The organism is Caenimonas sp. SL110 (genome assembly GCF_001044395.1).
In the GTDB taxonomy this organism is placed as follows: domain Bacteria; phylum Pseudomonadota; class Gammaproteobacteria; order Burkholderiales; family Burkholderiaceae_C; genus Ramlibacter.
Map to the genome: position 1 here is coordinate 114,330 of NZ_JANU01000031.1, position 55,056 is coordinate 169,385.

59 protein-coding genes and 1 tRNA gene (2 of these 60 running past the window's edge) are annotated in these 55,056 nt (G+C 63.3%); 15 read left to right on the forward strand and 45 right to left on the reverse strand.

Annotated features, from left to right (window positions below; translation table 11 throughout):
- A protein-coding gene (locus tag AQ12_RS14985) for a SulP family inorganic anion transporter (protein WP_082151616.1) crosses the window boundary here: on the reverse strand, positions 1–823 show its 5' portion. Its footprint begins 968 nt before the window's first position; the window shows 823 of its 1,791 coding nt (coding positions 1–823); the start codon lies at positions 821–823; its stop codon lies beyond the left edge, outside the window.
- An 86-nt stretch (positions 824–909) separates the two neighbouring features.
- Here AQ12_RS14985 and AQ12_RS14990 point away from each other — a divergent pair, with 86 nt between their 5' ends.
- Both AQ12_RS14990 and AQ12_RS14995 read left to right on the forward strand, forming a co-directional pair.
- Positions 910–1,299: a DUF302 domain-containing protein gene (locus tag AQ12_RS14990; protein WP_048440737.1), complete on the forward strand. Its 390-nt coding sequence runs from the start codon at positions 910–912 to the stop codon at positions 1,297–1,299.
- A gap of 69 nt (positions 1,300–1,368) precedes the next feature.
- On the forward strand, positions 1,369–2,181 hold the full coding sequence (locus AQ12_RS14995; protein WP_053076753.1) for a DUF2189 domain-containing protein: 813 nt from the start codon (positions 1,369–1,371) through the stop codon (positions 2,179–2,181).
- Positions 2,182–2,286: 105 nt separating this feature from the next.
- On the opposite strand, the gene AQ12_RS15000 is transcribed toward AQ12_RS14995, so the two are convergent.
- The 3 genes from AQ12_RS15000 to AQ12_RS15010 form a co-directional block, all read right to left on the reverse strand.
- The gene (locus AQ12_RS15000; RefSeq protein ID WP_048440738.1) at positions 2,287–2,751 is read right to left on the reverse strand and encodes a DUF2846 domain-containing protein; all 465 of its coding nucleotides are present in this window, start codon (positions 2,749–2,751) and stop codon (positions 2,287–2,289) included.
- A gap of 148 nt (positions 2,752–2,899) precedes the next feature.
- Positions 2,900–2,975, reverse strand: a tRNA-Lys gene (locus AQ12_RS15005).
- Between the two features lie 13 nt (positions 2,976–2,988).
- Positions 2,989–3,807: a ThiF family adenylyltransferase gene (locus AQ12_RS15010; RefSeq protein WP_048440897.1), complete on the reverse strand. Its 819-nt coding sequence runs from the start codon at positions 3,805–3,807 to the stop codon at positions 2,989–2,991.
- Between the two features lie 84 nt (positions 3,808–3,891).
- On the opposite strand from AQ12_RS15010, the gene AQ12_RS15015 reads away from it, so the two are divergent.
- Genes AQ12_RS15015 through AQ12_RS15030 form a run of 4 tightly spaced genes read left to right on the forward strand, consistent with a single transcriptional unit; the run spans position 3,892 to position 6,946 of the window.
- Complete coding sequence (locus AQ12_RS15015; protein WP_238587730.1) at positions 3,892–4,827, forward strand: helix-turn-helix domain-containing GNAT family N-acetyltransferase; 936 nt, start codon at positions 3,892–3,894, stop codon at positions 4,825–4,827.
- Between the two features lie 18 nt (positions 4,828–4,845).
- A complete protein-coding gene (locus AQ12_RS15020; protein WP_048440740.1) occupies positions 4,846–5,772 on the forward strand; it encodes a DMT family transporter in 927 nt (308 codons plus the stop codon).
- Between the two features lie 8 nt (positions 5,773–5,780).
- On the forward strand, positions 5,781–6,371 hold the full coding sequence (locus AQ12_RS15025; RefSeq protein ID WP_048440741.1) for a chromate transporter: 591 nt from the start codon (positions 5,781–5,783) through the stop codon (positions 6,369–6,371).
- On the forward strand, positions 6,368–6,946 hold the full coding sequence (locus tag AQ12_RS15030; protein WP_048440742.1) for a chromate transporter: 579 nt from the start codon (positions 6,368–6,370) through the stop codon (positions 6,944–6,946). Before AQ12_RS15025 ends, AQ12_RS15030 begins: the two co-directional genes overlap by 4 nt.
- Before the next feature lie 40 nt (positions 6,947–6,986).
- Here the strand turns inward: AQ12_RS15030 and AQ12_RS23545 are convergent, their stop codons facing one another.
- From AQ12_RS23545 to AQ12_RS15060, 5 genes are all read right to left on the reverse strand, one after another.
- Complete coding sequence (locus tag AQ12_RS23545; RefSeq protein WP_082151617.1) at positions 6,987–7,982, reverse strand: GNAT family N-acetyltransferase; 996 nt, start codon at positions 7,980–7,982, stop codon at positions 6,987–6,989.
- Positions 7,979–8,482 (reverse strand): GNAT family N-acetyltransferase, encoded by a 504-nt coding sequence (locus AQ12_RS15045; RefSeq protein ID WP_152682819.1) that lies wholly within the window; start codon positions 8,480–8,482, stop codon positions 7,979–7,981. Before AQ12_RS15045 ends, AQ12_RS23545 begins: the two co-directional genes overlap by 4 nt.
- 6 nt (positions 8,483–8,488) lie before the next feature.
- The gene (locus AQ12_RS15050) at positions 8,489–8,839 is read right to left on the reverse strand and encodes a hypothetical protein (RefSeq protein ID WP_048440743.1); all 351 of its coding nucleotides are present in this window, start codon (positions 8,837–8,839) and stop codon (positions 8,489–8,491) included.
- Complete coding sequence (gene rlmB, locus AQ12_RS15055; protein WP_048440744.1) at positions 8,836–9,573, reverse strand: 23S rRNA (guanosine(2251)-2'-O)-methyltransferase RlmB; 738 nt, start codon at positions 9,571–9,573, stop codon at positions 8,836–8,838. Before rlmB ends, AQ12_RS15050 begins: the two co-directional genes overlap by 4 nt.
- Positions 9,574–9,665: 92 nt before the next feature.
- A complete protein-coding gene (locus tag AQ12_RS15060; protein ID WP_048440745.1) occupies positions 9,666–10,337 on the reverse strand; it encodes an ABC transporter ATP-binding protein in 672 nt (223 codons plus the stop codon).
- 58 nt (positions 10,338–10,395) lie between these two features.
- On the opposite strand from AQ12_RS15060, the gene AQ12_RS15065 reads away from it, so the two are divergent.
- Complete coding sequence (locus AQ12_RS15065) at positions 10,396–10,983, forward strand: arylesterase (protein ID WP_238587731.1); 588 nt, start codon at positions 10,396–10,398, stop codon at positions 10,981–10,983.
- Positions 10,983–12,050: a tRNA 2-selenouridine(34) synthase MnmH gene (mnmH, locus tag AQ12_RS15070; protein ID WP_048440747.1), complete on the forward strand. Its 1,068-nt coding sequence runs from the start codon at positions 10,983–10,985 to the stop codon at positions 12,048–12,050. Before AQ12_RS15065 ends, mnmH begins: the two co-directional genes overlap by 1 nt.
- Before the next feature lie 19 nt (positions 12,051–12,069).
- Here the strand turns inward: mnmH and AQ12_RS23180 are convergent, their stop codons facing one another.
- Both AQ12_RS23180 and AQ12_RS15075 read right to left on the reverse strand, forming a co-directional pair.
- Complete coding sequence (locus tag AQ12_RS23180; protein WP_193387986.1) at positions 12,070–12,243, reverse strand: hypothetical protein; 174 nt, start codon at positions 12,241–12,243, stop codon at positions 12,070–12,072.
- Between the two features lie 69 nt (positions 12,244–12,312).
- Complete coding sequence (locus AQ12_RS15075) at positions 12,313–13,509, reverse strand: PLP-dependent transferase (protein ID WP_048440748.1); 1,197 nt, start codon at positions 13,507–13,509, stop codon at positions 12,313–12,315.
- Positions 13,510–13,585: 76 nt separating this feature from the next.
- Between AQ12_RS15075 and AQ12_RS15080 the strand changes: the two genes are divergently transcribed.
- Positions 13,586–13,954: a hypothetical protein gene (locus AQ12_RS15080; RefSeq protein WP_082151618.1), complete on the forward strand. Its 369-nt coding sequence runs from the start codon at positions 13,586–13,588 to the stop codon at positions 13,952–13,954.
- Here the strand turns inward: AQ12_RS15080 and AQ12_RS15085 are convergent.
- Together AQ12_RS15085 and AQ12_RS15090 are read right to left on the reverse strand one after the other, a co-directional pair.
- Positions 13,938–15,278 carry an ATP-binding protein gene (locus AQ12_RS15085; protein WP_048440750.1) on the reverse strand — a complete coding sequence of 447 codons (1,341 nt, stop codon included), beginning with the start codon at positions 15,276–15,278 and terminating at the stop codon, positions 13,938–13,940. The genes AQ12_RS15080 and AQ12_RS15085 overlap by 17 nt on opposite strands.
- The gene (locus AQ12_RS15090; RefSeq protein WP_048440751.1) at positions 15,275–15,958 is read right to left on the reverse strand and encodes a response regulator transcription factor; all 684 of its coding nucleotides are present in this window, start codon (positions 15,956–15,958) and stop codon (positions 15,275–15,277) included. The genes AQ12_RS15085 and AQ12_RS15090 overlap by 4 nt, the downstream gene beginning before the upstream one ends.
- A gap of 64 nt (positions 15,959–16,022) precedes the next feature.
- On the opposite strand from AQ12_RS15090, the gene AQ12_RS15095 reads away from it, so the two are divergent.
- The 3 genes from AQ12_RS15095 (at position 16,023) to AQ12_RS15105 (ending at position 18,744) form a co-directional block, all read left to right on the forward strand.
- On the forward strand, positions 16,023–16,721 hold the full coding sequence (locus tag AQ12_RS15095) for a phosphatase PAP2 family protein (protein WP_048440752.1): 699 nt from the start codon (positions 16,023–16,025) through the stop codon (positions 16,719–16,721).
- The gene (locus AQ12_RS15100; RefSeq protein WP_152682820.1) at positions 16,718–18,397 is read left to right on the forward strand and encodes a phosphoethanolamine transferase; all 1,680 of its coding nucleotides are present in this window, start codon (positions 16,718–16,720) and stop codon (positions 18,395–18,397) included. The genes AQ12_RS15095 and AQ12_RS15100 overlap by 4 nt, the downstream gene beginning before the upstream one ends.
- Before the next feature lie 74 nt (positions 18,398–18,471).
- Positions 18,472–18,744, forward strand: coding sequence for a hypothetical protein (locus AQ12_RS15105; protein WP_048440753.1), 273 nt, complete (start codon positions 18,472–18,474; stop codon positions 18,742–18,744).
- An 18-nt stretch (positions 18,745–18,762) separates the two neighbouring features.
- Here the strand turns inward: AQ12_RS15105 and AQ12_RS15110 are convergent, their stop codons facing one another.
- From AQ12_RS15110 to AQ12_RS15215, 22 genes are all read right to left on the reverse strand, one after another.
- Entirely contained in the window at positions 18,763–18,945 is a 183-nt protein-coding gene (locus AQ12_RS15110; protein ID WP_048440754.1) for a hypothetical protein, read from the reverse strand.
- 118 nt (positions 18,946–19,063) lie between these two features.
- A complete protein-coding gene (locus AQ12_RS15115; RefSeq protein ID WP_048440755.1) occupies positions 19,064–19,321 on the reverse strand; it encodes a hypothetical protein in 258 nt (85 codons plus the stop codon).
- 139 nt (positions 19,322–19,460) lie between these two features.
- On the reverse strand, positions 19,461–19,817 hold the full coding sequence (locus AQ12_RS15120) for a hypothetical protein (protein WP_048440756.1): 357 nt from the start codon (positions 19,815–19,817) through the stop codon (positions 19,461–19,463).
- 34 nt (positions 19,818–19,851) lie between these two features.
- Positions 19,852–20,376 carry a phosphoribosyltransferase gene (locus AQ12_RS15125; RefSeq protein ID WP_048440757.1) on the reverse strand — a complete coding sequence of 175 codons (525 nt, stop codon included), beginning with the start codon at positions 20,374–20,376 and terminating at the stop codon, positions 19,852–19,854.
- A gap of 13 nt (positions 20,377–20,389) precedes the next feature.
- A complete protein-coding gene (locus tag AQ12_RS15130) occupies positions 20,390–21,718 on the reverse strand; it encodes an adenylosuccinate synthase (protein ID WP_048440758.1) in 1,329 nt (442 codons plus the stop codon).
- Between the two features lie 23 nt (positions 21,719–21,741).
- On the reverse strand, positions 21,742–22,905 hold the full coding sequence (locus AQ12_RS15135; protein WP_048440759.1) for an ATP phosphoribosyltransferase regulatory subunit: 1,164 nt from the start codon (positions 22,903–22,905) through the stop codon (positions 21,742–21,744).
- Between the two features lie 187 nt (positions 22,906–23,092).
- Positions 23,093–23,995 carry a protease modulator HflC gene (hflC, locus tag AQ12_RS15140; RefSeq protein WP_048440760.1) on the reverse strand — a complete coding sequence of 301 codons (903 nt, stop codon included), beginning with the start codon at positions 23,993–23,995 and terminating at the stop codon, positions 23,093–23,095.
- 12 nt (positions 23,996–24,007) lie between these two features.
- The gene (gene hflK / locus AQ12_RS15145) at positions 24,008–25,339 is read right to left on the reverse strand and encodes an FtsH protease activity modulator HflK (protein ID WP_048440761.1); all 1,332 of its coding nucleotides are present in this window, start codon (positions 25,337–25,339) and stop codon (positions 24,008–24,010) included.
- 87 nt (positions 25,340–25,426) lie between these two features.
- Positions 25,427–26,626: a GTPase HflX gene (hflX, locus tag AQ12_RS15150; RefSeq protein WP_082151619.1), complete on the reverse strand. Its 1,200-nt coding sequence runs from the start codon at positions 26,624–26,626 to the stop codon at positions 25,427–25,429.
- 63 nt (positions 26,627–26,689) lie between these two features.
- A complete protein-coding gene (gene hfq, locus AQ12_RS15155) occupies positions 26,690–26,959 on the reverse strand; it encodes an RNA chaperone Hfq (protein WP_082151620.1) in 270 nt (89 codons plus the stop codon).
- A gap of 142 nt (positions 26,960–27,101) precedes the next feature.
- The gene (gene der / locus AQ12_RS15160) at positions 27,102–28,445 is read right to left on the reverse strand and encodes a ribosome biogenesis GTPase Der (protein ID WP_048440762.1); all 1,344 of its coding nucleotides are present in this window, start codon (positions 28,443–28,445) and stop codon (positions 27,102–27,104) included.
- Between the two features lie 19 nt (positions 28,446–28,464).
- Positions 28,465–29,670: an outer membrane protein assembly factor BamB gene (bamB, locus tag AQ12_RS15165; RefSeq protein ID WP_053076754.1), complete on the reverse strand. Its 1,206-nt coding sequence runs from the start codon at positions 29,668–29,670 to the stop codon at positions 28,465–28,467.
- A complete protein-coding gene (locus AQ12_RS15170; RefSeq protein ID WP_048440763.1) occupies positions 29,667–30,365 on the reverse strand; it encodes a tetratricopeptide repeat protein in 699 nt (232 codons plus the stop codon). Before AQ12_RS15170 ends, bamB begins: the two co-directional genes overlap by 4 nt.
- Before the next feature lie 35 nt (positions 30,366–30,400).
- On the reverse strand, positions 30,401–31,708 hold the full coding sequence (hisS, locus tag AQ12_RS15175; protein WP_048440764.1) for a histidine--tRNA ligase: 1,308 nt from the start codon (positions 31,706–31,708) through the stop codon (positions 30,401–30,403).
- A gap of 11 nt (positions 31,709–31,719) precedes the next feature.
- Positions 31,720–32,991, reverse strand: coding sequence for a flavodoxin-dependent (E)-4-hydroxy-3-methylbut-2-enyl-diphosphate synthase (gene ispG / locus AQ12_RS15180; RefSeq protein WP_048440765.1), 1,272 nt, complete (start codon positions 32,989–32,991; stop codon positions 31,720–31,722).
- 4 nt (positions 32,992–32,995) lie between these two features.
- Positions 32,996–33,943, reverse strand: coding sequence for a helix-turn-helix domain-containing protein (locus AQ12_RS23475; RefSeq protein WP_048440766.1), 948 nt, complete (start codon positions 33,941–33,943; stop codon positions 32,996–32,998).
- A complete protein-coding gene (pilW, locus tag AQ12_RS15190; RefSeq protein ID WP_369799028.1) occupies positions 33,936–34,736 on the reverse strand; it encodes a type IV pilus biogenesis/stability protein PilW in 801 nt (266 codons plus the stop codon). The genes AQ12_RS23475 and pilW overlap by 8 nt, the downstream gene beginning before the upstream one ends.
- Before the next feature lie 4 nt (positions 34,737–34,740).
- The gene (gene rlmN / locus AQ12_RS15195) at positions 34,741–35,895 is read right to left on the reverse strand and encodes a 23S rRNA (adenine(2503)-C(2))-methyltransferase RlmN (RefSeq protein WP_048440767.1); all 1,155 of its coding nucleotides are present in this window, start codon (positions 35,893–35,895) and stop codon (positions 34,741–34,743) included.
- Between the two features lie 15 nt (positions 35,896–35,910).
- Positions 35,911–36,336: a nucleoside-diphosphate kinase gene (gene ndk, locus AQ12_RS15200; protein WP_048440768.1), complete on the reverse strand. Its 426-nt coding sequence runs from the start codon at positions 36,334–36,336 to the stop codon at positions 35,911–35,913.
- Positions 36,337–36,439: 103 nt separating this feature from the next.
- Entirely contained in the window at positions 36,440–38,134 is a 1,695-nt protein-coding gene (locus tag AQ12_RS15205) for a pseudouridine synthase (protein WP_048440769.1), read from the reverse strand.
- Between the two features lie 4 nt (positions 38,135–38,138).
- On the reverse strand, positions 38,139–38,909 hold the full coding sequence (scpB, locus tag AQ12_RS15210) for an SMC-Scp complex subunit ScpB (protein WP_082151621.1): 771 nt from the start codon (positions 38,907–38,909) through the stop codon (positions 38,139–38,141).
- A 168-nt stretch (positions 38,910–39,077) separates the two neighbouring features.
- Positions 39,078–40,088: an RluA family pseudouridine synthase gene (locus AQ12_RS15215; RefSeq protein ID WP_369799029.1), complete on the reverse strand. Its 1,011-nt coding sequence runs from the start codon at positions 40,086–40,088 to the stop codon at positions 39,078–39,080.
- Between the two features lie 13 nt (positions 40,089–40,101).
- On the opposite strand from AQ12_RS15215, the gene AQ12_RS15220 reads away from it, so the two are divergent.
- Entirely contained in the window at positions 40,102–40,926 is an 825-nt protein-coding gene (locus tag AQ12_RS15220; protein WP_048440770.1) for an outer membrane protein assembly factor BamD, read from the forward strand.
- Here AQ12_RS15220 and AQ12_RS15225 read toward each other — a convergent pair.
- Both AQ12_RS15225 and AQ12_RS15230 read right to left on the reverse strand, forming a co-directional pair.
- The gene (locus AQ12_RS15225) at positions 40,889–42,949 is read right to left on the reverse strand and encodes an ATP-dependent DNA helicase (RefSeq protein WP_048440771.1); all 2,061 of its coding nucleotides are present in this window, start codon (positions 42,947–42,949) and stop codon (positions 40,889–40,891) included. The two genes, AQ12_RS15220 and AQ12_RS15225, sit on opposite strands and share 38 nt — an antisense overlap.
- Entirely contained in the window at positions 42,949–43,152 is a 204-nt protein-coding gene (locus tag AQ12_RS15230; RefSeq protein ID WP_048440772.1) for a YdcH family protein, read from the reverse strand. Before AQ12_RS15230 ends, AQ12_RS15225 begins: the two co-directional genes overlap by 1 nt.
- A gap of 112 nt (positions 43,153–43,264) precedes the next feature.
- On the opposite strand from AQ12_RS15230, the gene AQ12_RS15235 reads away from it, so the two are divergent.
- The gene (locus AQ12_RS15235) at positions 43,265–44,026 is read left to right on the forward strand and encodes a PP2C family serine/threonine-protein phosphatase (protein ID WP_048440908.1); all 762 of its coding nucleotides are present in this window, start codon (positions 43,265–43,267) and stop codon (positions 44,024–44,026) included.
- 50 nt (positions 44,027–44,076) lie between these two features.
- On the opposite strand, the gene AQ12_RS15240 is transcribed toward AQ12_RS15235, so the two are convergent.
- The 8 genes from AQ12_RS15240 to AQ12_RS15275 form a co-directional block, all read right to left on the reverse strand.
- Complete coding sequence (locus AQ12_RS15240; protein ID WP_048440773.1) at positions 44,077–44,751, reverse strand: hypothetical protein; 675 nt, start codon at positions 44,749–44,751, stop codon at positions 44,077–44,079.
- Positions 44,748–45,845, reverse strand: a complete 1,098-nt coding sequence (zapE, locus tag AQ12_RS15245) for a cell division protein ZapE (RefSeq protein WP_048440774.1) — start codon at positions 45,843–45,845, stop codon at positions 44,748–44,750. Before zapE ends, AQ12_RS15240 begins: the two co-directional genes overlap by 4 nt.
- 9 nt (positions 45,846–45,854) lie before the next feature.
- A complete protein-coding gene (gene lpdA, locus AQ12_RS15250; RefSeq protein ID WP_048440775.1) occupies positions 45,855–47,282 on the reverse strand; it encodes a dihydrolipoyl dehydrogenase in 1,428 nt (475 codons plus the stop codon).
- A 7-nt stretch (positions 47,283–47,289) separates the two neighbouring features.
- Positions 47,290–47,766 (reverse strand): hypothetical protein, encoded by a 477-nt coding sequence (locus AQ12_RS15255; RefSeq protein ID WP_048440776.1) that lies wholly within the window; start codon positions 47,764–47,766, stop codon positions 47,290–47,292.
- Positions 47,766–49,028, reverse strand: a complete 1,263-nt coding sequence (gene odhB, locus AQ12_RS15260; protein WP_048440777.1) for a 2-oxoglutarate dehydrogenase complex dihydrolipoyllysine-residue succinyltransferase — start codon at positions 49,026–49,028, stop codon at positions 47,766–47,768. The genes AQ12_RS15255 and odhB overlap by 1 nt, the downstream gene beginning before the upstream one ends.
- A 72-nt stretch (positions 49,029–49,100) precedes the next feature.
- Positions 49,101–51,971, reverse strand: a complete 2,871-nt coding sequence (locus AQ12_RS15265) for a 2-oxoglutarate dehydrogenase E1 component (RefSeq protein ID WP_048440778.1) — start codon at positions 51,969–51,971, stop codon at positions 49,101–49,103.
- Between the two features lie 203 nt (positions 51,972–52,174).
- Positions 52,175–54,070: a propionate--CoA ligase gene (locus AQ12_RS15270; protein WP_048440779.1), complete on the reverse strand. Its 1,896-nt coding sequence runs from the start codon at positions 54,068–54,070 to the stop codon at positions 52,175–52,177.
- A 72-nt stretch (positions 54,071–54,142) separates the two neighbouring features.
- Positions 54,143–54,748 carry an isochorismatase family protein gene (locus AQ12_RS15275; RefSeq protein ID WP_048440780.1) on the reverse strand — a complete coding sequence of 202 codons (606 nt, stop codon included), beginning with the start codon at positions 54,746–54,748 and terminating at the stop codon, positions 54,143–54,145.
- Between the two features lie 114 nt (positions 54,749–54,862).
- Between AQ12_RS15275 and AQ12_RS15280 the strand changes: the two genes are divergently transcribed.
- On the forward strand, positions 54,863–55,056 hold the 5' end (the start) of the coding sequence (locus AQ12_RS15280) for a 4-hydroxyphenylacetate 3-hydroxylase N-terminal domain-containing protein (protein WP_193387988.1). The gene runs 1,381 nt beyond the window's last position; 194 of the gene's 1,575 nt are visible here — the first part of the coding sequence; the start codon lies at positions 54,863–54,865; its stop codon lies beyond the right edge, outside the window.

Consider the following 55,056-nt stretch of genomic DNA (forward strand, 5'->3'; position numbering starts at 1 on the left):
GCACGGCGAGCGCCTGCAGTTGCGGCATTGTGGGCATGGTGACGGCGAGCCTGGGCAGGCCGGCGGGGATTACACCCACCACCGCAATACCGGCACCGGTATCCAGGGCGAAGGCGGCCACCGCCGCGATCGCAACCAGCACCACCACCATGGGCGCCAGCTTCGGGACGATGTCGGCGGTTTTGGCTCCCAGTCCCATGCTGCGCAACCCCTGGGCCAGAAATCGACGCGATGCCCACAGCGCCGCCGCCGAAGAAACGCCCAGAATCGCGGTGGGCAGGTGCAGTTGCCCTGCGTGCGACACCAGCGACACGAGTAGCTCCAGCGCCGTGTCCCCCTTGGCAGGAACACCCAGCAGCGGCTTGAGCTGACCGATCGCAATCAGCACGGCGGAGCCAGTGACGAAGCCAGAGATCACCGGGTGACTCAAGAGGTTCGCCACGAATCCCATCCGCAGCACGCCAAGCAGCAAAAGCACCACCCCGCCGATCAGCGCCAGCAGCATGGAGAGCAGCACATAGTCGGCACTGCCTGCCACCGCAAGCGGGGTCACCGCTGCTGCCGTCATCAACGAGGCAACCGCGACCGGACCCACGGACAAGGTCATGCTGGAGCCCAATACCGCATAGGCCAGCAGAGGCAGCAGGCTTGCATACATTCCCACGTGCGCAGGCAAACCTGCAAGCATTGCGTACGCCAGGCTCTGGGGCACCAGCAGGATGGTCACCACGATGCCAGCTACGGCATCCTGGGCGGCCTTGCCGCGGTCGTAGCCGGCAATCCATGAGGGCAGCCATGTTCGCGCAGATAGAAGAGTTTTCATGACGTGGGGCGCTGTCGTTGTGAATTGATATATTCCATAATATTATATTTACTGATATATTGTCTATCAACCAACCAGGACAAACCATGTACGGACATCACATTGAAATCGCAGGACCCTTTGACACCGCAATCGAACGCGTTGTCGCCGCGCTCAAAACCGAGGGTTTCGGCGTGCTGAGCGACATCGACATTCAAAAGGCCATGAAGGAAAAGCTGGGCAAGGACATCCCTGCTCACCGGATTCTGGGTGCGTGCAATCCGCCATTGGCCTACCAGGCCCTTGAGGCCGACCCCGAGATCAGCCTCTTGCTGCCGTGCAACGTCACGGTGCGAGAGGTGGAGAACGGCCGCATCAGCGTCGGATTTCTCGATCCGCACATGATGGCCAAACTCTCGCCGCTTGCGGGTATGCAAGCGGTCGCCGACGAGGCGGGCAAGCGCCTGGACCGCGCGCGGGCTGCATTGACGCAGTAGAACCTGCTGGGGTGATTCCCCATGCGCCCTGCCGGACCTCTCGGTATCCTGTCCTGCAGGAGATCACGCATGGACCAGCCGATTCCAGAAGGCATTGCTGCCGCAGACCCTGCGGTTGCCGCGTCACCTGCAGAGCCTGCACGGCCGCACGCGCGACCGGTCGCGTTCACGGCACCGCTGCGCTGGCTCTCACGAGGCGCGCAGGACCTGGCCGCCGCACCCGGTATCGCGCTCTTGTACGGCACGTGTTTCTGGCTCATGGCGCTGATTCTTGGGGCGGTGTTCAGGCACCGCCCGGAATACACGATGACCATCGTTTCGGGTTGCCTGCTGGTGGGCCCCTTTTTGGCGATGGGCCTGTACGAAGTGAGCCGGCGGCGCGAGAAGGGCCTGCCGCAGTCACTGGGCGCTTCGCTGACCTGCTGGGACAAGCACCTCGGGAGCATGGGGCTGCTGGTGCTGGTGCTCACGGTGCTGGAGCTGTTGTGGGGACGCGCCTCGCTGGTGGTGTTCGCGGTGTTCTTCAACACCGGCATGCCCTCGAGCGCGAGCGTGTTGCAGGCGGTGTTCAATCCGGCCAACTGGCAGTTCCTGGCCGTCTACACGCTCGTTGGTGGCGCGTTCGCGGCGCTGGTCTTTTGCAGCATGGTGGTCGCGATCCCGATGGTGCTCGATCGCGACACCGATGCGATCACGGCAGCGATCACCAGTTTCAGCGTTGTCTTTACGAACGTGGCAACGATGCTGTTCTGGGGTGCGCTGGTGGTGACGCTCACCCTTGTCGCGCTATGGCCGTGGGCGCTGGGCGTGCTGGTTGTTGGGCCGTTGCTGGGGCATGCGACCTGGCATGCGTATCGGGAGACGGTGGGGTGGGATGGTTGAGCGACCGGCTGCTCAGCGGGTAACGCGCCATGGTGTCTCAAGAAAAAGGCCTGCTACCAAATGGATAGCAGGCCTTTCTGGTGTTACCGGCAGGAGTTGCCCAGGCTATTTCGAGTAGCTCTTGCTACACGCGCCACCGCTCGCCAGCTGTAGCTTTGCCACTGCGGCCTTGCCTTGCTCTTCCGGGACCGCCTCCAGGTCCGCTCCGCCCACGAAGACGCCCAGCTTGATGAACTGCCGGTAGAAATAGTTCTTGCCGGCGTCCACCAGAATCGAGAGGTCGTTAGGAGAAAACTCGGACTCGGTGGAGAGCGTGTGATTGCCGGGAGCCACTTGTGTGTAGAAGAAAACGTCCGGTGCGGACTCGCCGACGCACTTGCCATCGAGCCAGACGTCCTTCTTGAGTGCCTTTCCAACAAAGCTGTCCCGATAGATGTACACGCCAGCCTTGCCGGACTCAGGCTGCGCAAACTGCTTGGCCCTGTTCGACGCCTCTTGCGATTCCATCTTCACGGAAGCGCATCCGGTAACCAGTGCCAAAACCAACATGCTGACTGCAAGCTTCTTCATGACTCTCCCTCTCATTGATAAGAGCGGGGAATTTACACGAACTCATCAGCAAGGCGCCGACCGCAAAAGTAGGGGCTTGCGAGAAATGAAAACAAAAAAAGCTCGCTATCTATTCGATAGCGAGCTTCAAGGTGCCTGACGGCAATTCTGGTAGGACGTACTGGATTCGAACCAGTGACCAACGGATTAAAAGTCCGCTGCTCTACCAACTGAGCTAACGTCCCGCAAAGCCTGCGATTATAGCGTCTGCGTTTCGGACTTCTGGCTGGCCAGCTGGTCCAGCACCCACCCAGCGGCGCATTGGCCGAAAGTTGCCGTGACGCTCACCACCGATCCGTATCCGCTGCAATTGAGCGTGCCGTCGCCTTCCTCGGCGCCCGCTACGGCACATGATGCGTCTGGCGGCGCAACCGCTTCACGGCTGAAAACACACGCCACACCCATCTTCTTTCCCTCGCGCGGCGCGCCGTGGGATTTGCGCAGGCGATAGCGAACCTGGGCGAGCAAGGGGTCGTGCGTGGTGTTGGCAAGGTCGTCGATGTCCACCTTGTGGGCCAGGCGCTTGCCGCCGGCTGCACCCACCGCGATGAACAGGGTCCTGGTGCGACGCGCCCACTCGGCCATCGCCACTTTCGCCTTGACCTGGTCGCAGGCATCGATCACCGCCGTGACGCCCTGGGGCAATAGCTGCGGCCAGTTCTCAGGCTCGGCAAATTCCTCGACGCAATTGACGATGCAGGCCGGGTTGATCTGCGCAATGCGCTCGCGCATGGCCTGCACCTTCGCCTTGCCGACCGTGTCCCCCAACGCATGGACCTGCCGGTTGATGTTGGACTCCGCCACATGGTCCAGGTCGACCAGCGTCAGCTCCCCCACACCGCTGCGGGCCAGCGCCTCCGCCGACCATGAGCCGACGCCGCCGATGCCGATCACAGCCACATGCGATTTGCGGATGGAGGCTGCGCCCTGCACGCCATAGAGGCGCTCGAGCCCGCCGAAGCGGCGCTGCAGGTCGGGGGTGTCGTTGATGTCGCTGATGTCATTAAGTGGGGTCACATCGGTATTGTCGCTGCGCCACAGCCACGTTCTTCGCAAGCCAATTACTTGACGACGGCAAGTAATTGGCTGACCATGTCATTCATGACGAAGAACCCCGCTGTCTCCCCTGCCCAGGTCCAGGCCGTACGGGGTTTCAACCGATTCTGGACACAGCGCATTGGCGTGCTCGATCCGTACCTGGGCAGCGAGTTGTCCCTGACCGAAGTGCGCGTGCTTTACGAACTCGCGCATCGCGACCAACCCACCGCCTCGGAACTTGGCCGGGACCTGGGCCTGGATGCGGGCTACCTCAGCCGCATCCTGCGCCGGTTTGAAAGCCGCGGCTGGCTCGCCCGGGCGCCCTCGCCCGCCGACGCGCGGCAAAGCCTGCTCAAGCTCACCGAGGCGGGTCACGCAGCGTTCGCGCCCCTGCAGCAGCAGTCGCGCGACGAGGCTGCCGCCCTGCTCGCTGCGCTGCCCAGCGAGGGGCGCGACAAGCTGATCCGCGCGATGACCACCATGCAGCGGCTGCTCGATGACACCGCGAGCCAGCAGCCCAGCGCAATCCTGCTGCGCGATCCGGGCCCCGGCGACATGGGCTGGGTCGTGATGCAGCACGCGGAAATCTATTGGCGCGAGTACGGCTTCACCAATGAATTCGAAGCGCTGGTCGCCGACATCGCCGCCAACTACATCCGCAAGTTCAACCCGGCCTGGGACAAAGGCTGGATCGCCGAGATCGACGGCGAACGGGTGGGCTCGGTGTTTGTGGTGCGCAAGTCGCCTACAGTGGCGCAACTGCGCCTGTTGATCCTCACGCCTTCTGCGCGCGGCAAAGGCCTGGGTGCGCGGCTGGTCGACGAGTGCATCGCGTTCGCGCGCGGCAAGGGCTATCGCAAGCTGATGCTGTGGACCAACGGGCATCTCGATGCCGCAAGAGCCATCTACAAGTCGCGCGGGTTCACGGTCACCAGCAGCGAATCGTTCCACGGCTACGGCCAGCAGCTCACCAGCGAGATCTGGGAGCTCAAGCTCTGAGCAATACATGAACAACGCATGAGCAAGGCGCTTTGGGCTGCGGCTGGGGCAAGCGTGCTGGTGGGCGCGGGCATCGTCGCTTCACGCTACGCGCTGGTGGAAGTGCCGCCGCTGACGCTGGCGATGATCCGATACGCGATTGGGTTTGCGTGTCTGGCGCCGTTTGCGTTCAGGGATGCGGGGGCGCTGTGGGCGGCATGGACGCCCGGTGTAGAGCGACAGCCGCATGGATTGCGGATCGAGTCCGCAATGACATCCAGGTGGGACATTCTGGTGCTGGCGGCGTTGGGCATCGGGCAGTTTGGGGTGCTCATTGCGCTGCTGAACTTCGGCTTGAGGCATGTCGGCGCGGCGCAGGCTGCGTTCATCTTCAGTTTGTTTCCACTACTCACGATGGTGCTTTCGGCGGTGTTGGGGCGCGAGAGGATCACGCGCTTGCTGCTGGGCGGCGTGGCGTTGTCGATTGCCGGCGTCGCATTGGCGTTGTCGCCGCGCCTGGGAGCTGCGAGCAGCGGTCACTGGTGGGGCGAGCTTGCAGTCGCGGCTTCAGCGCTGACCGGGGCCGTCTGCACCGTGCTGTACCGGCCCTACCTGCAGCGCTATCCGACGGTGCCGGTCTCCGCGTTCGCGATGCTGGCATCTGTCATCGCGCTGGCCTTCATCGCGATTGGCGAAGCCTGGCCGTCTCGCATCTTCTCGTTCAGCGCGCAGGCGTGGGCAGCGATGGTCTTTATCGGGGTGTCGAGCGGGATTGGTTACTTCTGGTGGCTGTATGCACTCAAGAACGAAGCGCCGACCCGCGTCACCGTGTTTCTCGCGCTCAACCCGGTCACCGCGACCTTGCTCGGCTGGTTGTTGCTGGGTGAATCGGTGCAGGTCGTCGCACTGCCGGCCCTCGTGCTGATTGCCCTTGGGCTGGGGTTGGCTACGCGAGGCGCACGATAATCGCCGCCATGACTTCCCCCGACGCGCCCGTCCCACCGCGCTCGCAACCGAGTTCTCTCTCGGACCTGTTTTTCTCCTTCAGCCTGCTGGCCCTGCAGGGCTTTGGCGGCGTGCTGGCAGTCGTGCAACGCGAACTGGTCGAGAAGAAACACTGGATGACACGCGAGGAATTCGTGGAGGAATGGGCTGTCGCGCAGATCATGCCGGGACCGAACGTCGTCAACCTCGCACTGATGATCGGCGGACGCTACTTCGGGTTTCGCGGTGCGATGACCGCACTGGCCGGCATGCTGACCTTTCCCCTGCTGGTGGTGATGTGCCTGGCGCTCATCTATGCGCAGATCTCAGGCAACCCCCAAGTCGCCGGTGCGCTGCGCGGAATGGGCGCTGTTGCTGCGGGTCTCATCACAGCCACGGGCATCAAGCTTTGCAGCGCGCTCAAGAAGAACATTCTGGGCATCCCGGTCTGCATCGCGTTCGGGGTGGCGTCTTTCATCGGCATAGCCATTCTTCGCTGGCCTCTGGCCTGGGTGCTGCTCGGGCTGGGCGGCCTCGCCTGCGTCATCGCCTATCGCCGCATGGCGGAGGTTGCTGCATGACGCTGTCGCTTGCGCTGACGCCTGCCGACTGGCTGAACCTGTTTGTTCATTACCTGTCGCTGTCCTTGCTGGCAGTCGGCGGCGCGATCACGACCGCTCCCGACATGCACCGGTTTCTGGTGGAGCGCCAGCAGTGGCTCACCGATCCGCAGTTCAACGCGTCGATCGCGATTGCCCAGGCCGCCCCCGGCCCCAACGTGCTCTTTATCGCGCTCATGGGATGGAACGTCGGCCTCAATGCAGGCGGGCTGCCGACGGCGCTGATGGGAATGACCATCGCCATGCTGGGCATCATGATTCCGAGCACGACGCTCACCTACTTCGCCGCGACGTGGGGCCATCGCAATCGTGAACTGCGTGCCGTGCGCGCATTCAAGCAAGGCATGGCACCCATCGTGATCGCCCTGCTAATTGCAACCGGCTGGATTCTGGCGACGGGGACCGGCTACGACGTGCGCAACTGGCCGATCTGGGCGGTGGCCGTCGTATCGGCGCTGGTGGTCTGGCGCACCAAAGTGCACCTGCTGTGGCTGCTCGGGGCGGGTGCGCTGCTCGGATGGTTCGGGCTGGTGTGAGCCTGCTTGACGAGCGTCCTTGAGCAGCTCGTCATCAGCCTCAAGCCGACAGCCTCTGGATGAATTCATCGACCTGCTCAGGTCGCCTGAGTTCGACCCACTGCAGATTCGCAAATGTGTTGTTGGCGCGCAGGGCCGCGAAGCTGCGGCGACGGTCATGGTAGTGGCGTATCACCCACCACAAAATGGATTCGCGCGAGAAGAACGAACGGCCGAACGACTCGCGGTTGCCGTTCCACAAAAGCGTTCCTTCGATCGACCGGTTCAGGGTGCGCGCGAACACGCGGGCGAATGTGGTCCAGAAAGAAAGGTTCAGCCACACCACCATGTCGGCATGCGGCCAGACGATTTCGCGCACCGACGAATAGTTGCCGTCGATCACCCAGCAGGGCGCGTCCACGGCCTGCTTCACGTCCGCACGAAAGCTGGCGGGCGCACGCGGCTCCCATCCAGGTCCCCAGAAGAGGCCGTCGAGTTCGATGTGGGGGATGCCTGCGCGCGCGGCGATTTCGTGCGCAAGCGTCGTCTTGCCCGAACCACTCATGCCGATGATGATGATCCGCTGCGGCAGGCGGCGCGTCGATTTGACGCCGGCCACTCGCAGGTAATAGTTGTCCCACTGTGCGCGCTCGGTCAGCTCGAATCCGTGCCGCTGGTAGAAGCGGTTCGAATCACTGCCGGTCAGGGCGCCGACCCGCAACGGCTGGTTTTTTGCATCAGCTTCAGCGAACACCGTTTCCAGCACCGCAGCGCCAATGCCTCGCCTCTGGAACGCCGGGCGAATGTAGAGATGGTCCAGCAGCAAGGCGTGCCCGGCCGGCTTGACAACCACAAACCCCACGCGCTCGCCGTCGACCACCACATGGCGCGTGTGCTCCGGCACGAACCCCGACAAAAATCGCTCACGCGCACGGCTCGCATCGAACCGGCCCACACGCTCCAGGCTTTCACGCATCGCTTCTATGCGCACCTCCACCAGCGCATCGGCGTCACCTGCTTGCGCTGCGACCAGCTCGATCCGTGACGGCTCGATCATGACGCGCGAATCGCCCAGCGCTCATGATCGCGCCAGCGTCCGCCGATCTTCAGGTAGCGCGGCGAAAAGCCTTCTTTCTCGAAACCGCAGGCCGCAGCCAGAGCAATCGAAGGCGCATTGCCCGGCTGGATGTTGGCTTCGAGCCGGTGCAGCTTGAGCTTCCTGAAGGCATGGTTCACCACGGCCCGCAGGCCCTCTGCCATCAGGCCCTGCCGCTCGTGCCCGGCGAATCCGTAGTAGCCGAGGTACGCACTGAGAAAACCGCCCAGCACGATGTTTGAAATATTGAACACGCCGACGATTTCATAGGTGTCCTTGCGAATCACCAGCAACGAAAAGTGGGTCGGCTGCTTCAGGCGTTCTAGCCACTCGCGGAACTGGGTCGGGGTGGACGGCGCTTTCACCCAGGGGCGGTGATAGGCGCGACTGCGCGCAACGGCGGCCAGAAACGCCTTCTCATCACTGCGCTCGGGGGCGCGAATGTGGATGCGCGAAGACACGGCTTCTCAACGGGGGTTGTCGAAGAAGACGTAATGCGTGAAATCGCCGATCTCGAAGTACACCTTCTTCTCGTTCGGATCGACCATGAAGTTCAGGTTCTCGTCGAGCACGCCGTAGCCGTAGCGGTACGAACGCGGCTTGCCGTCGTCGGTGCCCAAGCCGGTGCTCAGCTTGTCCACTTTCAGCCAGCGGCGCACGACCTTGTCGCCGGCATAGACCTCCAGCACGCCGTTGGTGCCGGTCCAGTTCTGGATGTCGCGGCCCAGCTTGTTTTGCTGCTCCTGGGTGCAGGAAGCCAGCAGCAGCGTGGCAGCAATGGCGGCACTGACCGGGATCGCAAGAAGCATTCGTTTCATGATGTCCTTTGCCGCAAGGCTTCATACAGGCACACGCCGCTGGCTACCGACACGTTCAGGCTTTCGACCGCACCGCGCATCGGGATGCTCACGAGTTCGTCGCAGGTCTTGCGGGTGAGCTGGCGCATGCCCTCGCCTTCCGCGCCGAGCACCAGCGCGATGGGCACCCTGAGGTCGGCCTGGTACATGCTGCGCGGTGCGTCATCGCTGGTGCCTATGCACCAGATGCTGCGCTCCTTGAGTTCACCCATCGTGCGTGCGAGGTTGGTGACCATGAAATACGGCACCGTCTCTGATGCGCCGCTTGCTACCTTGGCGACCGTGGCGTTCACGCCGACGGCATGGTCTTTCGGCGCGATCACCGCATGGGCACCGGCGCCATCGGCCACGCGCAGGCAGGCGCCCAGATTGTGCGGATCGGTCACGCCGTCCAGGATCAGCAGGAGTGGCGGCTCGGTGATGCCGTCGAGCAGGTCGTCCAGGGACTTGATGACGGGCAGCGCGGCTACACGGGCTGCGATGCCCTGGTGCCCGTTGCTGCCGGCGAGCTTGGCCAGGCGGACGGCGTCGGCCTCGATGATGCGGACGCCGGCATCGGTGGCCCGCGCCAGGAACTGCCGCATCCGCGCGTCCCGCCGCGAGGGGTCGGCGTAGAGCTCGATGATGGAGCCGGGAGCGGTTTTCAGGCGGACGCCCACGGCGTGGAATCCGAATAGCACTTTGGGAGAAGACATCGCCCGATTATCCAGTGGTGGCGGCCGTCATTGCATTCAACGGCCGTCGCCGCTTCGCGGTGGATGCCGGATCAGGTCCGGCATGACATCCGTCACGCGACGATGCGCCCCGCCTCGATCGTGATCTTGCGCTCGCAGCGCTCGGCGATTCCCCTGTCGTGCGTGACGAGCACCAGGGTCGTCCCGAGCTCGCGGTTCAAATCGAACATCAGCTCCATCACAGTCTCACCGGTCGCAAAGTCCAGGCTGCCAGTCGGCTCATCGGCCAGCAACACCGCCGGCTGCACGACAAACGCCCGAGCCAGCGCGACACGTTGCTGTTCACCACCGGACAACACCCGCGGGTAGTGTCCGAGCCGCTGCGACAAGCCGACACGGCTCATCATTTCCGTCGCGGCCTTGCGCGAATCACTGCGGCCCGCCAGCTCCAGCGGCAGCATCACGTTTTCCAGCGCGGTCAGGTTGCCGAGCAACTGAAAGCTCTGGAAGACAAAGCCGACCTGGCGCGCCCTCAGGGCTGCGCGCTCATCCTCACCGATGGCAAAGATGTCCTGGCCGGCCAGGCGCACAGTGCCCGTGGTCGGGGTATCGAGCCCCGCAATGATCGACAGCAGCGTGCTCTTGCCCGAGCCCGACGCGCCAACGATCGCGGCAGTCTCCCTGGGAGCCAGCGAGAAATCGATATCGCGCAAAATGGCAAGCGTGCCAGTGGAGTCCGTGACCGATTTGTGTACGTGCTCGACGGCGATGATGGGATCAGGCATGTTTGAACTTTGTAAGCGCCGCAACTTTATCGCGGCTGCATTAGCTGGAGGTTATCTGATGGTGGCACAAGCCGCCCCAGGTACCGCTGCGCCCGTCGTGCTCATCGTCGGCGACTCCCTCAGCGCGGAATACGGATTGAAGCGCGGCGAAGGCTGGGTCGCGCTGCTCGAAAAGCGGATCGCGGCCGAAAAAATCCGCGCGAAGGTCGTCAATGCCAGCATCAGCGGCGACACCACGTCGGGCGGCCGCTCACGCCTGCCTGCCCTGCTCACCCAGCACAAACCGGCCGTGGTCGTCATCGAACTCGGCGGCAACGATGCACTGCGCGGATTGCCGTTGCAGATGAGCGAGGACAACCTGAACCAGATGACGGAGGCCGCGCAAAAGGCCGGGGCCAAAGTGCTGCTGGTCGGCATGCAGGTGCCGCCCAACTACGGCACCGATTATTCCAATCGGTTCTCGGGCATCTTCCCCAAGGTTGCCAGGGAAAAGAAAGCGGCCGTCGTTCCATTTCTGCTCAAGGGTGTAGCTGACACCGCCGACCCGACCAAACTCTTCCAGGCCGACCGCATCCACCCCAATGCGCTCGCCCATCCGCGAATGCTGGACAACGTCTGGCCCGAGCTGAAAAAGCTGCTCAAGTAATGCTCCATACCCTGTCAGCAGCCGAGGCCATCGCCAGGCTGGATGAATTCAGCAGCATCATCGACGCGCGCAGCGAAGGCGAGTTCGCGCAAGATCATCTGCCGGGCGCCATCAACTGGCCTTCGCTCAACAACGATGAGCGCATCCTGGTGGGCACGATGTACGCGCAGCAAGGGCCGTTCGAGGCAAGCAAGCGCGGCGCGGCTATCGTGGCTTCCAACATTTCAAAACACATCGAACGCAATGTGTTCGACAAGCCCAAGAACTGGCAGCCGCTCGTGTATTGCTGGCGCGGCGGCAAGCGCAGTGGTTCGCTCGCGCTGGTGCTTGGCCAGATCGGCTTTCGGGTGCATGTGATCCAGGGCGGCTACAAGGCGTTTCGCGGCGCCGTTCTGGCCGACCTGCCTGTCCTGGTCCAGAAATACGATTTTCGGGTGGTGTGCGGCCCGACCGGCTCGGGCAAGACGCGCCTCTTGCAAGCACTTGCAACGCAAGGGGCGCAGGTGCTCGACCTGGAGGCGCTCGCCAGCCACCGCAGTTCGGTGCTGGGACGCATCCCCGGCCAGGAGCAGCCCTCGCAAAAACGATTCGACACGCTGGTGTGGGGAACGCTGCGCAAGTTCGATCCCGCCCTGCCCGTCTATGTCGAATCGGAGAGCCGCAAGGTCGGTGACGTGGCGGTGAACGACGCGCTGATCGAGCGGATGCGGGCCAGCCCCTGCCTGCGGCTTGACCTTCCTGAAGACGAGCGCGTGGCGCTGCTGATGGAAGACTACGAGTTCTTCGCCAACGACAAGGCGCTGTTTTGCGATCGCCTGTCAGCGCTGACCGAACTGCGCGGCAAGGCCGTGGTCAAGGGTTGGCAGGATGAAATCGAGGCGGGCCGGATTGAAGGCGTGGTGCGTGAGTTGCTGGTCAAGCACTACGACCCCGGATACGCAAGTTCAATCGAGCGCAATTTCAGCCAGTTTGGAAATGCACAGGCGATCGTGCCTGTAGACAGGTCGATGGATGCGATGACCGAACTGGCCCGATCCATCCTGTCCGCCGCCCCTGCAGAGGGTTGAGGGGCGGGGAGCCGGGTCGTTACTGGCTCGGCGCAGGATTGCCCTGGTCATTGGGGCCGCTTTCGCCGCCCTCGTTGCCATCCCCAGGAGAGCCGGTCTTGCGAGCAGCCTTGTCCTTGAGCTTTTCCTCTTTTTTCTTCTTCTTGGCCAGTTCCTTTTGCCGCTTCTCGTATCCGTAGTTGGGTGTAGCCACTGAGCCTTCCGTTTCTCGCTTTGATAGCACCAATGTACGCGATAAACGACCCCACTGGAAACGCTGCCCTCAGGCCAGCGCGCCCATCGCCTTTTCGAGGTCGGCCCTGAGGTCTTGCACGGCTTCCAGCCCAATGGAAAAACGCACCAGCGTGCCCTTTTGGGTCCAGGTTCCAAGGCGCGCGCTGCGCATCGAAGCAATGTCGTAAGGCACGACCAGGCTCATCGGTCCGCCCCACGAATAGCCGAGCTTGAAGAGTGTGAGCGCATCGCAGAATGCATCGACCTGGGCGGCGCTGTAGCGCTCATCGAAGACAACAGAAAACAGCCCCGCGGCCAGGTCATTGGCACCGCACAGCGCCTGCCAGTGACGATGCCCCTGCGAGCCCTGCAGCGCGGGATGAAGCACCCTTGCAATCTCCGGCCGCGCCTGCAGCCACAACGCCAGTTCGCGCGCCGCGATGTCGTGCGCCCGATAGCGCAGGTGCATGCTCGGCAGCGAGCGGAGCACGGCCTCGGCATCGTTGGCAGCGACCCCCAGGCCGACCCGCATGTGCGTCATCTTGATTCGCTCTGCCAGGTCGTCGTCGCGCGTCACGACCGCGCCCATCAGCACATCGCCGCCACCGCTGGGATATTTGGTGAGCGCGTGGACAGAGATATCGACCGCAACGCCGTTGCCCAGATCAAAGGGATTGAAGGCAAGGCCCGCGCCCCATGTGTTGTCCAGCGCTGCAAGCACGCCCGCGTCGCGGCAGATGCGTGTGAGTTCGGGCAGATCCGGGAATTCCATCGTCACCGACCCCGGCGCCTCCAGCCACACCAGCTTTGTCTTTGCACCGATGCGCGCCTGAAGGTCCGCCGGATTCATCGCGTCGTACAGCTGGTGCGTGATGCCCCATGCCTTGAGTTCGCCATCGGCCAGCGCCTTGTTGGGGCCGTAAGCGTTGTCCGGGATCAATACCTCGTCACCCGACTTCAGCAGCGCCATCGCGACGTTGGCAATGGCTGCAAGGCCGCTGGGCACGAGCGCGCAATGCTTGCCGCCTTCGAGCGAGGCAATCCGCTCTTCGAGCATGAAGGTGGTCGGCGTGCCGTGCAGGCCGTAGGTGTAGCCGTTCTTGTTGCGCCAGTCACGCGCGCGCATGGCTGCTGTGTTGGCGAAGATGACGGTTGAAGCCTTGAAGATGCCGGGCTGCGGCGCATCGAATCCGGCGGGCGGAAGGTAGGCGTGGTGAATGAGGTCAGTAACGGGCTTGTTGCTCATGGGCATGATGGTAGCCGCAGGTGGCGTCTGCCTTGCTGCTGCGGCAAAATCGAAACTCGCAACGCAAGGAGCAGCCATGGCCGATGTCCCAGGCGAGCAACACGAACCGGCGCAAGCAACCCAGGCAACGCCACCAACGCAAGCGGTCGATGCGAGCGCGCGAGGCTTTTCGTTTCCCTATAGCGTCCCGCTCGTGCTCTATCCGATCCTGGCCATCGGCATTGCAGTGGGCGCGGCCAGGTGGTGGGGATGGGTGTTCATCATCGCGGCTGCATCAGCGGCTGTATTTTTCACGCGGGAAGGTCTCAGCAGTTCGCAATTCGAGGCCATCCACGCGGGTGACCCGACGCTCAACCTGCTGACATGGCGAATCAACTGGCTGGTGCTATTTGCGCTTCCCGCCGCTGCGCTGACGGCCTACGCGCTGCTCAAGCGTCTTTGGTGACCGGCTCGGCAAACGTCAGCCGATAACTGCGCGTGAACCCTTCGGGTGCGGGCACCTCGTCAAACGCTGCGCCGTGGACCTGCGCCACCTTTCGCACCACGCGGTGCCCCAGGCCGGTTCCACTGGTGCGTGCCGGATTCACAGGGCCGCCCACTGGCGTACCCGGCGTTGCGTCATCGCAGACCTGCACCCAGTTCGCAGCACTGTCGACCTGCACTTCGACCCTGGTGCCCGCCGGTGTGTGGACGACGGCGTTCTCCACCAGGTTTCGCAGCGCCATTTCCAGCAGCACCGGATGACCTTGCACATGCAGCGGCCCGATGCCGGAAACGCCAATTTCGTGATGCTGCTTGTGCGCCAGTGGCGCCATCTCGGCCACCACATTGCGCACCAGCGAATCCAGGTCGACGTCCTGCGCTGCCTGCGCGATTTCACTGCGGCTCGCGCGGGCCAGGGCCAGCAGGTGCGACAGGACTGTGCCCGCCCGCAAGGCATCGGCCTCGATGCGTGCCAGGCCCTCATCGACAACCTGTGCGTCGGCTCCACGCAGCGCCCTGGCCTGCAATGACAGCGATGCGAGCGGCGTGCGCAATTCATGGGCGAATTCATCGGCCAGCGCCTGCTCGCGCCTGAGTGCCAGGTTGTACCGCTCGACAAGGGTGTTGATCGCGCCGACGGCAGCATCGAACTCCTGGTGGCGGCCGGCCACCTGCAGCGGCTCGGCGCGATGGATGTCGAGCGCCAGGATTTCGCGCGACAACGCATAGAGAGGCGCCAACCCGCGGTAAATAGCAAGCCCGAGCACCAGCGCAATCACAGGCAGCAGCCAGAGGCCGGGCTCCATCATCTGCTGGGCAATGTCCGATGCGAGATCATCGCGTTCGCGTTCTGATAACAGCACCGTCACCATGCGCGTGTGGTTGTCGTTCCAGCGAGAGAACGCGCGCCAGGTTTGCCTCGGTTCGCCCAGCGTCAGCGTGGCGAACCCTTCCCGGGGTGCGACGCCTGGAAGCGGGGCATCGCCGCGCTGCGTGATCAGGCGACCCGCGCCGTCCCAGACGATCACGCTCATGGATTGCTGGTAGTCGTGGGCCTTGAGGTCCATCGCCGATCCGCTCGGTGTGGACGATCTGGCGGGTGGCGAGAACTGGCCTTCGCTGTAGTCGACGATCAGCGCGGCAAGGCTGGCCAGGTGGCCGTCGGTGAGCTCGTCGGCCTCGTGCTCGCCCGTCTTGTACCCGATGGCAATGAAGCTCGCCCAGACCACGCACAAAGCGCCCAGGGTCCAGGCCAGCAGGTGCTGCGTGAGCGTGCGCCGTTTCATTGGGCTGCCTGCTGGGGGACGAAGTAGCCGACACCGCGCACCGTCTTGATGAGTTCATCGCCCAGCTTGCGCCGCAACCGGTGGATATGCACTTCGATGGCGTTGCTGTCGAGCGCGGCCTCCCAGTTGTACATCTTGGATTCGATCTGCGAGCGCGACAGCACACGCGGACTGGCCTCCAGCAACACCACCAGCACCGCAAATTCACGTGCCGACAGCTCCACCAGTTCGCCCTGGCTGCGCACCGTCCGGGCGGCCGGGTCGATCTCGATGTCGCCATGCGTCAGCACCGGCGAGGCGCGACCGGCGGCGCGGCGCTTGAGCGCGCGAAGCCGGGCGGCGACCTCGTCGAAGTCAAAGGGCTTGGTGACGTAGTCGTCGGCGCCCAGATCCAGACCTTCGATCTTTGCGCCTACGGCGTCGCGAGCGGTCATGATCAACACGGGCGTGCGGGGGTCGGGATGCGGAGCGCTGCGGGCGCGAAGGTCTCGCAGCAGCGTCATGCCGTCGCCGTCCGGCAGGCCCAGGTCGAGCAGCACCGCATCGAATGGCTCCGCCCGCAGGGCTGCCCAGCCCTGCGCAAGACTGGAGGCGACATCCACGGCCCAGCCGTGCCGGCGCAGGTTGGCTGCCAGGCCCCGCGCGATTCCTTCGTCGTCTTCGACTACCAATACCCTCATGGCCTGATTGTGCAGGTTGCCGTCTTAAGAATGCCTTAAGCCCATCCATTCAGTCTCCGCACCCATGCAGAAAGAAAAACTGGGTGCGGTCCTGAAGTGGACCTTTGGCGCATTGGCGCTGGTGGTGATGTGGGATGTGTGGGGACTGGACCTGGCGACGGCCGAACTGGTTGGCAGCAGCCACGGCTTTCCGCTGCGCGAGCATTGGCTGTTTTCCTCCGTGCTGCACAACGGCGCCCGCCGCCTCTCGTGGGCGGTCGCGCTTGCCCTGTGCGTCGGCGTCTGGTGGCCCGTCGGTATCCTGCGGCAGCTTTCGACCAGCCGGCGCGCCCAGCTGGCTGTCACCACGCTGGTTGCGGCCAGCGCCGTGAGCCTGGTCAAGTCGTTCAGCATGACCAGCTGCCCCTGGGACCTGGAAGCCTTCGGCGGTGTTGCGCGCTATGTATCGCACTGGATGGCGGCCCCGGACGGCGGAAGTGGCCATTGCTTTCCGGCAGGACACGCATCGGCCGGGTTCGCTCTCATCGGTGGCTATTTCGCGTTTGCCGATCGGTCCCCACGGATTGCCCGCTACTGGCTGATCGGCGCTCTGCTCGCAGGGCTGGTGCTGGGTCTCGCCCAGCAAGTACGCGGTGCGCATTTCATGAGCCACACGCTGTGGACAGCATTGATCTGCTGGTGCGTCGCGTTGGGCATCGACCAGGCCTTTGGCCTCTGGCGGCGCCGCACCGAGTGGCAAAGCCTGCCCCGGAGTGCACTATGAAATCAGCACGCACCGTCCGGCCGGCCTGGGTTGTCGCTGGCGCGAGCGGCTGGATAGCCACCGTTGCCAATATCCCGCTGTGGCGCGCCATGGATTCGCTGGAGTTGCTCGCAACGCCGGCAGGCTGGAGCCTTGCGGCGGCCCTGGCCCTGATGATGGCGGGCTGTCTGGCCGCCGTCATGAGCTTGCTGGCGTGGCGCGCCACGCTCAAGCCGGTCGTGATCGTGCTGCTGGCCATCGCTGCAGTAGGCGGCTATTTCATGTTCGCCTACAACATCGTCATCGACTCGGCGATGCTGGTCAACGTGCTGGAGACCGACGCCCACGAGGCCGCTGACCTGTGGAGTGTGTGGATGCCTGTTTCGATCGCGCTGGTCGCGGGAGTTCCGGCGTGGATGATCTGGGTAACGCCGGTGCACCACGCCCCCTGGACCCGGCAGCTCGCGCGCAATCTCAGCGCTGCGGTCGCTTTCCTGGTGCTGGCAGTCGTTGCGGTCATGCTCGCCTTCCAGCCCTTGGCCTCATCGATGCGCAACCACAAGCAGCTGCGCTACATGATGAATCCGATGAACTCTCTGTATGCGGCAGGCCTGCTCGCAACGTCGCCGCTTCGCCGCGGACCGATGAAGCTGGCAGCGCTGGGAACCGATGCCGCGATCGCGCCCTCGCCCACCGGCAAGCCGCCTCTCATGGTTCTGGTCCTGGGCGAGACCGGCCGCAGCGGCAACTTTTCGATCAACGGCTACTCGCGCAATACCACGCCCGAGTTGCAGGCACTGAACGTAGCCAGCTCGACCAACGCATGGTCATGCGGCACCAGCACTGCTGCGTCGGTGCCATGCATGTTTTCGCATCTGGGCCAAAAGGGCTTTCAGTCGCGCACGCAAGACAACGAGAACCTGCTCGATGTCCTGCGCCACGCAGGACTCGCCGTCCTGTGGATAGACAACCAGGCTGGCTGCAAAGGCGTCTGCGACCGCGTCGCCAGTGCCAGCACGAGCGCGGCCGCCGACCCCCAACTGTGCGACAAGGGCGAGTGCTTCGACGGCATCCTGCTCGAAGGCATCGATGCGCGAATCGCCGCACTTCCAGCTGAGGCCCGAGCGCGCGGCGTGGTGCTCGTGCTGCACCAGATGGGCAGTCACGGACCTGCCTACGCCAGGCGATCACCCGCCCAGTTCAAGCGTTTCCAGCCCGAATGCCGCAGCAGCAACCTGCAGGAATGCAGCCGCGAGGAAGTCGTCAATGCCTACGACAACTCCATCGCCTATACAGATCACTTCCTGGCTTCGACGATTCATTGGCTCAAGGGCCAGGGACAGCGCTGGGACACCGCGATGGTCTATGTGGCGGACCACGGTGAATCGCTCGGAGAGAACAACCTCTATCTGCACGGCCTGCCGTACGCGTTGGCGCCGGATGTGCAAAAGCGGGTTCCCTGGATCACATGGCTGTCGCCGGGATTCGAGAGCCGCAGCGGCGTCACCATCGACTGCGTGAAAAAAGCGCGCGGCGACCTGGTGACGCACGACAACTACTTTCACTCGGTCCTCGGGCTGCTCGATGTCACCACGTCGGCATATGACAGTTCACTCAACGCATACCGGGCTTGCCAGCGCGAGACGGACCCTTCCATGGCGCAACTCGCGGGCCGCGTGGCGATCGCACCGCACTAGCGGTGTGGCGCGGCCACTGAGGACCGTCAGGTGTAACTAATTTCTTGCGCGCCGAATTGCGGTAAATTCCGCGCGTGTACCAAGTCTTCGCCTACAAGGGTTATTTCGTCGGAGCCTATCCACTTGCGGATGGGCCAAAGCGCTTCTACGGCTGCGCCCAGATCTGCACCGAGCTGCCAGACGATCGCTTCAAGGCGCAGTCGATCGAAAACGTCACGAGCGTGGGCTCCTACGACACACCTGAACGCGCCATGGAAGCCGCGCAGTTCCAGGCACGCCAGGTCATCGATAGCCTGGGACCCAATTGGGACCCGTTCACGGCCCCCGGGGCACTCGACTCACGATAACGGCCGCCCGCGCGCTGCTCAGTTGCGCGGCAGCTCCATCGGCGCGGTGGGCGCAAAAGATGCGTACGAGTCATCCGGTCGCGTCCTGAGCAATTCGAGGGCCGCCATCGCCTCCGAGCTTGCCGGCACTGTCGCAGCCCATTGGCGCGCCGCATCCCTGGGCCTTGCCTGGAACACCGAAATCAGTTTGCCGTTGAACATATTGGGCCTCTTCTGGTCTGCTGGATTGAAGACCAAATTCTGTTCAATCAACACGCAGACGCCTTAAGGCAATTGCCTAGTTGCGATGGGCAATGTGCGCCTGGCCGCAACGATCTTGCTATCGGGACGCGCGGGCACTGGCTGCAGCGGTGAGCCGGAATGAGAGGTTCTCCTTGGGCTGAAGCTCAAGATCGGCTGCGCGCAGGTAAACCGCCTCGCCGTCGAGCTGACCCCTGCAGCCGTCCAGGCGCACAAGTAAAAACCAGCCGCCGGGCGTGAGTTCGAGCACGGTGCCCTTTGCGCCAAGGGCTATGCCGTCTTCTGGAAAGGCGCGCTTCGTGCGAACGCGTTCGAGTTTGTGAAAGAGAGGTGTCACTTGAGATCTTCTGTTTTGCTGCAGGAGTCGCCATGACCCTGCTCAACCTGAAGATCGCAACAATACCAGCAAAGACCTCAATATGTCAGCTGAATGTATCGGTTCAAAACGATATATGGTATTTTTTTGTTATTTCGTGTTACGCCCTGAGCCAGTTGACAGCTTCATCCCGCGAGGTGAACACGCCAAGCGCGGCACCTTTCCTTCGTGCAACGTTCTCGCTGGTGCCGGTACGGCGGGACACCTGCACCACAGATGCTGCACGCGTGAACGCATCGAACATAGATACGGCCTTCTCGCCGATCGCAAAGTGATCCGTGAATTTGAAATCTTCGATGATCTGGGTCTGGTCCACGAGGACGCGGGACAAATGGCGCGCCCGTGCTTCGTGCGCAACGCGGTCGATCATCTCCATCATGTCGGCAAGCACCGCACGACCGCTGACGCTGACAACGAGCAGCTCGCCGTCTTGCTGGAATTCGAGCTTGAGGGGCATGGGGGCCGATGCTAGCAGCCCCCTGCGGTTGAGCTCAGACCTTCCACTTCTCCAGCAGCCGCTCCGGCCCCATGGAGTCATAGCCTTCAAAGGGCTGGTGGATCCATGGATTGGTCGCAAGAAACTCCACCGAGTAGTCGGGCGTGAACTTGGACAGGCCCTTGGTCCAGATCACGGCGCTGCGCAGCTCGGTGATCGGGGAATAACTGGTTCGCAGCATGTCGATCACGGCTTGCAGCGTTTGGCCCGAATCCGCGAGGTCATCGACCAGCAGCACCTTGCCTGCGATCTCGCCTTTGGGCGTGGTGATGTAGCGGGCGATGTCCAGGTGCCCCTGCACGGTACCCGCTTCTGCGCGATACGAGCTCGTCGACATGATGGCCAGGGGCTTGTCGAAGATGCGCGAGAGGATGTCGCCGGGGCGCAAGCCCCCGCGTGCCAGGCACAAAATCGTGTCAAAGTGCCAGCCCGACTGGTGCACCTTGATCGCCAGCTTTTCAATCAGGCTGTGGTACTCGTCATAGCTGACGTACAGGTGTTTGCCGTCTTCGGTCAACATGAACAGCTTCCTCTCAAGGCAGATAAGGGTGCCGCATCATGATCGTGTGATCGCGGTCGGGACTGGTCGAGATCATATCGATGGGTACACCGGTCACCTGCTGGATGCGCTGCAGGTACAGGCGTGCATTGACCGGCAGCTTGTCGTACTCGGTGACGCCGACGGTGCTCTGGGTCCAGCCCTCCATCATTTCGTACACCGGCTCACATCGCGCGATTTCATCAGCGCCCAACGGCAGGATGTCGGTGTGCTCGCCATCGAGCTTGTAGCCGGTGCACAGCATCAGCTCCTTGATACCGTCGAGCACGTCCAGCTTGGTGATGCACAGGCCGGACAAACCGTTGACCTGGGCACTGCGCTTGAGCAGCGCCGCATCGAACCAGCCGCAGCGGCGTGAACGCCCCGTTGTCACGCCCTTTTCGGCGCCGACAGTCGACAGGTGGTAACCCACGGTGCCGGGTGTTTCCCAGTCGAGCTCGGTCGGGAAGGGACCACCGCCCACCCGGGTGCAATACGCCTTGGTGATGCCCAGGATGTAGTGCAGCATCCCCGGGCCGACGCCCGCGCCGGCAGAGGCATTGCCCGCCACGCAGTTGCTGGAGGTCACGTACGGATAGGTGCCGTGATCGACGTCGAGCAGCGTACCCTGCGCACCTTCGAACAGCAGGTTGTCGCCGTGCAGGTGCGCTTCATTCAGTTCGCGCGACACGTCGGCCATCATGGGCTTGAGCAACTCGGCGTGCTTCATCGCCTCATCGAACACCTGCTGGTAATCCACAGCAGGCGCGTTGAGGTAGTTGGTCAGCATGAAGTTGTGCAGGTCCAGCACCACCTTGAGCTTTTCGCCGAAACGCCCGGGATGCTTCAGGTCCTGCACGCGCAATGCGCGGCGCGCGACCTTGTCCTCGTACGCCGGCCCGATGCCGCGGCCGGTCGTGCCGATCTTTTCGGTCCCGCCCTGCTCGCGCAGCGTCTCGCGTGCAATGTCGAGCGCGGAGTGAAACGGCAGGATCAGCGGGCATGCCTCGCTGATGCGCAGGCGCCCGCGAACTTCGACACCGGCCTTCTCAAGGCCTTCGATCTCTTCGAACAGCTTGGCTGCCGAGAGCACGACACCGTTACCGATGTAGCACTTCACACCCGGGCGCATGATGCCGCTGGGGATGAGGTGCAGCGCGGTCTTCACGCCATTGATGACGAGCGTGTGCCCGGCATTGTGGCCGCCCTGGAACCGCACGACGCCCTGCGCCATTTCGGTCAGCCAGTCGACCAGCTTGCCCTTGCCTTCGTCACCCCACTGGGTGCCGACCACGACCACATTGCGGCCCTTCGTCTTCATCATCGCAAGTTCTTCCTGGAGAAAAGTTAATTCAGGGGGCGCACGACCCAGCGTGCACCAGCGAGCGCGAGTTCGCGGTCGCAATGGAATTCATCGACTTCGTTGTCGTGGCCCGGCAGCACGCACACCACGGTCTCACCCGCGCTGCGCAGGGCGGCGATCGCCTCGCGCAGTTCGGCCGCATCTGCGCCCGCGTCGAGCCACGGCGCGCGGATCATGGCCTTGAGGGGCCGCTTGGGGACCACCGCAACGACTTCCTTCACATCAAGACTGAAACCCACTGCGGGTCTGTTGCGTCCGAATACCGCGCCGACCTCGTCGTAGCGGCCGCCCCGAACCAGCGCGTCGCTGGCGCCTGGCGTATAGATCGCAAACCGTGCGCCGCTGTAGTACGCGTAGCCGCGAAGGTCTGCCAGGTCGAACGAAACGCTTGCGCCGTGCAAGTGGCTCGCGAGCCACTTCAGGTTGTTGAGCGCCTCCTGGATCAACGCGGACGACGGGAGTGCGTTCTCGGCCTCGAGCAATACCTTCTCATCGCCGTAGAGCGACACCAGCGTGCGCAGGCCCTCACGGGCGACCACCGGGAACTTGCGGGTCGCGTCGGTCAACTCGCTGGTGTCCTTGGCAGCGAGCGCCGCGTGCACCCGGGCCAGCGCCTCGCCATCGACTGGAATGCCGGCCATCAGTGCACGGATGATCCGGGCATCGGCCATGTCAACGGTGAGTGGACCGACTCGGGTGGCCTTGAGGCAGTCCATGGCGAGCAGCAAGGCTTCCAGGTCTGCTTCCAGGCCGGCGTGGCCAAAGATTTCTGCGCCGAACTGGAGCGGCTCGCGCGTGGCGTGGGGGCGCCCCGGTCGTGTGTGCAGCACAGGGCCGCAGTAGCAAAGGCGAACGACCCCTTGCCGGTTGAGCAGGTGAGCGTCGATGCGGGCTGCCTGGGGGGTTGTATCGGCCCGCAGGCCCATCATGCGGCCCGAAAGTTGGTCAACGAGTTTGAAAGTCTGGAGATCGAGCGCTTCACCGGTACCGGTGAGGAGGGATTCGAGATGCTCGAGCAAAGGCGGCATCACCAGCTCGTAGCCGTAGCCCCGCGCGGTGTCCAGCAATTCGCGTCGGAGTTCTTCGATGTGCCGCGCCTCGGAAGGCAGTACATCGGCGATGTGATCCGGCAGGACCCAGGCGGACATGTTTTTTGGGGGCTGTTAAAAACGGTATTTTACGCGCCGCGAAAGGCGGACCCGCAAAGGCTGTCATGCCGGACCGGGAGGGCCGTCATGCCGGACTCGATCCGGCATCCACCGCGAAGCGGAGACTGCGCTTGCTCAAGGATGGATTGCGGATCAAGTCCGCAATGACAGCCTCTTCAAGTGCAGCCTATTTCTTGCTCGGCGCTGGCGCTGGTGCAACCGAACCGCGGAACGCCTTGAAGAACTCCGAGCCGCTCGGATCGACAACAACCACGTCGCCCTTCTTGTTGAAGCTGGCCTTGTAGGCTTCCAGGCTGCGATAGAACTGCGCGAACTGCGCGTCGCGGCCAAACGCTTCAGCGTAGGTCGAAGCAGCCAGGGCATCGCCCTCACCCTTGATTTTTTGTGCGTCGCGATAAGCGTTGGCCACCGTGACCTCGCGCTGGCGATCGGCATCGGCGCGAATCTTTTCACCTTCGGCTGCGCCCGTGGAGCGAAGCTCATTGGCGACCCGCTTGCGCTCGGCTTCCATGCGGCGATAAACCGATTCGGTGATGGTCTCCACGTAATCGGCGCGCGTCATGCGCACATCGACCACCTCGATACCCCAATTGCGGCCCTTGAGCTTTTCAAGCACCTCACGCTGCACTTCGGACATCAGCTCTTCGCGCTTGGTGGAGATGAGTTCTCGCACGGTGCGCTTGCCGATCTCTTCGGTGAATGCATTGCGTACTTCCTGGGCGAGCTTGCTGGCACCAGCGGCTTCGTCCACGCCCAGTGCACGAATGTATTCCGACGGATTGGTGATGCGCCAGCGCAGGTACCAGTCGATCACCAGACGCTGCTTTTCGGCCGTGTTGATCGGCTCGCTGTCGTTGCTGTCCAGCGTGAGAAGGCGCTTGTCCAGGTACTTCACGTCCTGGAACGGCGGCGGCAGCTTGAAATAAAGGCCGGGCTCGCGCACGACTTCCTTGATCTCTGCCAGTGAATAGATCACGCCGAACTGGCGCTGATCCACCACAAAGAGCATCGAGCTCAGCAGGGCCAGCGACACCAGGGCGAGGGAGACGATAAATCCGATTCTGTTCATGTTCATTTCTCCTCAGCGCGTTTCGCGTTCGCGGGTACGCGAGAGGTCGCGGCTGCGGGAATCGACGGGTGCTGCCGGAGCGGCAGCCGGTGCTGGCGGTACGACTGGCGCTTCGCCGGCTGCTGGCGCAGCGGCCGTGCCGGTCTGCTGGATGATCTTGTCGAGCGGCAGGTACAGCAGGTTGGAGCCCTGGCGCGAATCGACCATTACCTTGGTGACGCTCGAGTAGATCTGCTGCATCGTCTCGATGTACAGGCGGTCGCGTGTGACTTGTGGGGCGCGCTGGTATTCGGTCAGCAGCGATTTGAACCGCTGTGAATCACCCTGTGCCTGCGCGGCGATACGGGCCTTGTACGCCTCGGAATCTTCTTTCAGGCGCGAGGCCGTACCGACCGCGCGAGGAATCACGTCGTTGGCATAGGCTTGCGCCTCGTTCTTGGCACGCTCGCGTTCCTGTCCAGCCTTGAGCACATCGTCGAACGCGGCCTGCACCTGCTCGGGGGGACGCGGTCCGCCCTGCTGCAGGTTGATGCCGACGATTTCAACGCCGACGTTGTAGCGATCGAGAATGGCCTGCATCAGCTTGCGAACCTCGGGAGCGATGGAGTCGCGCTTTTCGCCGAGCACCGTGTCCATCTTCATCTTGCCGACGACTTCTCGCACCGATGTCTCTGCCGCCTGCACGACTGCTTCCTGCGGATTGCGGCTCTCGAACAGCCAGGCGCGCGCGTCCTTCAGGCGGTACTGCACGGCGAACTTGATTTCGACGACGTTTTCGTCTTCGGTCAACATGCCCGAATCGCGCAGGCCTGTGGCCTTGATGATGGTGTCGCGTCCGATGTCGACCGAGCGTGTCTGCGTGACCTGCACGATCTCGTGGCGCTGAACCGGATACGGCATGCGCCAGTTGAAGCCGGCGCCGACCGTGGAGCGGTACTTGCCGAATTGCGTGATGACGGCCTGCTGGCCTTCCTGCACGATGAAAAAGCCAGTACCGAGCCAGATCAGGACGACCACTGCAACCACGAGTCCGGCACCGATGCCGGCGCTCTTCATGTCGGGCTGGAAGCCACCGCCCCCACCGCCGAATCCGCCGCCGCCCTTGTCGTCGCTGCGCTTGCCCTTGCCGCCAAACAGGCCGCCGAGCTTGCGATTGAAATCGCGCCAGAGTTCATCGAGGTCCGGCGGGCCCTGGTTGGGTCCCTGGTTGCGGCCCCCATTGTTCTCGGGCTTGTTGTTCTCGGCCGGCTTGTCGTCGCCGCCGCGGCCCCATCGGGGGTCATTGAGATTGAACAGGCCTGCGATGCGGCCTTTCAACCCTGCCCAAGGTAGGTGGAGATTCATTTGCGCGTTAGTCTCGTTTTTTGCTCTGGTGGCGTTGCGTGTTGACGTTGCTGTTGTGCGTATTGTGCTTGGCCGCATTGTGCCGAATCAGACAGGGGCCTTGTGAACTTCAGGGTTATCCGTTTCGTCGTCTGCGGGGCCGGTGCGCCTGGTCACTTCGAGTGCCAGTTGACGGCGCAGTTCCGCGACGCCTTCGGATGTCCTGCCACTGACAAACACGCGCGGCACGGAAACCCCCTGCAGGTCGAACACGTCGACCATTCGCTGGGGCTTGCGGCTCTCGTCCAGTGCGTCGATCTTGTTGAACACGAGGATCTGGGGAACATCGCCGGCGCCGATCTCTTGCAGTACGGACTGCACCTCGGCAATCTGCTCGGGGTGGTTGGGGTTGGCCGCATCGACCACATGCAGGAGCAGGTCCGCATCGGCTGCTTCCTGCAGGGTGGCCCGGAAGGCTTCGATGAGGCCGTGCGGCAGGTCGCGGATGAATCCAACCGTGTCGGACAGCGAGACAGATCGGCCCACGCCGTTCTCGTTTTGCGTATCCGCCAGGTAGAGCTGGCGCGTGGTGGTGTCGAGCGTGGCAAAGAGCTGGTCTGCCGCATAGGCGCGCGCCTTGACCAGCGCATTGAAGAGCGTGGACTTGCCCGCGTTGGTGTAGCCCACCAGCGAGATATTGAATGCGCCCCTGCGTTCGCGCTGGCGCCGCTGTGTCTGGCGCTGCTTCTTGAGCTTTTCAAGCCGCTCGCGCGTGCGCTTGATCGCGTCGCCCACCATGCGCCTGTCCAGCTCGATTTGCTTTTCGCCGGGACCGCCGCGAACGCCCGCGCCGCCGGTCTGCCGTTCGAGGTGAGACCAGCGCCGCACGAGTCGTGTGCTCACGTACTGCAGGCGTGCAAGCTCGACTTGCAGCTTGCCCTCATGGCTGCGTGCGCGCTGCCCGAAAATTTCAAGAATGAGGAGCGTGCGGTCATTGACCGGCCGGTCCAGGTGGCGCTCGAGGTTGCGCTGCTGCGCGGGGCTCAGCGCCTGGTCGAACAGGACCTCCGTGGCGCCCAGTTCATCAGCCAGCATCTTGATCTCGTCGGCTTTGCCCTTGCCGATAAAAAGCGCGGCGTCCGGCGCCTTGCGCTTGCAGGTGATGCGTGCAACGGGATTGAGGCCCGCAGTCTGGGCGAGAAGGCCGAGCTCTTCGAGCTGGCCGTCGAAATGAGGCAATCCCAGGTCAACGCCCACCAGGATGGTCGGCGCAGCGGATGCGGAAGCGGTCGTTTCGTTGATGCTCAAGGCCTGGAAAAAAGGCGTAGTGATTCAGGTATCAGCGCCTGGCGACCGCGCCCCTGGGATGCTTCAAGCGGCGCCAGGTTCGGTGCTTTCAGCCGTGGTGAAGTTGACGGCACGACCCGGGACGATGGTGGAGATGGCGTGCTTGTAAACCATCTGGGTCACGGTATTGCGAAGCAGCACGACGTACTGATCGAATGACTCGATCTGGCCTTGCAGCTTGATACCGTTGACGAGGTAGATCGAAACCGGAACATGCTCGCGACGCAAGGTGTTCAGGAACGGGTCTTGTAGCAATTGCCCTTTGTTGCTCACGATATTCTCCGTGTTCCGCATTCGGAAATGTTGTTGGAATCTGCACCTTACCACAGCAATTGTTGGCTGCAAGTAGGCTGCGCGCGTTTTCAAAGCCTATTTGGAGACAGGCTCGCCGGCTTCAAGTGCGGCGCCTGTTTTTCGTTCGCAAACGGCAGGCAAGCTAGTCGGAATCCTTGTCCGTGTAAGGATTTTTCGAGGTCTTCATCTCGATGCGAAGCGGCGTGCCGACCAGGTTGAATTCCTTGCGAAAACGTCCTTCGAGGAAACGCTTGTAGGCTTCGGTCACATGCTCCAGCGAGTTGCCGTGCACCACGATGACCGGCGGATTCATGCCGCCCTGGTGCGCGTACCGCAGCTTGGGCCGGAACATGCCCGCACGCTTGGGTGACTGGAAAGCCACGGCTTCCAGCAGCAAGCGCGTGAGGATGGGCGTTGACATCTTGATGTTGGCGGAACGGTACGCCTCGGCCACCGCGCCCCAAAGTGGGCCCAGCCCCTGTCGCTTGATTGCCGAGATGAAGTGCATCTTGGCGAACTTCAAAAAGACCAGCCGGGTTTCGATCTGTCGCAGCAGCTGCTCGCGCTGGTAGGAGTCGACGGCATCCCACTTGTTGATCGCCAGGACCACGGCGCGGCCGCTTTCGAGGATGTACCCGGCGATGTGCGCATCCTGGTCGGTCACGCCCTGCGTCGCGTCCAGCAGCAGCAGCACGACGTTGGCCGACTCGATCGCCTGGAGTGTCTTGACCACCGAGAACTTCTCGATCGCCTCGAACACCCTGCCCTTGCGCCGCAGGCCCGCGGTGTCGATCAATTCGAATTTCTGGCCGCCCCGCTCGAAGGGGATCGATATGGCGTCACGCGTCGTGCCGGGCATGTCGAAGGCAACCAGTCGCTCTTCACCCAGCCAGGTGTTGATGAGCGTCGACTTGCCCACGTTGGGTCGGCCGGCGACGGCGAGCTTGATGACGCCGATCTCGGCTTCTTCGGCGTTGTCGTCATCTTCGGTCAGGTGAAGCGGTTCGAACGCCACATCGAGCAGGCTGCGAATGCCCTGCCCGTGCGCAGCGGAAATCGGGTGCACTTCACCCAGGCCCAGCTCGTAGAACTCGGACACCTGCGCGCCCTCGGTCATGCCTTCGGCCTTGTTGGCTGCCAGCACCGTGGGCTTACCCAGCTTGCGCAGGTATTTGGCGATCTCGTGGTCTTGCGCGGTGAGGCCGCCGCGCGCATCGACGACGAAGATCACCACATCGGCTTCAGCGACGGCTTGCCGCGTCTGCTTGGCCATCTCCATGTAGATGCCGCTTTCGGCGGTCGGCTCGAAGCCGCCCGTATCGATCGCGATGAACTCAAGCTTGCCGTGCCTGGCGTTGCCGTAGTGCCGGTCGCGCGTGAGGCCCGCGAAGTCGGCGACGATGGCGTCGCGCGACTTGGTCATGCGGTTGAACAGTGTCGATTTGCCGACGTTGGGACGGCCGACGAGGGCCAGGACTGGTTTCACGTACCTGGCCTATCTGTATTTAGTTGGGGGTGAAGCCGTAGACGCCGCCCGCGCGTGTGACCACGACGAGGGTGTTGCCTGCAACAACCGGGGAAGCCGCGATCGCAGAGCCGTCAGTGGCCACGCGATTGAGCAGCGAGCCGTCTTCACGCGACAGCATGTGGACATAGCCCGATGCGTCGCCGACAACGACCGAGCGGCCCAGCGAAAGCGGTCCGCTCAGGCCACGAAAGGACAGCTTGTCGGTCATCCAGGCGCGTTCGCCCGTATCCCGACGCCATGCGATCACCTTGCCGTCGGATTCGGTGCCGAAGACCAGGCGCTCATCGCCGCTCACGCCTTCAGCGCCGCTCGCAGGACGACTCCATGCAACGACTCCGCGTGCAGCATCCACGCAACCGACAGTCGCCTGGAAGGCGCGCGCACAAACGGAGTTGTCGACGCGGCTCACGGTGCCGACCAGGTCAACCAGGCGCTCGACATCATTGATGCCGCGCGGCGACGCAATAGGCGCTTCCCAGCGTGCTGCGCCGGTGGCGGGGTTCATGCCGATCAAGCGGCCCGACATGCCCACGACCAGCGTGTCGCCCACGGCCAGCATGACGCCGTTGTGCCGGAGCACGAGCGGCTCGCTCCCTGCGCGCACTTGCGTCCACAGCTTGCGACCGGTCTGCCCATCGAATGCGCTGACGGCGCGATCGGCTGTCAGGACAAAAACGCGGCCGCCTGCAACGAAGGGGGCGGTGTACCCGCTGGCTCCGAGCCCGGCGCGCCAGACTTCCTTGCCTGCCGCGAACGCGACCAGTTCGTTGCTGCGCGTCACCACCGCCGCCATGCGGCCATCGCTGCCGACACCGGCTGCGATCGGGCCTGCGGCGCTTGCACGCCAGAGGTCGCGTCCTGAAACTGCGTCGATGAGCGCGACACCGCCATCAGCACCGGCGACAGCCACGGTGGTGCCGGAGACGTGCACGGACAGCGGTAGCGTGACAGCTCCAACACGCGCCACCCATGCCTGGCGCACCGGAATGAGCGACGGATTGGGTTGCAGTTCTGCGGGCTTTGGCTTGTCTGATCCGCCACCCAGAAACGAAGGCAGCGACGAAACCTGCGGCATGTACTGGCATCCGGCGAGCGCGGCAACCACGGCGATGGCGCCGGCCAAGCGCGTGACGGCCCTGAGCGAGTTGCCGGCCAGGCCGGAAGTGCGCGAAGTGAGGATCATGATTTGGCGGTTCCCGATGCGGCGGTAGAAGGTGCAGGGACAGGATCGAGCGTGGTCGCGTCAACGCCCAGCGCGCCGAGTTTCACTGCGAGCAGCCGCTTGTATTCGGTGCGTTCGTCAACGCCCTTGTAGGCCTTGACGTATTCGCTCTTGGCTTCGTCCTTCTTGCCCTGCGCCTTGTAAATGTCACCACGGCGATCGGCGGCAAGGCCCTCGAACGCCTTGGGGAATTCACCGGAAAGCTGCTTGAGCGCGTCGTCGTAGGCTTTGGCTTCGAGTAGGACGCCCGACAGGCGCAGGCGAGCGATGGACTGATAGCCTTCGTCAGACGACTTTTCTGCAACCCAGGTCAAGGCGGCCTTGGCGGCGTCGGTGTTGCCCTTCTCGACATGGACCTTGGCTGCGAGCATGCCCGCCTGCTGTGCATACGTGGTGCCGCCGAACTTGTCTTTCATGTCGGCGAACGCACGTTCAACGCGCGTCACGTCGCCGGCTTGTGCAGCGCGATCGACTTCGTCGTAAAGCGTGGCGGCCTGCACGGCCTGCGTGCGCTGCCAGTAGTTCCAGCCGTTCCAGCCCGCGATCCCGCCAAAAACTGCGATCACCACCCACGTGATGAGGTTGCCGTATTCTTTCCAGAAGTGCTTGATTTCATCGAGCTGCTCCTGTTCCTCTAGGTCCAGATGTTTTGCCATGGGTTACTTTTTGTCCTGCCAACCGGCCATTGTAGTTAGGCTCGCATCGCTGCCAGCGCACGCTCGGCGATAACCGGATCATCGAGTGCTATGGATTGGGGTTGGGCGTCCCTGTTTCGCAGCGGCTTGACGACCAGCGATGCCGTCTCCTCATCAAACACGAGCGCGTGATCGGCGCCGCTTGCATCGGCTTTTTTCATCTGGCTCTTCTGGCTGCCGCCACCCGAGTGCACGATGACCTTGAGGCCCGCAGCGCGCAGGCTTTCAACCACCGGCACCGACCGGATGAGCGCTGCTTGCGACGGCACCACGCAGTACGCATCCGGTGCGCGACCCGGCACCGGCACATCGATCTCCTGCAGCAGGAGCAGCAGACGTTCGATACCCAGCCCGAAGCCGATCGCAGGTGCCGCCTTGCCGCCCATCTGCTCGATGAGTCCGTCGTACCGTCCTCCCCCACAGATGGTGCCCTGCGAACCGAGGCGGTCCGTCGTCCACTCAAAGACGGTGAGGTTGTAGTAATCCATGCCGCGAACCAGGCGGGTATTGATGCGGTACGGCTGGCCGGCTGCATCGAGCAGGCGGCGCAATGTGTCGAAGTGCTGCTTCGATTCTTCGCCGAGAAAATCCATCAGCTTCGGCGCTGATTCGACCATCTCCTGCATGGCTGGATTCTTGGTGTCGAGAATGCGCAGCGGATTGGTGTGCAGGCGAGCCTTGGCCTCCGCATCGAGCAGGTCGATGTGTTTTTCAAAGTGCGCCACCAGCGCGGCGCGGTGCACCAGCCGCTCGGCGGGTTGCCCAAGCGTCCCGATCTCGAGCCGGTAGTGCTCGCCTTCGACCAGGCCCAGCTCGCGCCACAGCGCGCGACCCATCAGGATCAGTTCGGCATCGACATCGGGACCGGCATATCCGAGCGCTTCGACATCGAGCTGGTGGAACTGGCGGTAGCGGCCCTTTTGCGGGCGCTCGTGCCTGAACATCGGCCCTGCCGTCCACACACGCAACGGGCCGTTGTACAGGGCGTTGTGCTCGACCACGGCACGCACGATGCCGGCAGTGGCTTCAGGCCGCAGCGTGAGCTTGTCGCCGTTCATCGAGTCGGTGAAGGAATACATCTCCTTTTCGACGATGTCGGTGACCTCGCCGATGCCGCGCACGAAGAGCTGCGTCGGCTCGACGACCGGCGTCACGATGTACTGGTAGCCGTAGCGCGCCATCACGCGGTGCACGACTTCGTCGAACCATTGCCAGGTTGCCGCGCGCGGAAGAATCTCCTTGCGCGGCACGCTCGCGGGCAGGATGTCGTTCATGCCTTTGACGGCACTGAGTTTTTCAGCCATTTTTCTGGAGGTCAGGCGTTCTCGGCGATCTGGCCGTAACGCTTTTCGACGTAGTCTTCGACGATCTGGTGGAATTCGCTGGCGATGTTATCGCCGCGCAGGGTGAGCGCCTTGTGCCCATCGATGAAGACAGGTGCTGCAGGCGCTTCGCCGGTGCCGGGCAGGCTGATGCCGATATCGGCATGCTTGCTCTCGCCCGGGCCATTGACGATGCAGCCCATGACGGCCACTTTCATCTTTTCGACGCCGGGATACTTTGCCTTCCAGACCGGCATCTGCGTGCGCAGGTAGCCATCGATCTGCTGGGCCAGTTCCTGGAAGGTGGTGCTCGTGGTGCGACCGCAACCGGGACAGGCCGTGACACTGGGCACGAAGCTGCGCAGGCCCAGCGACTGGATGATTTCGGATGCGATCACGACTTCCTGCGTTCGTGCTTCACCAGGTGCGGGCGTGAGCGAAACGCGGATCGTGTCGCCGATGCCCTCTTGCTGCAGGATGCCCAGCGCCACGCTGGATGCGACGGTGCCTTTGGTGCCCATGCCGGCTTCGGTCAGCCCCAGGTGCAATGCGTAGTCGCAGCGCTTGCTCAGCTCGCGATACACCGAGATCAGGTCCTGCACGCCGCTGACCTTGCACGACAGGATGATCTGGCTGGCGTCCATGCCCATCTCCACTGCACGGCCTGCCGACTCCACGGCCGACGTGATGAGCGCTTCGTACATCACCGACCGGGCGTCCCACGGGTCCGCGCGCTTGCTGTTGATGTCCATCAGGTCGGCAAGCAGTTCCTGGTCGAGGCTGCCCCAATTGACGCCGATGCGCACGACTTTGTCGTAACGCATCGCCGCTTCGATCATCTGGCCGAACTGCTTGTCGCGCTTGTCGCCCTTGCCAACATTGCCTGGATTGATCCGGTACTTGGACAATGCCTGCGCGCAGTCCGGGTAGTCGGTGAGCAGGCGATGCCCGTTGTAATGAAAGTCGCCAATCAGCGGCACGTCGATCCCCATCCGGTCGAGCTGCTCGCGGATGTAAGGCACCTGCGCCGCGGCTTCAGGTGTATTGACGGTGATACGAACCAGCTCGGAGCCCGCGATGGCCAGCTCTTTGACCTGGATCGCGGTGCCGATCGCATCGACGGTGTCGGTATTGGTCATCGACTGGATGCGAACGGGCGCGTCGCCGCCAATCGTCACGACACGGGAACCCCACTGGGCCCTGGCCTGCCGGGTATGACGGGGCTTGGGATACGCAGGCTCAATGGGAAGGCACGGCTCGATCATCGGATTACCTGACTTCAAATCGCGCGACGTTGTCGGACTTCGAGTGGGGTGCAAGGTCGAACGGCTTGCCGCGCACTTCGACGTCGGTCATATCCGTGCGACCGACGGTCACGCGCAGAGGCAGCACGCCATCCGCCCCGACCGCTTCTCCTTGCGCAAGCACTTTTCGAAGCGTGACCGCGCCCCTGGCGTCCGTCACCTCGACCCAGGACGGACCCTTGGCACGGAAGACGACGGTTGAATTCGCCGCTACCGCCGCTACCGCCGGTTCGACCGGCGCTGCAACGCTGCCTGCAGCCACAGGAACCGGCGGAACAGCGACAGACGCAGCAGGCGCGAGCGCGAGCGCTTGTGTGGCTTCGGGAGCAGGAGCGGCTGACTCGACTGCGCCCGGCGGCGCGGCGGCACCGGAAGCCGGCGCAGCAGGCGCTTCACCCGGGATCACGAGTGGCGTGGCGGCCGGCAGGGGCGCCGTCTCGACGCGTGCGCGGGGCAACACGTCGTCTCGCGCCACCGGAAGCAAAATCAATATCAGTGCCCCAAACAGCAGTGCAAATACGGCAAGGAACACCGGCCGGGTCAACTGTGCAAACCAGGTCGGCGGCGCCGCATCGCTTGCCGCGCGAAACGGCGCGTTGACGCCTTCATCGGTCCGCACCAGGCGAGGCGCAGCCCTTTGCGGCAAACGTTCCATGATGGGCTGCGGATCGATTTTCAGCGTACGGCAGACGCTGGCCGCCAGGCCGCGAACGAAGACGTTGTCGGGCATCAGGTCGTGTCGATCGTCCTCCAGCGCCTCAAGCTTGCGCACGGGCACCTTGAGCGCAACAGCCAGCGCGGCCACGTGCAGTCCGGCGGCCTCGCGAGCCTGGCGCAAGAGCGCACCGGCCGTTGGCCCTTCATGAACCGGCGCCGCCGGGACGGCTTCGCCCTCTCCCCACTCGTCACTCATCGAATGAACCCCGCTCGTACAGGCCCGCCTCTCGCGACTGCGCATAGCGCTTCTTGAGTTGCTCGCCCAGTTGCCGCAGCGCCACCATGTCGTTCATGCGTCGCTCGACCTTGATTCCCAACCAGAGCGTCTCTGAATTCGCCATGTCGGAATTATTCAGGCGCCGGATATAGAACTGCGCGCGGGTGTAGTCGCCGCGCTTGTACAGGAGATTGGCAAGGTTGAACCCGGTCACCGGGTTGGCTGCATCGAGCTCGTAGGACCGCGCAAGGCTGCGTTCAGCCTCGGCCAGCTTGCCGGCGCGCACTTCGCACACGCCCTGGGCCATCAAGGTCTTGGCCCGGCCGGTGTAAGTGGCGTTCGACATCACCACATCGAACGACCGTTTGGCCTCGTCATATCGGCCGGTCTGGCACATCAACCAACCCAGGTTGTGCTGCACATTCGGGTCGTTGGGATTGAGCGTGACGGCACGGCGAAAGCTCTCTTCGGCCAGGCGGTTATCGTTCAGGCGCATGTAGATCAGGCCGCGCAGGTTGTACGCGTCAGGAAACGTCGGGTCCTGGGTGATCACCTGCTTGAGTTCGTCGAGCGCCACGGTGGTCTGGCCCTGCTCGAAGTAGCCAACCGCCAGTTCCATGCGAATGCGCGCGCGGCGGCGCGAATCGGGTTCGTCCGACTCGGTGATGATGTCGCGCTGGCCGCCGGAGCCGCCCGCAGCGTTCATCGGGGTGGTGCAGCCGGCCAATGCCGAAAATGCTGCGGCCACCAGCAAGGCGGTCCTCATCAACATGGTCTCAATTCTCCTTGGCAACGGGGGCGCTGAACGGCACGGACTTGAGCATCACCGTGCGTTGCCGGGCGATTCGCTCGTCAACCCGGGTGCGGTCCTTGACGTCGCCGGCCAGCTGGCCGCACGCGGCGTCGATGTCGTCCCCTCTGGTTTTTCGCACAGTGGTGACGATACCAGCATCGCTCAGGATTTTCGCGAAAGCGACGACCTGTTTGTGGGGCGAACGCGTCAGCCCCGATTGCGGGAACGGATTGAATGGAATGAGGTTGATCTTGCAGGACACGCCGCCGTTGACCTGGCCGTGGCCCCGCACCAGGTCAACCAGTTGCCTGGCGTGTTCGGGCTGGTCGTTCACGCCGTCGAGCATGCAGTACTCAAACGTGATGAAGTCGCGTGGCGCGTGTTCAAGATAACGGCGGCAGGCGTCCAGCAACTCGGCCAGCGGGTACTTGCGATTGAGCGGAACGAGGTTGTCGCGCAGCTCGTCGTTGGGCGCGTGCAAAGACACGGCCAGGGCGACGGGGCAATCCTGCCCCAGCCTGTCCATCATCGGGACAACGCCAGAAGTCGAGACCGTGACACGGCGACGCGAAAGGCCGTAGCCATGATCGTCGAGCATCACGCGAAGCGCAGGCACCAGCGCCGAGTAATTTTGCAGCGGCTCGCCCATGCCCATCATCACCACATTGGAGATGATGCGTTCATCGCGCTTGAGATGCTTGCGCAGGAAGTGCTCGGCAAACCAGAGCTGCGCGACGATTTCGCCAGAGGTGAGGTTGCGCGAAAAGCCCTGATGGCCCGTGGAGCAGAAACGGCAGCCGACAGCGCAGCCGGCTTGCGAGGACACGCAAAGGGTGCCCCTGTCGTCTTCGGGGATGAATACAGCCTCGACCGCATCGCCATTGCCGACATCGAACAGCCACTTGATCGTGCCGTCCTTCGATTCCTGCTGGGAGATGATGGTGAGCCCCTCGACGCGGGCGGTGGTCTTGAGCTTCTCGCGAAGTGATTTCGCCAGGTCGCTCATCTCGTCGAATTGATGGGCGCCGCGCTGGTGGATCCAGCGGAACAGCTGGGTGGCGCGAAAGCGCTTTTCACCCAGGCCCTCGCAAAACGCGGCCAGACCTTCCAGGTCGAAATCCAGAAGGTTGGCGGTCATTGCATGGTGATTCGCTTAGCGCGAATAGATGTTCATGCCGGGGAAGAAGAACGAGACTTCGACTTTGGCGGTTTCAGGAGCGTCGGAGCCGTGCACTGCGTTGGCATCGATGCTGTCGGCGAAGTCGGCGCGGATGGTGCCGGGAGCCGCCTTCTTGGGGTCGGTAGCGCCCATCAGGTCGCGATGCTTGGCGATGGCGTTTTCGCCTTCGAGCGCCGAGATCATCACAGGACCGGAGATCATGAATTCGACGAGGTCCTTGAAGAAGGGACGCTCTTTGTGAACAGCGTAGAACTGCTCGGCTTCACCGCGGGACAGATGTGCCATGCGGGCAGCGATGACCTTCAGGCCGGCAGCCTCGAAGCGGGCGTAGATCTGGCCGATGACATTCTTGGCCACTGCGTCGGGCTTGATGATGGAGAGGGTGCGTTCGATAGCCATTGCTTTTTTCCTGAGCTTGAGTTTTTGGGCTTCGCCGGACCGGAAAGTTCGGCAAAGCCTACGATTTTAACCGGTCAACATGACAAATGACCGCGAAAGGCCTCTATCGGCCACGGCCTCCCCCGCCGCCGCCGCCGCGGCGTGGTCCTCCACCACCGCCCCCACCACCGCTTCCACCGCCAAAGCCTCCACCACCGCCCCCACGTCCGCCTCCGCCACCCCCGCGGCGCTGTCCACCACCGCCTGCCCCCTGGCGCTGCCGCGTGAAGCTGTCGGCGCCGATGTAGCCGAGAGAAGTTTTCATCGGATCGGGTTGTGAGCTGCCTGCGCCCTGGCGATCGCCCCGGTCGCTGGTGCGATCCTTGTTGCGGCGCTGCTGGCCCTGGCCTCCACCGAAATTGCCACCGCCGCCACCCCGATTGGCGTTGTTGCCCTGGATGGGCGGGCCGTCCGTGCGCTGCTGACTGGCATTGTTGGGTCCCGGTCCGCGTCCACCGCTGCGACGGCGCCGGTTGCGCCCGCCACCTGCGGGACCCGCTTCGCCGCCGGGTCCCCTGACATCACCTCGGCCGTCGCGGCGACCATCACCACGGCCATCGCCACGCCCTTCGCCCCGGCCATCGCCGCGGCCTTCACCACGCGGCGGACGTTCGCGGTCACCACCTGAGTTCGCGCCAGCGGCCTGCACGAGCGAGCGAATGTCACGCTCGTCCAGTTCCATGAAAGCACCGCGCTTCAAGCCGCGCGGCAGCATCATCGCGCCATAGCGGATACGGATGAGTCGGCTCACTGCATGGCCGAGCGCCTCGAACAGACGTCTCACTTCGCGATTGCGGCCTTCGGAGATCGTGACGCGATACCAGGTGTTTGCGCCCTCGCCACCACCGTCTTCGATGGTGCCGAATTGCGCCCTGCCGTCTTCGAGTTCGATGCCGTCAAGCAGGCGCTGCTTTTCTTCGTTGCTCAGGGCGCCGAGCACGCGCACCGCGTATTCGCGCTCCAGCCCGAAACGGGGATGCATGAGCTTGTTGGCCAGCTCACCCGAGCTGGTGAAAAGCAGAAGGCCTTCGGTGTTGAGATCGAGCCGTCCGACCGACTGCCACTTGCCCTGGCCCAATCGCGGCAACCGGCGAAACACGGTGGGTCGATTTTGCGGATCGTCGTTCGTGACGACTTCGCCGACAGGCTTGTGATACGCAATGACGCGGGCCGGCGGCGGTGCAATGCGAAACCGCACTGGCTTGCCATTGACCTTGACCGAATCGCCGAACTGGATGCGTTGGCCGATGTGCGCTGGCTCGTTGTTGACCGAGATGCGCCCCTGGGTGATGAGCTGCTCCATCTCGAGCCGCGAACCGAGGCCTGCCTGCGCGAGCACCTTGTGCAGCTTGGGCGTATCGACCTGCGGTTGCAGGACGCGCTTGGGTGGGTCTTCGGCGGACTCGGCCGCCTGCTCGTCGAACTGTCCGGAGACCACGTCGGCAAAAAGGATGGGTGGCGCGGGCGGCAGCGCGGGAGCGACCTTCCGGCGGGCCCCGGGCTGCAGGTCGTCATCGTCGTCCTCATCGTCATCTTCGTCGTAGTCCTGCCCTTCATGGCCCTGGTCGTCGTCTTCTTCGTCTTCGTCTTCGTCCTGCTCCTGGACCTTTGCCGTGCGTTCAGCGCGGGCCGGCCGGGCCGCGGTGTCGCCGACTGGCGCAGCGGCCTTGCCTGGCGCCTGCTCTTGCACAGCAGCCGGGGCCTTGTTTTCGGTCTCTCCGGTGGGCGGCGTCTCGGTGCCGGGCAGGGGTTCGTTCATGCTTTCAGTTCTCGAATTCTTCGGCTGCATCGTCTGCGGCCTGGACTTGCGCGGCATCGGCCGCGGACGTCGGCTGGGCTTGCGCCTGGCCGTCTGGGATTTCAGGTAAATCGCTCTCGATCGGGGACTCCGATTGATCAGGCATAAGCTCAGGCATAAGCTCAGGCATGAGCTCAGGCACGACGGCTTCGGGTTCCATCGCCAGTGCCGGCTGCATGTCGTCGACAGGTGTGGCGAGCGACGCCAGCAAGTTGACCTGCTCGCCCGGGCTTTGCAGCACCGGCAACTGGTCGAGCGACTCGATGCCCAGGTCGTCAAGGAACTGCCGCGTGGTGGCAAAGAGCGCGGGCCGTCCGGCGGCTTCCCGGTGGCCGATGACTTCAACCCAGCCGCGGTCTTCAAGCTGCTTGAGGATGAGCGCGTTGATGGTGACGCCGCGGATGTCTTCCATGTCGCCACGCGTCACCGGCTGGCGGTACGCAATGATCGCCAGCGTTTCGAGCACTGCCCGTGTGTACTTCGGCGGCTTCTCGGGGTGCAGCCTGTCGAGATATTCGCGCATGGACGGCCGGCTTTGAAAACGCCAGCCGCTCGCAACTTGCACGAGCTCGACGCCGCGCTGTGTCCATTCATTTTGCAGGTCCGAAAGCAGCGCCTTGATCGTGTCCGCACCCAGCTCATCGTTGAACAGGACGCGAAGCTCGCGAACCGGAAGCGGTTGCTGCGAGCAGATCAGGGCGGTTTCGAGGACGCGTCGGGCATCCGTCGTATTCATGTCTTGCCGTTCCGGGAAAAGGCGCCTCGATCGGCGCCCACATCAAGGGCCAAAACTCAAAGGGCTAAACAGGGGCCCCAAAGGGACTGTTTCCAGGGCATTTTTTTCTGGGGCTCAACAGCACGGCTGCGGCACGAAGTCATTGCGTGGTGCAGTGCCAGACGCCATCTAGGGGGCGTGGCGGGTGAGCCATTCGAGGTCATTGTAGCGCAGGCCCCAGATGCCCAACGCGTGCTGGATATCAGGCGGCAGCGGTGCATGAAACTCCAGTTCCATACCCGTCACCGGGTGCACAAATCCCAGCCGGAAGGCATGCAGGGCCTGGCGCTTCATCGACGCTGCAGGAGTGCCCCCATAGACTTCATCGGCCACCAGGGGATGCCCGATGTGCGCCATATGGACACGGATCTGATGCGTGCGCCCGGTGTGAAGCGTGGCGCGCACCCAGCAGCCTTCTTCAGCGTCCTGGAGCAGTTCGAAGTCGGTCTGCGCGGGCTTGCCGGTCTCGACCACCGCCATGCGCAGGCGATTGCGCGGGTCGCGTCCGATGGGCGCGTCGACGTGCCGCGTGATCGTCCCGCCCCAGGTGCGATGCGCCAGTGCGACGTATTGCCGCGAGACGTCGCGCGCGGCGATCATGGCAACCAGCAGGTCCATAGCAGCTCGCGTGCGCGCGACCACCATCAGGCCGCTGGTGTCCTTGTCCAGCCGGTGCACGATGCCTGCACGGGGCAGCGTACTGGCCAGCGGATCGCGCGCGAGCAACCCGTTGAGCAGCGTGCCGCTCCAGTTGCCGGGTGCGGGATGCACCACCAGGCCGGCGGGCTTGTTGACCACCAGCAGGTGCTCATCTTCATGGACCACGTCAAGATCCATGGCCTCCGGCTTGAAGGCCTGGCTCTGCGGGGTGGGTTTGAGCTCGACCGTTCCCTCGTCGCCGGCTTTCACCTTTTGCGAGGAACGCGTTGCCGCAATCCGGTTGATCGTGACCGCTCCGGCCTCTATCAGCTGTTGCAGGTAGTTGCGGGAAAACTCCGGGACGAGTGCTGCCAATGCGTGGTCGAGCCTGCGGCCGTGATGGGCGGCATCGACGATGAAAGCCCGAGTCTCGGCGTCGGGGCCTGCATCAGCGAGGTCGTCGTGGGGGTCGGTCGATATAATGAAATTGCCCTGATTCAAGAAAGTTTTCCCGATGTTGCGTGCCAAATTATCCGCGTTGCCTGCGATTGCAATGGCCACTGTCATGGCCGTCTCAGTGGCCGGATGCTCATTGTTGCCAACGTTCAAGTCGGACGAAGCCAAGCAGGACGCCTGGAGCGCCAACAAGCTTTACTCCGAAGCCAAGGATGAAGTTGCCAACGGCGCATTCGATCGCGCCATTCCATTGCTCGAAAAACTCGAAGGCCGCGCTGCCGGCACACCACTGGCGCAGCAGGCCCAGCTGGACAAGGCCTACGCACAATACCGCGCCAATGACCAGGCCGCCGCGCTGGCCACGATCGACCGGTTCATGAAGCTGCATCCCGCGAGCCCGGCCATCGACTATGCCCTGTATCTCAAGGGCATCGTGAATTTCAACGACAACCTCGGCCTGCTGTCTTTCATCGTGCGCCAGGACCTGTCCGAGCGCGACCAGAAGGCCGCCAAGGAATCGTTCGAGGCTTTCAAGGAGCTGGCCACCCGCTACCCGGATTCGCGCTACACGCCCGATGCGAAGGCGCGCATGATCTACATCGTCAACTCGCTGGCCCAGTACGAAGTGCACGTGGCACGCTACTACTACACACGCGGCGCCTATGTGGCAGCAATCAATCGCGCACAGAGCGCATTGACCGACTACCAGGATGTGCCAGCCCTTGAAGAGGCGCTCTTCATTCTCATGCGCTCGTACGACCAGCTGGGCATGGCCCAATTGCGGGACGACACCAAGCGTGTTTTTGAAAAGACCTACCCGCGCAGCGAGTATCTGAGCAAAGGCGTCAGGTCCACGCAGGAGCCGTGGTGGAAATTCTGGTGAGCGCATCCATCAGTTCTTCGCTGGACTGAAGCCGCCGCATCGGCGGCAGCGCCGCCATCAGGCGGCGGCCATAGCCCATCGTCACCAGACGGGTATCGCAAACGACCAGTACCCCCTGGTCCGATTCGCGCCGTATCAGCCGCCCTGCTCCCTGCTTCAGGGCCACTGCCGCCTCTGGAATTGAATAGTCGTTGAACGAGCTGCGACCCTGCGCTTCGAGTCGCTGCGACCGGGCCTCGACCAGCGGATCGCCCGGTGGCGGAAACGGGAGCTTGTCGATCACCACGAGCTGCAATGCATCACCGGGCAGGTCCACGCCTTCCCAGAATGATGCTGAGGCGACCAGCACACAGCCCGCGCGGCCCTGCGATGCGCCTTCGCGAAATCGCTCGATCAGCCGGCGCTTGGGCCACTGCCCTTGCACCAGCACTTCGATCTGCCCGTCGCCACTGTCAGCGCCAAATCGCCGCTGCAAATCCTCACCGATGGATCTCAGGGCGCGAAGCGTCGTCGTCAGCACCATGGTCCTGCCGCCGAGTTGCGCCGCACCCTTGGCCGCCAGTTCAGCCACCTGCCGGCTATGGGCTGGGTCGTTGGGTTTGACGATGTCGCGCGGAACGTAAACCGAGGCCTGTGTGGCGTAGTCGAAAGGACTTTCGACTTTCAGGATTTCAGCTTCCTGCAGGCCGCAGGGCTCGGTGAACCACGAGAGTTTCGCGTCATCACCCAGCGTTGCCGAGGTGAATACCCATGAGCGATTGGAGACCTCTTCGCCGCCGGTCTTCAGGAGTTTTTCCTGCACCGCCTTGGCAATGTCCAGCGGCGACTCGACCAGGCGCAGCTGCGTCCCGACATCGACCCAGCGCACGGCATCACGCTCACACGGGTCGCCAAACTTCTCGACCTTGCGCGCGAACTCCTGCGCGCGCTCGAACAGGCGCTGGAAGTCCGGAGCAATCTCGGTCACGGTGGACAGCGCATCCATCGCCAGCTTGATCGATTCATGCAGCGTGTCGAGTGCCTCTACCCAGTCGCGGGAAGCAATGCCCTCAGGCGACTCTTCGACCCAGCGCAACCGGTTGCCGGGCGCCGACTTGCCGACGACCAAACGAAGATCGCGTGTCGCGCGCTCCACTGCGGAGACGGCGACTTGCCAGTCCACCAATCCGCGCGCGAACTGCAAACCGGCGGCGAGCATGTCCCGTGCGAAGTCGAGCAATTGCCCCGTGGTGATGTACGTGCCCAGGAACTGCACGCCGGTCTCATTGAGCTGGTGGGCCTCATCGAAGATCGCAATGCGCACAGTGGGGAGCAATTCAGCCATGCCCGACTCGCGCACCGCGAGGTCCGCAAAAAACAGGTGGTGATTGACCACGACCACGTCCGCCGCGAGAGCCTCGCGGCGCGCGATGTTGACATGACACGCGCGGAATTTGGGGCACTGGTTACCCAGGCAATTCTCGCGCGTGGAGGTGACCAGCGGGATCAGCGGGGACCGCTCGTCCAGGCCCGGCAGCTCGGCCAGGTCGCCGGTCCTGGTGGCAGTAGCCCACTCCTCGATTTTTGCCAGTGACCGCAGCGCGGAACGATCGGGCAGGCTTGCATCGCGCCGCGCCAGTTCCATCCGGTGAATACACAGATAGCTGCCACGTCCCTTGAGCAGTGCGGTTCGCACCGGCAGGCCCAGGGCTTCGACCAGCTTGGGCAAATCACGTCCGAACAACTGGTCCTGCAAGGTCTTGGTGGCCGTGGACAGGAGCACGCGTTCGCCGGAGAGCAGCGCAGGGACGAGATACGAGAAGGTCTTGCCGACGCCGGTCCCGGCTTCAACGACCAGCGCTCCGCCGGTTTCGATGATGCGAGCCACTGCCAGCGCCATCTCGGTCTGGCCGTGACGTGGGCGAAACTGCTCGGCCGCACGCGACAGCTCACCCTCCCCCGCAAAAACTTCGCGGACCGGCTCGACAAGGGAACGTGGAGAAAGGGGGCTGGCGCTTTGTTGCACGCCGTCGGCGTCTGACATCAAGCCGGTTCTTTGGGATCGAGCGCGAGTTCGAATCGGGCAATCTGGTCGCGCAGGGCAAGCCTGCGTTTTTTCAGGCGCCGCATCATGAGCTCATCCATGGGTTGCTCGTCGCTCGCGCGGTCGATCATGGCGTCGAGATCGGCATGTTCCATGCGCAATTCGATCAGCCGTCGTTCAGGAGAATGGAGATTGGAATCCAAGAGTCAGCAGTTGCCCGGGTGAGTCCCTGGCCGGGTTCGCTCAATAATAAGCTTTTCGCAAGCAATAATCGAGCTTGGGGGAAAGGACCAACACCCACCTATGGCTACGACTATCAGCAAGGGTTATCGACTCACCGCTTCAACGGGCATCCACAAGGGTGACCGTGAATACCAGCAGGACCAGGTGGCCCTCATCAGCCATCCACGCCTGCCCGGCTGCGTGTTGGGCATCGTCGCCGATGGCATGGGCGGCAGGAGCGGCGGGCGCAAGGCGTCCGACCAGGTCATGATGACGGCGCGGCAGCTCTTTGAGCGCTACTCGCCCGACCATGACGACGCCTCCAATCTGCTCAAGCAGATGATCCAGGAAGCGCACCTGGTGATCAAGCTCACCGCCATTTCGGCGGAACAGGAGCCTCACAGCACATTCGCGGCATTCCTGATCAACCCGGCTGGCGACTGCCACTGGATTCATGCAGGCGATTCGCGCATCTATCACTACCATGCGGGCAAGCTGGTGAAGCGCACGATGGATCACTCGTACGTGCAGACGCTGGTGGATAGAGGCGAACTCACCGAAGAAGAAGCCAACGTCCATCCGCAATCGAACATCCTGATGGGATGCCTGGGCGCTGAAGAAGACCCGCCGGCTGACCATCACTTCATCAGCATGCTGCGACCCGGCGATGTGATCATGGCCTGCAGCGATGGCGTCTGGCATTACTTCAGCCCCGCCGAACTCGGCTCGGTGCTGTCGTCGCTCTCGCCACGCGAAGCGACCGAGTTCCTGATCGAAAAGGCGCGTTCACGGGGGCGCGGAGGCGGCGACAACCTGTCGATTGCCATCGTGAAGCTGGAGCCACTGGAGAGCTGAAGGCGCAGCGCCGATGTCTGCGCTGATGGCTGCGCTTGTGCCGGCGCGAGTCAGGGCGGTGGGGGCGGCAGCGGTTTGGGTGGCGGCTTCTTGCGATCTGCAAGGCGCTTGGCCAACGCTTCCTTGTGGGCCTTGGCGCTGGCCTCTCTTTCCTGACGGTCCTTCACGGCCTGCCCTGCAGCCTGCATCCGGCTTTGCAGGTCCGCCGCCTTGCCTTTGACCTTCTCGTCGATCTCGGCCTGCCGCGCGGCAGATGACCCCGGGCGCGGTGCCGAAGCCGCGGCCTTTGCCGCTTTTTGCACACCGCGTGACTCGCGCTCTTTCGCATCGACACGAGCCTTTTCAGTGTCCGCTTTCCTCTCGGCCTGCTTCTGCGGTGCAGACTTCTCGGCGATGCTTTGCAGCCGCTCTGCGGCCTTGCGTTTGCGCTCGACGTCGTTGACGGCGACCTCCTGCCGATGCAGTTCGGTCATGACGACCCGGCGCTTGTCCCGCGCGTCATTGACGCAGTCGGTCACGGCGAACTTCTGGTAGCAGGCCTTTTCCTCGACCTTGTACAAGGCCTCTGCCGCATTGCGCTCGCGGGCGATGCGGGCCTTCTCGACGGCAAAGTTGCCCTGGACCTGAGCTGACGCAGGCAGTTGCGCGGGCAGCGGCTGCGCGCCCAGCGGCAGCGCAAGCACGGCGGCAAAGGCAAGAACTGTGATGCGAAAAATGTGCTTCATGTCAGGCGTGTGTCGACCGTTCGGTGCTCCAGCGCAAGGTACTCGACCGACTGCATTTCTGTCAGCCGCGACACGGTGCGCGGAAACTCGTGGGCCATCGGCCCCTCGGTGTACAACGCCTGCGCTGGCACCGCCGCCGACAGGATCAATTTGACGCGCCTGTCGTAAAGCACGTCTATCAGCCATGTAAAGCGCCGCGCTTCCGACGCCATCCGTACCGGCATCTGCGGCACATCGCTCAGCAGCAGCGTGTGAAACTGGCTCGCGATCTCCAGGTAGTCGTTCTGCGACCGTGGCCCGCCGCACAACGTGCGAAAGTCGAACCACACAACACCGCCGGCCATACGGCGTGCGCGGATTTCTCGCGCCTCGATATGCAGCACCGGGTTTTCGTCCTTCGATGCGGCCAGCCGCGTGAAGGCGTCGTTCATCTGCTCGTCAGCCTCGGGGCCGAGCGGTGTGTGGTAGAGCTTGACCTGTTCCATGGTGCGGCGCCGGTAGTCAACGCCGTTGTCCACACTCAATACTTCGAGCCGCTCGTTCAGCAGTGCAATGGCCGGCAACACCCGATCGCGGTGCAGACCGTCGGGGTACAGATCGTCGGGCTTGAAGTTGGAGGTCGTCACAAAGCCGACACCGTTGTCGAACAGCGACTGCAGCAGGCGATGCAGGATCATCGCGTCGGTGATGTCGGCGACGTGGAACTCATCAAAGCAGATCAAACGGTAGCGCTTGGCCATTCGAGCGCCCAGCACGTCCAGCGGGTTGACCGTGCCCTGCATCTCGGCAAGCTCGCGGTGCACTTCGCGCATGAACTCATGGAAATGCAGCCGCGTCTTGCGCACGAGCGGCACCGCCGTGTAGAAGCAATCCATGAGAAAGCTCTTACCGCGCCCCACGCCTCCGTACATGTAGACACCGCGCGGAATATCCGGGCGGTTGATCAGCTTCTTGAAGACATTGGAGCGCTGCTCCTTGAATGCCGCCCACTCGGACGCGCATCGCTCGAGCGCCTCGACGGCGCGAAGCTGCGCAGGGTCGCTGGTATAGCCTCGCGCCTGAAGTTCGCGTTCGTAGACTTCGCGAACGGTCATGGCCTTGGCTTAGAAGTTCAGCGTCCGCTTGTCCACTGCGAGCGCCGCTTCCTTGGTCGCTTCCGACAACGAGGGATGGGCATGGCAGATGCGCGCGATGTCTTCGGACGACGCGCGGAACTCCATGGCCACAACCGCTTCGGAGATCAGCTCGCTGGCCTGCGGCCCCACGATATGCACGCCCAGGATTTCGTCGGTGGTGGCATCGGCCAGGAACTTCACCATGCCCGTCGTATCGCCCAGTGCGCGTGCGCGCCCATTGGCCATGAACGGGAACGTGCCGGCCTTGTACTTCACACCCGAAGCCTTGAGCTGCTGTTCGGTCTGGCCGACCCATGCGATTTCGGGGCTGGTGTAGATGACCCAGGGGACGGTGTTGAAGTTGACATGGCCGTGCTGGCCGGCGATGCGCTCGGCGACCGCAACACCCTCTTCTTCCGCCTTGTGCGCCAGCATCGGGCCGCGCACCACGTCGCCCACTGCCCAGACGTTTGCAAGGTTCGTCCTGCAATCGCCATCGACCACCACGGCGCCGCGCTCATCGAGCTTGAGCCCGACAGCTTCGGTATTCAGGCCAGTCGTGTTGGGCACCCGGCCGATGGAGATGATGAGCTTGTCGACGTCCAGCGTCTGCGCTTCGCCCTTGGCGTTGGTCCATGCAACCGACACCGACTTGCCGGACGACTTGATCTCGCCGACCTTCACGCCGAGTTCGATCTTCAATCCCTGCTTGTCGAACGCCTTCTTGGCTTCCTTGGCGATCTGCTCATCGACGGCGCCCAGGAAGGTCGGCAGTGCTTCGAGCACGGTCACTTCAGCGCCCAGGCGGCGCCAGACCGAACCCATTTCCAGCCCGATGACGCCCGAACCGATCAGGCCCAGCTTCTTTGGGACCTCGGTGATACGCAAGGCGCCATCGTTGGAGAGGATGTTCTCTTCGTCGAACGGCGTGCCGGGCAACGCGCGGGCATTGGAGCCGGTGGCGATGATGACGTGCTTGCCGGTGATGATTTCTTCGGTCGAACCGGCCACCTTGATTTCGTAGCCTGCGTCCGCTGCCTTCACGAACGATCCACGTCCATGGAAGAACGTGATCTTGTTCTTCTTGAACAGGAACAGGATGCCGTCGTTGTTCTGCTTGACGACCTGGTCCTTGCGGGCCAGCATCTTCGCGAGATCCAGGCCCAGTCCCTTGACTTCGATTCCGTGGTCGGCAAAGTGCTTGCCGGCATGTTCGTAATGCTCGGACGATTGCAGCAGCGCCTTGGACGGGATGCAACCCACGTTCGTGCAGGTGCCGCCCGGTGCGGGCTTGCCGTCCTTGTTCTTCCACTCGTCGATGCAGGCGACGCTGAAGCCCAGTTGCGCAGCGCGGATCGCGCCGATGTAGCCGCCAGGGCCGCCGCCAATGACGATCACGTCGAATTGCTTGCTCATATCTTGTTCATTCTTTCTTCAAAACGATGGGCTCGAACTTGCAGCGTTCGCACTTGCCGCGCAGGAACAGCACCGCCCACTCGGGCTGCTGGCCAGCGGGCGCGCACAACACGGCATCGCGTCCCATCTGCTTGCTTTCAAGGCAGCGCTCCCAGTCGATGGCCGCGAGCCGATCGACCGATTGCGCGTCCATCGCGATGTCGCCCACCACCGGGCTATCGCGCTTGGCCAAAGCCACTTGTTGAAGCACCTGCGTCTGCAGCGTGGCCTCGGTGAATTTCATCGCTGTTGCCGGATACGCCTGCTTGCCGTCCTTGCCGATGCCCGCGAGCGAGCAATCGGCGTGAAGCAGCTCCGAGGCCGGACATGCGAGCCGCAGCGACTCGCCCCGCGGTGAGGGAGCGGAGCCGAACTGCGCCCCGCTCGCACCCATTGCTGACCAGCACAGGACGAGCGCCAGAGCGCCCGCAAACAGGTGTCGCATCAGATGTCGAACAAAAGGCGCGCCGGGTCTTCCAGCGCTTCCTTCATCGCAACCAGACCGAGCACAGCTTCGCGGCCGTCAATGATGCGGTGGTCGTAGCTCATGGCCAGGTAGTTCATCGGGCGAACCACGACCTGACCGTTTTCGACCACGGCGCGGTCCTTGGTCGCGTGCACGCCCAGGATGGCCGACTGCGGCGGGTTGATGATGGGAGTAGACAGCATCGAGCCGAACACACCACCGTTGGAGATCGAGAACGTGCCGCCCGTCATCTCTTCGATGCCCAGCTTGCCGTCGCGCGCCTTGGCGCCGTATTCGGCGATCTTCTTTTCGATGTCGGCAAAGCTCATCTGGTCGGCGTTGCGCAAGATAGGCACGACCAGGCCGCGTGGGGAGCCGACCGCGATGCCGATGTCGAAATAGCCGTGATAGACGATGTCGTTGCCATCGGTGGAAGCGTTGAGCACCGGGTACTTCTTGAGCGCATGAACCGCCGCCTTCACGAAGAAGCTCATGAAGCCGATCTTCACGCCGTGCTCTTTTTCGAACTTCTCCTGGAAGCGCTTGCGCATTTCCATCACCGGGGCCATGTTCACTTCGTTGAACGTGGTCAGGATGGCGTTGGTCGATTGCGACTGCAGCAGGCGCTCGGCCACGCGTGCGCGCAGGCGGCTCATGGGCACGCGCTGCTCGGGGCGCTCGCCCAGGTCGGGCGCGGCCACGGGGGAAGAGACCTGCGGCAAGGAAGCCTTTGGCGCGACAGGTGCAGCAGGTGCGGCAACCGGAGCCGCAACCTTGGGCGCAGCGCCACCGGCGACAGCGCCCAGCACATCACCCTTGGTCACGCGGCCGTCCTTGCCTGTGCCGGGCACGGAGCCGGCCGCAAGATTGTTGTCAGCCATGATCTTGGCGGCTGCTGGCATTGCAACGCCAGCCATGCTGCCGGCGGACGCTGCCGCCAGTGCGGCTGGCGCGGCGGCTGCAGCCGGTGCGCTTGCGGGAGCGGCTGCAGCGCCCTTGCCTTCGGTATCGATCCTTGCAATGACCTGTTCAGCCGCGACGGTCGCGCCGTCGCCCTGCAGGATTTCGCCCAACATACCTGCGGCCGGCGCGGGTACTTCCAGCACGACCTTGTCGGTTTCGATCTCGATCAGGATCTCATCGATCGCGACCATGTCGCCAGCCTTCTTCTTCCACTGCACCAGGGTCGCTTCGGCAACTGATTCAGACAGTTGCGGGACCTTCACTTCAACGATAGCCATTTTGTTTTTCCAGTCTCAATATCTTTGGGGCCGCAAGTGCGCCGCAAGACAGCGGCGCCTTGTTTTGCGGCATCACTTCGTCAGGATGAAGCCCTTGAGCTTGCCGAATGCGCCTTCGACCAGCGCTTTTTGCTGCTCCTGGTGCAAGTGGGCGTAGCCCACTGCCGGGGACGCCGACGAAGGCCGTCCGGCGTATGCGAGCTTCTGGCCGTCCAGAAGGTTTTCGTGGATGTAATGCTGCACGAAGAACCATGCGCCCTGGTTTTGCGGCTCGTCCTGGCACCACACGACTTCAGTGGCGTTCGGGTACTTTTTCAGTTCCGCAGCAAAAGCCTTGTGCGGGAACGGATAGAGCTGCTCGACCCGCAGGATGACGGCGTCATCGCTGCCGCGCTCTTCGCGCTTCTTGGCGAGGTCGTAGTACACCTTGCCCGAGCAGACAACGATGCGCTTGACCTTGTCGGCCTTCAATTCCTTGTTCTCGGGAATGATGGTCTGGAAGGTGCCCTTGGTGAATTCCACCAGCGGCGAGGTCGCGTCCTTGTTTCGCAGCAGCGACTTGGGCGTCATGATGATCAGCGGCTTGCGCAGGCTGCGGACCATCTGGCGGCGCAGCACGTGGAAGATCTGGCTGGCCGTCGTGGGCTGCACCACCTGCATATTGGTGTCGGCCGACAGCTGCATGAAGCGCTCCAGGCGCGCCGAGCTGTGCTCCGGGCCCTGGCCTTCGTAGCCGTGCGGCAGCATCAGCGTGATGCCGTTGACGCGGCCCCACTTCACTTCGCCGGACGCGATGAACTGGTCAATCACGACCTGTGCGCCGTTGACGAAATCGCCGAACTGCGCTTCCCAGATCACGAGCGTGTTCGGATCGTTCGATGCATAGCCGTACTCGAAGCCGAGCACGGCCTCTTCGGACAGGATCGAGTCGATGACCACGAACGGCGCCTGGTTGTCGGCCACGTTGCAAAGCGGTGTGTACGTGCCGATGTCCCACTTCTCGCGGTTCTGGTCGTGCAGCACGGCGTGACGGTGCGTGAACGTGCCACGGCCGCAATCCTCGCCCGACAGGCGCACCGGGTAGCCGCTGGCGACCAGCGACGCGTAAGCCATGTGCTCGCCCATGCCCCAATCGACATTGACATCGCCACGACCCATGGCGGCGCGATCGTCCAGCACCTTCTTGACCAGCGGATGCGGGGTGAAGTCAGCCGGCAGCGTGGTGACCTTCTCAGCCAGACGCTTCCACTCGGCCATCGGAATCGCGGTGTCGGCCGCGTCAGTCCACTTCTTGCCCAGGAACGGCTGCCAGTCGACGGCGTACTTGCTCTTGAAGTTGGTGAGCACCGGATCGACCGTGTGCTTGCCCTGGTCCATGGCCGCGCGGTAGGCCTTGACCATGTCGTCGCCCAGCGTATCGCCCAGCGCCTGCGCAGCCAGCTTGTCTGCGTACAGCTTGCGCGTGCCGGGGTGCTGGCCGATCTTCTTGTACATGAGCGGCTGCGTGAGGGACGGTGTGTCCTGCTCGTTGTGGCCCAGCTTGCGGAAGCACACGATGTCCAGCACGACGTCCTTGCTGAACTCCATGCGGTAGTCCAGTGCCAGTTGCGTCGCGAGCACCACGGCTTCGGGATCGTCACCGTTGACGTGCAGAACCGGCGCTTCGATCATCTTGACGACGTCGGTGCAGTACAGCGTCGAGCGGCTGTCACGCGGGTCTGAAGTGGTGAAGCCGATCTGGTTGTTGATGACCACGTGCACCGTGCCACCCGTGAAATAGCCACGGGTTTCGGCCAGCGCCAGCGTTTCCATCACAACGCCCTGCCCTGCAAAGGCCGCGTCGCCGTGCACCAGCACCGGCAGCACCTGTTGGCCCTTGGGGTCGGCGCGGCGGTCCATGCGCGCGCGCACCGAACCTTCGACAACCGGGTTCACGATTTCGAGGTGCGAAGGGTTGAACGCCAGGCTCAGGTGCACCGGGCCGCCGGGCGTGCTGACATCGGAGCTGAAGCCCTGGTGATACTTCACGTCGCCGGACGGCAGGTCTTCCTTGGCCGTGTGGTCGAACTCGGCAAACAGGTCGGCGGGCATCTTGCCCATGACGTTCACCAGCACGTTCAGGCGGCCGCGGTGGGCCATGCCGATCACGATTTCCTGGACGCCGCGGGCACCGCCGCTTTGCACGATTTCATCGAGCGATGCGATGAAGCTCTCGCCGCCTTCGAGCGAGAAACGCTTCTGGCCGACGTACTTGGTGTGCAGGAAGCGCTCCAGGCCTTCAGCAGCCGTGACGCGATCGAGGATGTGCTTTTTCTTGTCGGCCGAAAAATTCGGCTTGCTGCGAATCGACTCCAGCTTCTGCTGCCACCAGCGCTTGCGCACCTGGTCGGTGATGTACATGTACTCGGCGCCGATGGGGCCGCAGTAGGTTTCGCGCAGGCCGTTGATCAGCTCGCGAAGCGTCATCGACTCCTTGCCGAAGAACGTGTTGCTCGTATTGAACACGGTCTCCTGGTCGGCGTCGGTGAAGCCGTAGAACGACGGTTCGAGCTCGGGAATCTTTTCGCGCTCGGCGCGCTTGAGCGGATCGAGGTCGGCCCAGCGTGCGCCGACATTGCGGTACGCCGCGATCAGCTGCTGGACCGCCGTGCGCTTGCGTCCCATCTCCGAATCGGCGCCGGTAGCGACGACCACCTTGGTGCCGCCCTGCTTGGCGCGTTCAGCGAAAGCGTTGATGACCGGAAGGTGCGGGACATCTTTAGCCTCGGACCCATCGACGGCCGGCACGTGCTGGAGCGCGTCGAAATATTCGCGCCAGGTATCGGGAACGCTGGTGGGGTTGGCGAGGTAGTTTTCGTACATCTCTTCGACGTACGGGGCGTTGCCGCCGAAAAGGTAAGAATTACCCTTGTAGGCCGTGTAGACGGTGCCTGGATCGCTCATGCTGCGCTGACTTTCCGCCCCCCTTCAGGAGGCATTGGCTGGTTGGTGGAACCTTCCGCGACACGGCTGGACCGGATGGCGGATGCGACTGTGGCTGGAAGGGCCTCGTGTTGCGACAGGAATTGTGCCACCTTTTGCGGGTGGCGTTTGCTTAGGTTTTAGTTCTTTAGTTACCGGACGGGGTCGGGCCCGCCATGACACCGTCAGGCCGACATCAAATCCTTGAGCTGCTGCAACGCTGACGGATCTTCAATCGTCGTCAGGTCTCCAGGGTCGCGGCCTTCAGCCACCGCCTGGATCGCGCGGCGCAGCAGTTTCCCGCTGCGCGTCTTGGGCAGCACATTCACAAAATGCACCCGCGCCGGCCGCGCCACGGCGCCCAACTGTTCGTCGACAACCTTCATGATGTCGCCTTCGAGCTTCAGCCTCGCAGCGGTATTGACCAGCTCCGAGCTGTCGCGCGCAACCACGAACGCCATCGCGACCTGCCCCTTGAGCGGATCGGCCACGCCAACCACAGCGACTTCGGCCACGTTCGAATGACTGGAAATGCTCTCTTCGATTTCGCGCGTGCCCAGCCGATGCCCCGCCACATTGATCACGTCGTCGGTGCGGCCAAGAATGTAGAAGTACCCATCGGCATCGCGGATACCCCAGTCAAACGTGCTGTAGACCATCTTGCCCGGCACCGTCTTCCAATAGGTGTTGACGTACCTCGCGTCATCGCCCCAGATCGTTTGCATGAAGCCGGGTGGCGTGGGCCCTTCGATGACCACAACGCCCTTTTCGCCCGCGCCGGTCAGTTCCTCGCCGGTACTCTCATGCACGATCTTCACGTCGTAGCCGTACATGGGCACGCCGGGGCTGCCGAACTTGCTCGACTTCTTCTCGACGCCGTTGGCAATGGTGAGGATGGGCCAGCCGCTTTCGGTCTGCCAGTAGTTGTCGATGATGGGCACACCCAGGCTGTCGCTGATCCAGCGGCCGGTGGGCTCGTCGAGCGGCTCGCCGGCCAGGAACAGCGCCTTCAGGCTTGAAAGGTCGTACTGTTTCAGGAACGCCGGGTCCTGCTTCTTGAGCACGCGCACCGCCGTCGGCGCGCTGAACATGGCCGTGACCTTGTATTTTTCGACCAGGCTCCACCAGATGCCGGCATCGGGGCGGATCGGCAGGCCCTCGTACATGATGGTCGCCATGCCGGCGATGAGTGGCCCATAGACGATGTAGCTGTGACCCACCACCCAGCCGATGTCGCTGGTGGAGAAGTAGGTCTCGCCCGGCTCGCCCATGAAGATGTGCTTCATGCTCGCAGCAAGAGCCACGGCATAGCCGCCCACGTCGCGCTGCACGCCCTTGGGTCTGCCGGTCGTTCCGCTGGTGTAGATGGTGTAGCTGATGTCGGTCGATTCCATCCACTCGCACTCGACATGCTCATGGGCGTGACGCTCCATCAGCTCGCTCCAGCCGTGGTCGCGGCCCGCCACCATCTCCATCGGCGCAAGGCCCCGATCCACCATCAACACCGATTCCGGCTTGTGGCTGGACAGCCGGATCGCTTCATCGAGCAAGGGCTTGTACGCCAGCACCTTGCCGCCGCGCGAACCGGCGTCGGCACTGATGATCACCTTGGGCGCGAAGTCTTCGATACGCGAGGCCAGCGACACCGAAGCAAAACCGCCGAACACCACCGAATGGATCGCGCCGATGCGCGCGCAGGCCAGCATGGCAAAAGCCGCTTCAGCGATCATCGGCATGTAGATCAACACGCGATCGCCGCGCTTGACGCCCATGCCCTTGAGCGCAGCGGCTGTGCGCTGCACTTCGCGGTGCAGTTCCAGGAATGTGTAGGTCTTCTCGGTGTTCGTCTCGGTCGAAACGTAGATCAGCGCCGGCTGGTTGGGCCGGTTGATCAGGTGCCGGTCCACCGCGTTGTGACACAGGTTGGTTTGCCCGCCGACGAACCAGCGCGCAAACGGCGGGTTGCTGTTGTCGCAGATCTGCACAGGCGGCTTGTGCCAGGCGATCAGGCGGGCCTGCTCGGCCCAGAACTCCTCACGGTCCTGCAACGAGCGGCTATGGAACTGCGCGAATCCGGTCATGGTGTCTCCTTGAACTCGCCCGATTGTGTCCACGCGCCTTGCCCACAGCTGACAGCGGCGCATGCAAAAGCGCTACTTCACGAGATCGAGCACCTCGCGAAATGCGGGATGGTCGCAACTGCGCAGCCATTCGAAAGCGACCATCTCTGTCGTCACCAATTCTGCGCCCGCCCCTGCCAGACGGTCGAACGCCGCATCGCGATTGCGCTCGCTGCGCGAACTGCAGGCATCGGTGACGACCCACACTTCGAACTCGTCTTCCAGCAGGTCGAGCGAGGTTTGCAGCAGGCAGACATGGGCTTCGCAGCCGGCGATCACGATGGTGTTGCGCGGCTCGGGACCCGACTGCTGGGGCTTTTGCAAGTGCTTGGGCAGGCTGCGCGCATTGCCGCCCTGCGGGCGAGCAGGCGGGCGCAACAACTCGGCAAAGCCATCGGCTACCGCGCTGAAACTCGTCTTGGCGAAGGTCCTTTGACACAGCGCCTTGAGTTCGGGCGGGTTCGGGCCCAGGCGATCCGGGTTTTCTTCGGTGCCCCAGACAGGGACCTCCAGAAGCTGCGCCACACGCGCGAGCCGCATGGCGTTGCGTATCACCTGTTCGCCCTCATGGATGGAGGGCATGAGGCGGGACTGGTAATCCACCAGCACGAGTTGGGAGTCATCAAGGTCTAGGAGCATGGACTCGATTATTCCAGCGTGATTCAATCGCCGCTGCGGGTACAAACATCTACGGACAAATCCAGAAAAATCCACGGAGACAAAGCAGTGAACGCTCCAACACCCACGGCCCTCATGATGTCTGGCGACGACTATCGCGAGTCGCTTCGCCGCTATAAGCCGAACGTGTTCGTCGACGGACGAAAGATTGAAAGCATCGCCGATGAACGCATGCTCCAGCCGGGCATCAATGCGATTGCGCTGACCTACGACTACGCCCTCAAGCCCGAATACGCGCCGATCATGACGGCGGTTCAACACACGAGCGG

Excerpts from the sequence above, each read along its gene's own strand:
- AQ12_RS15050 (WP_048440743.1), bottom strand. The coding sequence starts at position 8,839 with ATGAAACGAATGCTTCTTGCGATCCCGGTCAGTGCCGCCATTGCTGCC.
- AQ12_RS23545 (WP_082151617.1), bottom strand. The coding sequence starts at position 7,982 with ATGATCGAGCCGTCACGGATCGAGCTGGTCGCAGCGCAAGCAGGTGAC.
- AQ12_RS23475 (WP_048440766.1), bottom strand. The coding sequence starts at position 33,943 with ATGAGTGACGAGTGGGGAGAGGGCGAAGCCGTCCCGGCGGCGCCGGTT.
- AQ12_RS15075 (WP_048440748.1), bottom strand. The coding sequence starts at position 13,509 with ATGAGCAACAAGCCCGTTACTGACCTCATTCACCACGCCTACCTTCCG.
- odhB (WP_048440777.1), bottom strand. The coding sequence starts at position 49,028 with ATGGCTATCGTTGAAGTGAAGGTCCCGCAACTGTCTGAATCAGTTGCC.
- AQ12_RS15110 (WP_048440754.1), bottom strand. The coding sequence starts at position 18,945 with ATGTTCAACGGCAAACTGATTTCGGTGTTCCAGGCAAGGCCCAGGGAT.
- AQ12_RS15025 (WP_048440741.1), top strand. The coding sequence starts at position 5,781 with ATGACTTCCCCCGACGCGCCCGTCCCACCGCGCTCGCAACCGAGTTCT.
- AQ12_RS15240 (WP_048440773.1), bottom strand. The coding sequence starts at position 44,751 with ATGAAGCACATTTTTCGCATCACAGTTCTTGCCTTTGCCGCCGTGCTT.
- AQ12_RS15085 (WP_048440750.1), bottom strand. The coding sequence starts at position 15,278 with ATGAAACGGCGCACGCTCACGCAGCACCTGCTGGCCTGGACCCTGGGC.
- AQ12_RS15065 (WP_238587731.1), top strand. The coding sequence starts at position 10,396 with ATGGTGGCACAAGCCGCCCCAGGTACCGCTGCGCCCGTCGTGCTCATC.
- hfq (WP_082151620.1), bottom strand. The coding sequence starts at position 26,959 with ATGCGGAACACGGAGAATATCGTGAGCAACAAAGGGCAATTGCTACAA.
- AQ12_RS15130 (WP_048440758.1), bottom strand. The coding sequence starts at position 21,718 with ATGATGAAGACGAAGGGCCGCAATGTGGTCGTGGTCGGCACCCAGTGG.
- AQ12_RS15080 (WP_082151618.1), top strand. The coding sequence starts at position 13,586 with ATGGCCGATGTCCCAGGCGAGCAACACGAACCGGCGCAAGCAACCCAG.
- mnmH (WP_048440747.1), top strand. The coding sequence starts at position 10,983 with ATGCTCCATACCCTGTCAGCAGCCGAGGCCATCGCCAGGCTGGATGAA.
- hisS (WP_048440764.1), bottom strand. The coding sequence starts at position 31,708 with ATGGCTGAAAAACTCAGTGCCGTCAAAGGCATGAACGACATCCTGCCC.
- AQ12_RS15170 (WP_048440763.1), bottom strand. The coding sequence starts at position 30,365 with ATGGCAAAACATCTGGACCTAGAGGAACAGGAGCAGCTCGATGAAATC.
- bamB (WP_053076754.1), bottom strand. The coding sequence starts at position 29,670 with ATGATCCTCACTTCGCGCACTTCCGGCCTGGCCGGCAACTCGCTCAGG.
- hflK (WP_048440761.1), bottom strand. The coding sequence starts at position 25,339 with ATGAATCTCCACCTACCTTGGGCAGGGTTGAAAGGCCGCATCGCAGGC.
- lpdA (WP_048440775.1), bottom strand. The coding sequence starts at position 47,282 with ATGAGCAAGCAATTCGACGTGATCGTCATTGGCGGCGGCCCTGGCGGC.
- AQ12_RS15060 (WP_048440745.1), bottom strand. The coding sequence starts at position 10,337 with ATGCCTGATCCCATCATCGCCGTCGAGCACGTACACAAATCGGTCACG.
- AQ12_RS15020 (WP_048440740.1), top strand. The coding sequence starts at position 4,846 with ATGAGCAAGGCGCTTTGGGCTGCGGCTGGGGCAAGCGTGCTGGTGGGC.
- AQ12_RS15265 (WP_048440778.1), bottom strand. The coding sequence starts at position 51,971 with ATGAGCGATCCAGGCACCGTCTACACGGCCTACAAGGGTAATTCTTAC.
- zapE (WP_048440774.1), bottom strand. The coding sequence starts at position 45,845 with ATGACCGTTCGCGAAGTCTACGAACGCGAACTTCAGGCGCGAGGCTAT.
- AQ12_RS15225 (WP_048440771.1), bottom strand. The coding sequence starts at position 42,949 with ATGTCAGACGCCGACGGCGTGCAACAAAGCGCCAGCCCCCTTTCTCCA.
- AQ12_RS15030 (WP_048440742.1), top strand. The coding sequence starts at position 6,368 with ATGACGCTGTCGCTTGCGCTGACGCCTGCCGACTGGCTGAACCTGTTT.
- AQ12_RS14990 (WP_048440737.1), top strand. The coding sequence starts at position 910 with ATGTACGGACATCACATTGAAATCGCAGGACCCTTTGACACCGCAATC.
- pilW (WP_369799028.1), bottom strand. The coding sequence starts at position 34,736 with ATGTTGATGAGGACCGCCTTGCTGGTGGCCGCAGCATTTTCGGCATTG.
- AQ12_RS15015 (WP_238587730.1), top strand. The coding sequence starts at position 3,892 with ATGACGAAGAACCCCGCTGTCTCCCCTGCCCAGGTCCAGGCCGTACGG.
- AQ12_RS15095 (WP_048440752.1), top strand. The coding sequence starts at position 16,023 with ATGCAGAAAGAAAAACTGGGTGCGGTCCTGAAGTGGACCTTTGGCGCA.
- AQ12_RS15220 (WP_048440770.1), top strand. The coding sequence starts at position 40,102 with ATGTTGCGTGCCAAATTATCCGCGTTGCCTGCGATTGCAATGGCCACT.
- scpB (WP_082151621.1), bottom strand. The coding sequence starts at position 38,909 with ATGAATACGACGGATGCCCGACGCGTCCTCGAAACCGCCCTGATCTGC.
- ispG (WP_048440765.1), bottom strand. The coding sequence starts at position 32,991 with ATGATCGAGCCGTGCCTTCCCATTGAGCCTGCGTATCCCAAGCCCCGT.
- AQ12_RS15120 (WP_048440756.1), bottom strand. The coding sequence starts at position 19,817 with ATGCCCCTCAAGCTCGAATTCCAGCAAGACGGCGAGCTGCTCGTTGTC.
- AQ12_RS15090 (WP_048440751.1), bottom strand. The coding sequence starts at position 15,958 with ATGAGGGTATTGGTAGTCGAAGACGACGAAGGAATCGCGCGGGGCCTG.
- AQ12_RS15125 (WP_048440757.1), bottom strand. The coding sequence starts at position 20,376 with ATGTTGACCGAAGACGGCAAACACCTGTACGTCAGCTATGACGAGTAC.
- ndk (WP_048440768.1), bottom strand. The coding sequence starts at position 36,336 with ATGGCTATCGAACGCACCCTCTCCATCATCAAGCCCGACGCAGTGGCC.
- AQ12_RS15000 (WP_048440738.1), bottom strand. The coding sequence starts at position 2,751 with ATGAAGAAGCTTGCAGTCAGCATGTTGGTTTTGGCACTGGTTACCGGA.
- AQ12_RS15205 (WP_048440769.1), bottom strand. The coding sequence starts at position 38,134 with ATGAACGAACCCCTGCCCGGCACCGAGACGCCGCCCACCGGAGAGACC.
- rlmN (WP_048440767.1), bottom strand. The coding sequence starts at position 35,895 with ATGACCGCCAACCTTCTGGATTTCGACCTGGAAGGTCTGGCCGCGTTT.
- AQ12_RS14995 (WP_053076753.1), top strand. The coding sequence starts at position 1,369 with ATGGACCAGCCGATTCCAGAAGGCATTGCTGCCGCAGACCCTGCGGTT.
- AQ12_RS15270 (WP_048440779.1), bottom strand. The coding sequence starts at position 54,070 with ATGACCGGATTCGCGCAGTTCCATAGCCGCTCGTTGCAGGACCGTGAG.
- AQ12_RS15275 (WP_048440780.1), bottom strand. The coding sequence starts at position 54,748 with ATGCTCCTAGACCTTGATGACTCCCAACTCGTGCTGGTGGATTACCAG.
- rlmB (WP_048440744.1), bottom strand. The coding sequence starts at position 9,573 with ATGTCTTCTCCCAAAGTGCTATTCGGATTCCACGCCGTGGGCGTCCGC.
- AQ12_RS15255 (WP_048440776.1), bottom strand. The coding sequence starts at position 47,766 with ATGCGACACCTGTTTGCGGGCGCTCTGGCGCTCGTCCTGTGCTGGTCA.
- AQ12_RS15135 (WP_048440759.1), bottom strand. The coding sequence starts at position 22,905 with ATGTCCGCCTGGGTCCTGCCGGATCACATCGCCGATGTACTGCCTTCC.
- hflC (WP_048440760.1), bottom strand. The coding sequence starts at position 23,995 with ATGAACAGAATCGGATTTATCGTCTCCCTCGCCCTGGTGTCGCTGGCC.
- AQ12_RS15100 (WP_152682820.1), top strand. The coding sequence starts at position 16,718 with ATGAAATCAGCACGCACCGTCCGGCCGGCCTGGGTTGTCGCTGGCGCG.